Here is a 57671-nt window from a genome sequence, read left to right on the forward strand (position 1 = left end):
ATTGGCTACAATGTTGGCCTTCACCGTCGTGCCTTCCAATAGTTCCAGCGACAGCTCTTTGTCAGGGTAATTCTTGTCCCAGGCCCACCCTTGAACCACGCTGCAGTCAACACTTTCAAAGGTCCCAGCATAGTCAGGGAGTTTAGCACAAGTTATTGTACGGGGAGAGCCTACTAAAAACACATTTGTTCCCTTAATCCTCACACTCAACTGGTGGGGTTGCTCGTCCTTTAAGGCAGCAGGCAGGGATATGCTGAATCCATACCTGCCGGTGTTCGTGCTCGTTTTTATTTCAGCACGATAGATGCTGGCCCTCCCGGTAGTAAGAACCGTATTACCTTCCAGCACTTCTACAAAAAGCGTATCATTCGTATTATTTTTGTCCCAGGCATACCCCTTAATGCTATTACAATCTACGTACTCAAAACTACCTGTGTATAGAGGTGTAATACAAGTGATTGTTTTGGATGTGCCAGGTAATCTATACGAACTTCCCTTAATCCTCATAAAGACCTGATGTGGGTTTCCGTCTTTTAAATTTGCAGGGATATCAATACTAAAACCATATCTGCCGCTGCCAATTCCGCTATTTTTCAAATCCGCCCTATACTTATTTGCGGTTGCACTCGCTAATACGGTAGCTCCCTCAACTAACTCAACCACCAATGCAGTATTTGGAGTGTCCTGATTCCAGGCCCAACCTTCGGCAACGTAGCAATCTGCTCTCTCGAAACTTCCGTTGTAACCACAAGTAATACTTAAAGGTGAGCCTGCGAGGTTATAAGTACTACCCCTTACCCTGACACTTAGCTGATGAGCTTGACCATCCTTTAGATTTGAAGGAAGTGAGATTTTAAATCCATACTTGCCTGTTCCTTTACCGCTATTGAGTAGATCCTCCCTGTAAATATTTGCCGTAAATGTTGCCTGTACCTCACTACCCTCCAAAAGCTCGAGTGTCAACGCCGAATTTGGATAATTCTTATCCCACGCCCACCCTTGAACATAGTCGCAGTCAGCGGCTTCCAATTGTCCTATGTAATCGACCGGCAGAGCGTTGGAGTTTGCTACCCCAAGTGTGTAAATACTATATGAATTTGGCACGATTGCCTGACTGGTCGTTATCGAGCCTTCGGTAATAGAACTGGCAACCCCCTGATGAACCTCATTGACGATTGAAGTGATCTTCTCCCATTTCCCCGTAGAAGTATTCCAGCCGACGATACTTAACTTGGTCAAAGAATTTCCAGTCAGCCCAGCAATGTCGCTTGCAGCATTCCATGTTAAAGTAATCCTTGTAGCTATCGATCCGTCAATATCCCAATATTCCTTACCTGTTACCTTACTTACCGCGCTTTCACGGGCGTTAATCGAGAAAGGTCCGCCAGCGGGTACTGTAGCCAACCCCGGGGCCGCTTTGAAATATGCTCCGATTGTACCGTCTGCTTCAGCCTCAAAGGGCCTGTAAACTCCGAGATTACCAACTGGAAATGTAAATAAACCGGCTCCCGTCTTTTTCACATAGCCATCCACATGCTTAGTATCGCTAACTCCTGTAATTTTCGAGGTTTCCGAAAAGCTCACGATCCCCCTTGGAGCTGCCCTCTCTGTTTGAATTATCCCCTTTTGCTGACCGCTACAAAGAACGGAAGCCACGAACACTAGATAAACTGAAAGGAAGAATCTGTATTTGTTTTTCATATTTGATAGGCTCTATTCATCAGAGGTCTCATTGAAATTTGGACGTGGATTTTGACATTGAAAATGTCTTTTCTGAGGATCTCCGCACAAGGCTGGTCAGCTTGTCGTGATCGAGTAGTCTCCTAGAAACTTGATCTCTCCACCAGCTTCCACTTTCACTTTTTTTGCAATGACGTTTTGCCCTACTTCTACAACATGGCCGGAATTTATTTTGAGCGAAGTTGTCGAGGACGGAACACGTCCGTTAGACCAGATTTCAGGATTGGGCCACGCGCCCGAAGATATTGTCTCCACCACGTCAGAAAACAGGGATGTGGTTTTGAAACCCTTATAAAGCAACTGGCTAGTTTTTGACGAATCAGTGCCAAACCAGTCGTTTAGTACATCTGAATAAACTCTTCGGAAATCAATCTGCATCTTAATGTCCAGGCTGGTCGTAGGACTGTTCGGAATAGTTGAAATCAAACCGTTGACTAAGTCTGGATTGGTTCCAATGACTTGTCTCTTTATTCCTGTCCCAAATACAAACATTGGGGCTCCAATACCGTGATCCGTGCCTTTCGAGGCATTAGAGTTAGCTCTCCTACCAAAGTCTGAAAACGTCATCCCGATGACCTTGTCCTCTGTTCCCTGTAATTTCAAATCACTCTGAAATGCTGAGATGGCATCTGACAATTTCTTCAGAAGAGCCGCATGGACTCCCTCAGTGTTAACAGTTTCTACCTGGCCAGCATGTGTATCAAAACCACCCAACTCTACGTAATAGATTTTTGATTTCAGCCCACCGTGAATTAGTCGAGCAACTATCTTTAGTTGTTCAGCCAGCTCATTATTCTGTGATGAGTCCGGATAAGTTGCCAGATTAACGCCTGACTCGGCAGCAGATTTGATTTCCGAGGCATAACTAACCGTTAAAACCTGTTGCTGCCTGATATATGCAATCAGGTCCCCTGCATCACAACAAGCATTATTATCTTCGATGGAAGTATTTGGTTCTCCTATCAACTGATAAAACGTGCTTGGATCCTGCAAGGTTATCCCCATGGATTGCTTGCTGCCTAGCAAACTAGTGGTACTAATCTGACCAATTTGCACTGCAAGCGGATCTTCCATTTCCAGATTAGGGTAGTCTTGGGGATAACCTGGGAATCGGTCATCCAGGTAACGCCCCGCCCATCCAGAAGAAGCGTATTTTGAAGAATCAACACCGGTCATCCAAATATCGGTCGAGCGAAAATGGGACAGGTCCGGATTTGGGTAAGAAACCGAATGAACAATCGCCAGCTTACCTTCATTATACATATTCCGAAGGCCGGTCATGGACGGATGCAAACCGGTTTCAAGATTACCTGCCAGTTTGAGAACTTTGTTCTCAGGAATGGCAATGTTGGTCCGTATCTGATTGTATCTTGAGTAGTACTCTAACGGAATGACGGTATTTAGGCCATCATTACCGCCACCCAGGTAAACGATTACCAATATACGATCACTGTTCAAGGCGGCCGTTTTTTTCAGCGATTGTACTAAGGCTGAGTTTTTAGCTAAGGTTTTTACCCCAAAACCATTTAACATTACCGGAGCCATGATAGATGACGCAGCGGCAAAAAATTCTCTCCTTTTCATCACGACGGGTTAAAACAATTGATATTCAGCCATTCTCAACATATGGCTTAACAGTGCCCTGCATCTCCACCAAATCACTTTTTGTTTAGCCAAATCTGTGGGCGCTGCTCGATACGAATTCCATTCTTTTTGCCATGTAGTTCTCGGACTACTGTTCATCATCATGATTTTGTCAATCAGAAAGTCCTTTTGTGATTGAGATATCTGTGTCGCAAATAGATTGCGCAAGAATTCATCCAAAACCATCTCACAAGTGATTGCCGGTGTATTTGCCACGTCCGAAAAGTTAGGTTGAATAGCAGCCAGCCTATTGAGGATCTCAATACCCAGCATATAACCTGGCTTAATTTCTAAGTAGGGATAAACAAGTGAGTCCATCCTCTTTCCACGGAGGCCCAGAGTGGTACCATTTACCCAGTTTTTGGAAAATCCAGTCTGATAATATGGTAGTGATCCGAACACAGACGGTTGATTGAGAAAACTTAGCTGCATGTTTCTCATACAGAAACTAAGGAAATTCATCATATTAAAGAACGCAACGCTTTCAGTAGTAGGATCAGGGACAGGTTGATCAAAAAATCGGATGGCTCCTATCATTAGCTCAGAAGGTGACTTGACAATTGCACCGATATTTCTTACATCGAAAAATATCTCGCTTGTCAGAAGCTTTTTAAGGACCGGAGCTATGGCAAAGTTGTTTGATGAACTAGCAAACATATTAGCGAGGGGAATGATCACCTGGTCCTCAATTTCCTGAGTTACATTGGGATTAACGTACCAACGGTAAAGTTTACGACAAATGAACTTGGGGGACTCCGGATGAGCCAAGAGCATATTGATCAGGTCGACCAATTCAGCATCGCCTGCGCCATCGCCACTTCGCCCGGCAATTACCTTATTGCCATAATATGATGAAAACGCCTTATCGGTTGTATCATGCTTATCAGCACTGAAGGTTGTGCCTATGGATGTTGAACCTTCCACTTTATAATTAGTTACTTTCCACCCGGTAAGAACGCGCGCCGCAGCCTTTACATCCTGTTCGGAGTAGTTGTGTTCACCTGCAAAATTCTTTTGCCCTACGGTAAAAAGCTCCTGTAATTCTCTGCCATAATTTTCATTAGGCTGCTCTTTGGTGTTCTTATAACCGTCCTGGTAAACTAGCATTGCCGGATCTTTTGTCATCCCGATTGCCATATCCCTAAAATTTCCCAAAGCATTGGTTCGCAGAAATCGGAGATATCTGTCGGTGTAGCGGTAATCCTGAACAGTAACGTGAGCTGTTACGAAGTGATTCTGCCAAAACGCAGTGAGTTTTTCCAATACTGAAGGACGCCCGTTTTGCTCAGACATCAATCCGATCCACCAAAAGGTGATATAGTAATTGTAATCTGGAAACCGACTGTCGACGTATGGTTTGGTCAAAAATGGTTGCCCAACATCCGGACGTGTACCATCCAGCTCCACCGGAGGTGGCGGTGTCGCGCGGTAAGAAGCATTGCCAATCAGTATGTCGACAGCCTGAACGGCTGTTTTTCCGACGAAATCATTGATCTCCTGCTGCGTTGGGCCAAAGGTTGCCCTTCTTAGTAAATGTGCTGCTTTTTCAGAAGTTAAATTAGTTGTGTACGTGTCTAGAAATCCCATTGGGGGTTAGTATGTTGACATTTGCGAATAACTTATTGAAAACCACAAACAAAACTACTACAAACTCAATTAATCTACAAATTAATTCTACAATAAATATCAAATTGATAATGTCATTATATCGCGGATCCATATTACAAAAATCGTACAACCTGATAAAACTATTTCGTTAAAATTATTTCCAAAAATGTAGTATGGCTGATTCTATTCAATTTGAGCGTCCAAACCTCAAATTAACTGACCTGAGAGTGTCTGAATTGTGGATAACTTTGACCAAGTTTAGCGAACTGTTGCTAGGCTTTATTTTCTATATTTGCCGTACTTACTCAAAAAACTCATGAAAATCCTCGTACTCGGCGCCTCGGGCCAGCTAGGCAGTTGTCTTAAAAAGGTCTCGTCAGAAAGAAACACTAACAACATTTCATTCCCCTCAGAGGAATCTGGAAATATCCTGGACAAGGAATTGTTGGATAGGCTTTTCTCGGAAGAAAAACCATCATATGTCATCAATTGCGCAGCCTATACGGCAGTCGACAAGGCGGAAGATGATCAGGAAACGTGCAGGAAAGTGAATCGTGACGGCGCGGCGAATATCGCGGAGATCTGCACAAAGCACCAGACAACGCTTATCCATATCAGCACGGATTTTGTTTTTAGAGGGAATGTGACGGGTTTACTTAGCGAAACTGACCCCACCGAGCCGGAGAACGTTTATGGATTGACCAAGCTGGAAGGCGAGGCAGCCATCACGGCGTTGCTGCCTGCACATTTCACGATAAGGACCAGTTGGCTTTATTCGGAATATGGCAACAATTTTGTAAAAACAATGTTGCGCCTCGGCAAAGAGCGTGATCAACTCGGCGTGATCGTCGATCAGGTGGGTTCTCCTACCTACGCCATTGATCTCGCCGGTGCCATCCTCGATATCATTGAATCAGGCAGCGAGGCTTATGGCATCTATCATTATAGTAATGAAGGCGTTACGTCCTGGTTTGACTTTGCTAAAGCGGTTTTTGATCTCAGTGAAACGCAGGTTGTTCTTAACCCTGTAAAAACCTCGGAGTATGTAACGAAGGCGGTCAGACCAGCGTATTCGGTGATGGACAAAAGTAAAATCAAGAATACTTTCGGCATACGCATTCCCTATTGGAGAGACAGCCTCAGCATTTGTATAGATCGACTGAAAGCGGAATAATCGCTTACAAAGAGATATTTTTCCGGATCGCCAGCATACCCCCAAAGGCGTTATCGAACAATTTACCCTGATCCAGCGAGATAGCGCCTTTGATAACCGCACCGCCAAGCCAGGTAACCGGCTTTTCCAGGGCAATTATTCCCGAAAACTGATAAATCTTGTCGGGAAGCGGCACGTCGTATGTGCCCTGATTGCTCGAATAAGACAATTTCGTCATCCAAACCGCATCATTCAACCGGCCTTTCATGCCGATGTGGGTCACCCAAACCCGGTTGTTGTTGGTAAAAAAGTCGGCGTACCTGGGCCAGTTGTTTTCATTCTGAGGTGTGATGAACGGGGTGCCAATGCCGCGGCCAAAATAAGACCAGCCGTCACGTACCTGGCCGTTATTGAAATAGTCGTCCTTTCCCCGGATTCCATTGCCATCCGCAGTAGTACTTCCTCCTTGACTTTTTGTGTAAAGTAATTCTAATGTCAATCTGTCTATAGTAAAGGGACTTCCATTTGTATTCTTCATGGTGAATGCAATTCCATTCAGGCCATCCTTGACATTGTTAAGGTAAAATAGTGAACCGTCTTCCACCACACTCTGACGATACATGAAGATGTTTACCGTTTGAAGATCCAGCTCGATGCCCGCGTCGATACTTGCCACGTGATTACCAATTCTGTTATTCGCATCGAAATTTGACAGATTTGCCTTGTCCGAGGGTTTCAGGCCTGATACCACGAGCCAGTAGTTTTTCAGACCCTTCGGCATCTGGCCATTCTCCGTAAAATACGGGCTTTTTCCGCCCCACTGCACCGCATGGTTAAAACCCCCGTGCAATTTCAATATACCATTGGGTTTTCCCAATCGAATATATAATGCTTTGTTGTGTAATTTCAGTTCGCTTGTGACCGATCTGTGGTTGTCGAACCAGCCATCGGAATAAAAGCCTTTGAAATAGAAGAAATTCCTGATCAATGGGACGTACTTTTCAAAACCCAGCTGTATCCTGGGTATAGGAAGTGCATTCCCCGACCACATGTAGGCGCCGGTGCCCAACTCATAATCATTGAAACCCACATATTGTTTACGGCGCCCGACCGTTAGCTGAAAACTTTTGAATGCAATCGCCGCATATCCCTGCGGAATGAGGAATTTGCTGTTTTCGCTGACGTTCCCAACCAGCTCCAGACCATAACCTACAGACCAGTTAGACTTTGTCAGCGTGTCTCTCGACAACGCTTTTCTACCTTCGATACCAGCCCGAAGGCTCAATATCTGCCCGGATGTCGGGACGATCCCCCATTGATTGGCGTGCAGCCAGAAAGGTGTTCTTGACCCGGTCGACCCGTAACCGGCCAGTTCAACCCATGCCTTGTTCTCCGTTTTTGCATTTGTTGAGTCCTCCTGATGGGACTTTGCGAATGCAGGTGAAATACTTATCCCAAGACAAATTAAAACGCAGTGCAGATAAGCAGACAAGGGGAAGAAGTGGTTTTTGCTAGAGGTCATCAATAAGAAAGCAGTTGGCGTTGAGGAAAACTTTGAACGGCAAAAGTTAAGAAATAAATCGCTAACGTCACTAACCATCTATTGTCCCACCTTAAAATCGTAGAACCCTGACCCAGCTTTTACAATGATATAACCTGCCTCGTCGCCGGACATCTGTACCTGGTCTGAACCGGAAAGGCTTTTGTTGTTGACCAGCACCTTTGCCGCATCACTTGCTGGCACATATATATTTGCCACGGTGTTGACCGGGACTGTTACTTTTATGTTGAGTTTGCCGCCAGATTTACTCCACTCCGAAACAATCCGTCCATTCATTGTGCGTAAAGAGGCTTTTAACTGACTAATCCCTTCTTTTCCCATCCCGTCGGGCGCGATTTCGGGGCGGATGGTGAATTCTGCAAAGCCAGGCCTGACCGCTTTGAGGCCCGCAGCATTCCCGAACATCCATTCACAAACTGCCCCGAATGCGTAATGGCTGAACGAATTCATGGCGGCATTGTATTTAAACCCGTCTTCTTTGGTGTAGCTGTCCCAGCGTTCCCATATCGTAGTCGAACCATTTGCGACCTCGAAACCCCAGGATGGAAATTCTTTGCTTAGGAACAATTTGTAAGCCAGGTCCGATTGTCCGGTAGCTGACAACGCAGGAAGAATTGGTTTCGCTCCTAAAAATCCCGTCCCGAGTTTGTCCCCATTCTCCCTGAGAAGCGTTCGCAAAAACCGGCCTGCCTTTTCCCTGTCCGCGGGCTTGATGATGTTCATATATATGGCATTGGCGTAAACAGTTTGCGTGTGACCCGTGAAACCGAGTTTTCCATCCACGTATCCGTCGCCATTCCCATATGGCTGGGTATCACATTTGAACCTGCCTTCTGAATCGGTATAATGCTCCAATACGGCTTTCCTCACAGATGCAGCCGTTTCGGTAAATCTTTTCTTATCTTTTTCATTCCCTATTGCTCCGGCCATTTCCGTCATCAGATCGGCGCAGTAAGCATAATATAGTGATGCGAGCAAGTCCGGAGGTGTTTTTTTGCCAAAAGAAAGCCAGTCTCCGAAACCGCCTTTGGGTTCGAGGTCACTGAACGCATTTTCCTTGAAAACATATTCCCCTTTGCTTCGTTTTTCCAAAAAATCCATAAAACGGACCATGTGCACCCAGCCCTGGCTGATCATGCGCGTGTCGGCATACGCGCGGTAGATCTGGTAAGGACAAATGATCCCCGCTTCCATCCAGCCCGGTGAAAAGGTATCGCTGATACGGATATTGGGTCTCGGTGCATACAAAGGATAAGCGCCGTTTTCCCATTGGCCGTCATTCAGGTCTACTACCCATTTTGTAAAAAATGAAGCAACATCACGATTAAAGGTGGCCGATTTGGCATATACCTGCGCGTCCCCAGTCCAGGCAATACGTTCGTCCCTTTGCGGGCAGTCCGTCGGGATATCCAGGTAATTGGCGCGCTGTGTCCAGTCTATATTGCTATAAAGCTGGTTGACCATCGCATTGTCTGTTTCAAAGGATCCGGTTTTAGGTGTATCTGAGCCTATTACCAACCCAGTCAGCATTTCCGGAGAGGGCTTGTCGCGTAATCCTTTTATTTCAACATATTGGAATCCATGAAAAGTAAATTTTGGCTCCCAGGTTTCACCTTCAGCTGCTCCTTTCAATATGTAGGTATCTGTAGCCCTGGCCAATCTCAGGTTTTCGGTCATGAGCCGTCCGTCCGGATGCAGCTTTTCGCCATAGCGGATACGGATTGTATCTCCTGCCCTGCCCTTTACCCTTAACTGTACAACTCCTGCGAAGTTCTGGGCCAAATCAAAAATATATAACCCATCCGGTCTTGGTGTTACCGTTTTTACGGCCAATGTTTGGGTTACCCTTACCGGCGGGCCTGGATATACCTGTATTTTGCGTTCTGGTTTATCGGCAAATACCTCCGCATTCTTCCAGTTCTTGTCGTTAAAACCAACGTTATCCCAGCCCGGATTCTCTAATCTCGCATCGTAAGTCTCCCCGTTCAACAGATCCGACTCCAGCAGTGCGCCTTTCTCCGCTTTCCAGCTCTGATCGGTACTGAAAGTTTCTTTCGTACCATCCGCATATTGTACTTCCAGCTGCGCTTTGAGCAGAGGTACTTTTCCATAAAAAGCCCTTACAACCGGGTTTTTGGCCAGCAAACCATACCCCAGGTAACCTGCATACCAGCCATAAGACAATTGTGACGCCAACGCATTTACACCCTCTTTCAGGTTTCCGGTAACGTCATAGGTTTGGTAATAAACGCGCTTATCGTAATCCGTCCAGCCTGGCGTAAGGCATGCATCGCCCGCCTTTTGCCCATTCACTTTGAATTCGTAAAGTCCAAGGGCTGTGACATACAACCTCGCTTTTTTGATTCCCTTTTTTATAAAGACCTCTTTTCTCAAATAAGGCGCAGGCGGCAGATGGTATATTTTGCCTCTTCCCAGATGATCCAGGTCCAATCCGATCCACTGCCCTTTCCATTCCGATTTAGCAAGCAATGCCATTTCCCAGCTTGCCACCTCGCTCCACGCACCGGCAACACCATTCTTGTCCCAGCTTCTGACTTTCCAATAACATATGTCTCTTGATTGGAGGGGCTTTCCTTTGTAGACGATCTGGTAAGTGTCGCGCACGTTCACTTTGCCAGAGTTCCAGAGGTTGGCGTCACGCTCAGTTAGTCCGTCTCGAGTATCGGCTACCAGTATTTGATAGGCCGTTTGAACCTGATTGTTTTCGTCGGATGCCAGTTCCCAGCTTAGCCTTGGGTTGGTTACGTCGGTAACCGGATTCACTTTGTATTCACAGCGGAGATAACCTGGGTTCAGTCCTTTGCCGTTTGATGTCAAAACCTGGCAAAGAAAAACAAGCAGCAATAAATTGAACTTCATACAAAGGGAGGGTGAGGATTAGCGTAATACTTTCATTCCTTTTGGCGCATCGATGGTAGATTTGACGCTGCCATCAGCCTGTTTTTCATGCCTTACCTTTACGACTCCAAGTGGCGTCGGATAAGTGCCTTCAGCCCAGGTAAGGTCTCCCAGATTTGGTTGAACGCGGATGGTTTTGCAGCCAGGCTCCACGACGCTGATCCCGAGAACATGCTCCGAAAGCCAGGAAGTAGGCCCTGATGCCCAGCCATGACAGAGGCTGTGGCGGAGGTTCTTATAGCAATACGCGCCAAAATCACCATGGATATCGTCCTTTCCATCCGGGACAATCTCATCGATCGGTGCTGCATTTTTTGTCCAGGCCAGATCAAAATCTTCCCAGAACGTGGTAGCGCCCATATCCAGCATGCCTCCCCAGTAATTGCGGATGCAGTTCAATGCGCCGGTGTAATCCTTGGCTTTCGCTTTGGCCTGTAGCATATAATATCCGTAAAAAGTCGAGAAGTTTTCGCAATCCCCTTTGGCAATCACCTCGGTATTGGCTTTTTCCGCGGGTATCAGGCCAGATAGTGCTAAAAGAGCTGCCGCCTGCTTGGAACCATTTACTTCGGGCACATATAATTTCAGTTGAGCGGCGGTTGCCTTACACTTGGCCGCCTGGGCTGGTTCATCCAGAATGGTGCAGAGCTCGGCACCCGCTTCGAGTGTCATGACCATCATGGCATGGAGTCCGGCATGGATTCCTTTGGGGTTCTCACTGGACGGCCAATCCAGAAACCTGGTACCGTCCAGGTTTTCCTTATTATCTTTTGTTTTTTGAATTAACAGGTCCAATAACCCAACGAGGTATTTCTGCTGTTTTCTCAAATATTCCAGGTCTCCCTGGTTTTTATATAAATCCCTATGTATCAAAACCCACCACATGGAATATGCGCTGATCCCGTTCATCCAGCCAGGTAATGGCGTGATGTCACGGGCCTGATCGAGGCTTTTGGCCACCACTTCATTTTTTCCAAAAACCGTATTGATGGTCATGACCTCAGGGTGCATGTCCCCTACCCAAACAAGCCTGTCACGCTTGATACCATCCCACAAGTACTCCTGCATGTTCAAATGCACCGTATAGGCACCGGTGTTCCAGATCTGGTTCAGCCTTTCATCATTGCTTTTAAACGAGCCTACATAAGGGATATCCCTATACTCGAAAATGGCGCGTACTTCTTTCAATTGCAGCTCCCTGTTCGGATCGACAAGGTCGATCCTTGCAAAACGAAAACCCGAATTGCCGACCTGCATCACGCCAAGCCACGGGACTTCAATTACAAAATCCCGCATAGCATGGTCATTGGTCGCACCCTGGATGGTGTCTATGTCTGACATGGCTTCACTTACAGATTCCCCGAAGCGAATCCTGACGTGTATAGGCTTCTGATTGGAGGGCTGATCAGTCACCAGTTGTATCCCACCCTGAATCTCCTTACCGAAATCAAACACAATCCCCGGTTTCTCCTGGTCATTACTGATCAGTTTACAGAAATTTTTGTGCACCAGATCTGCCTGTCCGGTACCCCTTTTGAGCAGATTTTGGGCATCTATCACGCTGGTCGACGTCCGGTCTGAAGTCCATACGATCCGCCTGGGCGTAAGATATTGCCTAACCCGGGAGTCTTTTTGGCTTTCATAGCTCTTATCGAAAATCGGTGGTAGTTGCTGTGGGTAAGCATATTGGCTGAAAAAGCCCAAGAGACAGCAAAGGATTGTAAAATACTTTTTCACAAGGGGCGGTTTAAATTCATAGTAATATTCCCGGAAAATAAATAATTATTAACCAGCCAACTAGCCTGTTGTATCCTGTTAACCCATGAAGCGTTTTCTTGGGAGACCTATGTTATCCAAAAATTCAATGAACCTGACCTATCTAACTCATAAGGTCCAATGGGGTCCGAATCCTGTAATTTCAAAAAGCCAACCTCCCATAAATAGCTTGGCCAGACTCCAGCATTCCAGAACAATTTGCAATAAAAATATAATATATCTAATTTATATCGGTCAGCCAGCCTAACTTAAGTGCAAAGTTTGACAAATATTAACCCGATACTTTTGCTTTCACAAATCCATACAGTAACTTGTTTTTTTTGAAAGGTACACGAGAAGGCACTTTTTTAATAAAAGCTAATTGGTAATATATGATGCACCAACCAGTATATGCGGTAACCTTTAGCTAATGGCTTTTTTGCACTATTTTTATTCGCCATATTTGTGCCACAGACATATTCAGAGTTCTTAAAAGAGGGATAGCCTATTTTGGCCACAGGAATGATCAATTAGCGATAGAATATATTTTGTTAACTACTTACTCAACGCCCAATGGAATTTTTCACTACATCACTGCAAGATGTACTCCTTATCAAACCTAAAATCTACTACGACGACAGGGGACACTTTTTTGAGTCCTTTAATGCAGAATCCTGGCTTGCCTACGGTTTAACAAGTAAATTCGTTCAGGACAATCAGTCCTTTTCCAAAAAAGGGGTTGTAAGGGGGCTTCATTTTCAAACAGCCCCGTTCGGGCAAGGAAAGCTCGTACGGGTAATTTCAGGTCGTGTTTTAGATGTAGCCTTAGATTTACGGCCCGACTCCCCCACGTTCGGAAAATACGAGCTATTCGATTTGGACAGCCAAACTGGTAATATGGTCTACATCCCAGAAGGATTCGCACATGGTTTTGCAGCATTGGAAGACGTCGTATTTCATTACAAGTGTACAAACCCTTACAACAAATCTGCCGAAGGGGGCTTATGCTGGAACGATCCAAGTTTACGCATACCATGGGGAATTGAGGACCCGATTGTTTCTGAAAAAGATCAAATTCTACCCACTTTTACGGATTTGTTTAAACTCGACCGTTTAATTTAAAATTTTGCAGTCTTATACTTATGAAAACCATACTTATTACTGGTGGAGCTGGTTTTATTGGCTCTCATGTCGTCCGTCGTTTTGTAACAAGCTACCCTGAGTACAAAATATATAATTTAGACTTGCTGACTTACGCTGGAAACCTAGAGAATCTTCTCGACATAGAAACCTCCGATAATTACGAATTTGTCAAAGGCGATATCACGGATGCTCATTTCTTAGATAATCTTTTTGCGAATATATATTTTGACGGTGTCATCCATCTAGCTGCAGAGTCACATGTGGATCGTTCCATTACAGATCCGATGTCCTTTGTTATGACAAACGTGGTTGGGACGGTTAATCTACTCAATTCGGCCAAGAAAGCATGGAAGGACAATATCCATGATCATCTTTTTTACCACGTTTCTACCGACGAGGTTTATGGTGAATTGCACGATCCCACCGAATTTTTCTTGGAATCAACAAAATATGATCCCCGCTCCCCATACAGTGCTTCAAAAGCTGCATCCGATCATTTCGTCAGGGCATATCACAATACTTATCAATTGCCAATTCTGATTTCGAACTGCTCCAATAATTATGGCCCTAATCATTTTCCCGAGAAACTAATTCCGTTAATGATACACAATATCATTAACCAAAAGCCGCTTCCCGTTTATGGTAAAGGTGAAAATGTGCGCGACTGGCTATATGTGGAAGATCATGCTAGGGCTATCGACGTCATATACCACTCTGGAAGAATCGGCGAGACTTATAACATTGGTGGCCATAATGAGTGGAAAAACATCGACCTGGTTTTTTTGTTATGCAAAATTATGGATGAAAAATTGGGACGGTCGCCAGGGAGCTCAGAGCTGCTGATCACCTATGTGAACGACCGTGCCGGTCATGATTTAAGGTATGCCATAGACGCAACTAAACTGAAAGAGCAACTGGGGTGGGCTCCTTCCTTGCAGTTTGAAGAAGGTCTTCGGCGCACAGTCGACTGGTATCTTGAAAATAGCAAATGGCTCAGCAATGTGACGTCGGGACATTATCAGAAATTTTACGAATCAATGTATGCTCTCAAATAATCCAGGTAAATGTAACAATGAAAATAAGATGAAGGGAATTATTCTAGCAGGAGGATCAGGAACAAGGTTGCATCCATTGACCCTTGCTGTAAGCAAACAGCTTATGCCGGTGTATGATAAGCCGATGATTTATTATCCCCTCTCCATTCTAATGCTTGCTGGTATTAGGGAAGTCTTAATCATTTCAACACCACACGATTTACCTCATTTTGAGAAATTACTAGGTGATGGAAGCCATATCGGATGTCAATTTAGCTATGCTGTTCAGCCGAACCCTGACGGACTCGCCCAGGCATTTATTATTGGCGCTGACTTTATTGAAAATGACAAAGTTGCTTTAATACTGGGAGATAATATATTTTATGGTTCTGGTCTCTCAAAATTATTGCAGGCCAATAACGACCCCGACGGTGGGGTTATATTTGCCTACCAAGTCCAGGATCCCGAACGCTACGGAGTGGTTGAATTTGATCCGAGTTTTCAGGCTTTATCCATTGAAGAAAAGCCGGTTAAGCCAAAGTCCAATTATGCGGTTCCAGGCTTATATTTCTATGATAACAGTGTCGTTGAAATCGCAAGAAATGTTCAACCTTCACCACGTGGCGAAATAGAAATTACTGACATCAATAAAAAGTATCTGGAACTCGGAAAATTAAAGGTCGGCGTATTAGACAGAGGAACAGCCTGGCTCGATACGGGTACCTTCGAATCATTGATGCAGGCTGGCCAATTTGTGCAGGTTATTGAAGAAAGACAAGGATTAAAGATTGGTTGTATCGAAGAAGTAGCCTACAGGATGGGGTTTATCGATGGTCAACAGCTTAGAAAACTTGCCGAGCCGCTTGTAAAAAGTGGGTACGGAAAATATTTACTAAAGGTATTCTAAATTAACGCCAAGGGAAGAGCTGGGACAGCATAGAGTCCGTGAACTGTAAAAGCCGAGATACGAAATGACATTTTTGGCTAAAACAGCTCAATAGGCGTCTGACAAATCCACATTTTCTCTCGCACAATCCCTCCGTAATTGACCTGGAGGGGATTGCGAGAAAAAATGTTGGAGGCAAATCGTAAGATCATCTGATGTAGGCGAATGCAATATTGTCAGAGAAATCAAGTCTTAGCTAATTCACAAATTGTCATTTAGTATCGTGTTTAGAAAACTACGGACTGCTATCTCTTAGCGTATTGGCAGTTATTTTTCCACAATCAATAGACTTGCAAAAAGCTAACCAAGTCCTTTGAGTCAGTATTTGGTGAATTACTTTCGTCTTACGAAGAGACAAATGTAAATAAGGTCCGGTTTTCCTACCTGGCTACTTTCAACTCTAATACCGGAACGCAGTGGAGGTTTCACTTCCTCCCGATTCACATTAACACACCATGTGTTTTCCCCTCTTATGCTAAAAGAATGGAAAAACCGTTCTAATTTTGCTTGTGGTACTATACGCGAGCATCCAAACCACCGCTTAGCTCTCTTCGGCCATGAATTCCAATAAAAATAGCACGCAGGACAATAGCGGGCTCTCAGCTCACAGAGCCCCCCAGGGCGGAGATCCCAGGGACGGGCTTCCTCCGTTCGTTCACAGCTGGAAGCAGCTTTACATCGTAATGATTGGCACGCTCGTAGTGCTTATTGTCCTCTTCTATTTATTCATGACCCACTTTCAATGAACTATCTTGACTGGATTGTACTTGCCCTCACTTTAATATTTGTAGTTTCCTATGGCATTTATCGCAGCCGCGAAAAGCAAACCATGGATTCATTTCTGCTGGCGGGTAAATCAATGCCCTGGTACCACGTTACGCTTTCTTTGATGGCTACACAGGCCAGTGCAATTACCTTTTTATCGGCTCCCGGGCAGGCATATACAGATGGTATGCGATTTGTCCAGTTCTACTTCGGACTGCCCCTTGCCATGGTCGTCCTCTGTGTCACTTTTGTACCGAAATTCAGCCAGTTAAAAGTTTTCACAGCTTATGAATTTCTGGAAGGCCGCTTCGATCTACGCACACGGGCACTTACGTCTTTTCTTTTTCTCCTGCAGCGCGGCCTTTCTACGGGGCTTTCCATTTATGCGCCATCACTGATCCTGTCAGCTATACTGGGTTGGGATATTACCCTGACCAACATGATCTCTGGTGGCATCGTAATGCTGTATACCATTTCGGGTGGCTCCCAGGCTGTTTCACATACGCACTTGCAGCAAATGGCCATCATTACCATCAGCATGGTCGTTGCGGGTTTTATGGTAGTGAAATTTCTTCCGGACGGAGTTTCTTTTACAGATGCACTGCATGTCGCAGGTAAAATGGGAAAGGTTAACCTGATCGACTTCACTTTTGACCTGAACAACAGGTATAATGTGTGGTCGGGGTTGATTGGCGGTTTTTTCCTGCAGCTATCCTATTTCGGAACGGATCAATCCCAAGTGGGACGTTTTATGACCGGCAGTTCGCAGGGACAAAGTAAACTGGGGCTTGCCATGAACGGTCTTCTAAAAATCCCCATGCAGTTTCTGATCCTGCTGGTGGGCGTACTTGTTTTCGCGTTTTATCAGTTTACCGCTCCACCGCTATTTTTCAATAAAACAGTTGTGGACAAGATCAAGACTTCACCCTATGCGTCGGAATACAATGCACTCGAAAAAAAGCACGATCTGATCCAGGCGGAAAAACGGCCTCAGGTCATCGCGCTGACCGATGCATTAAAAAAGAATGACGAAAAGGCGATCCAGAAATCACGGCAGGTTTTGTCACAAATGGAGAAAAACGTGGGTGCTGTCAGAGCCAGCGCTCAAACCCTGCTTTCCAAAGCAAATGGTGGAGATACCAATGATGTCAATTATATCTTTTTACGGTTCGTGATAGACTATCTGCCTGTTGGGATGGTCGGTCTGCTGATAGCCGTCATTTTGCTTGCCTCGATGGGCTCCGTCGCGGCTGCCTATAACTCACTTGCTTCGTGCACTGTGATAGACATATACAAGCGTATGTTGCGAAAGGACAGTATCAGCCACGACTACGTCGCTGCTTCTCGCTGGGCGACTTTTTTCTGGGGGATCTTTTGCATTGTGGTTGCTCAATATGCCGCCCGTCTGGGCAGCATGATTGAGGCCGTCAATATCCTGGGCTCTCTATTTTACGGGGTTATCCTTGGTATTTTCCTGGTTGCCTTTTATTTCAGGAAAATCAACAGCAGAGCCGTTTTCTGGGGAAGTATTATTGGCGAGATATTTGTTGTATCCAGTTACATCCTCGACCTGACAGCCTTTCTTTGGCTGAACCTGATCGGTTGCGTACTCGTCATTGCGTTCGCCTGGCTGATCGAAAAAGTATGGCCGCAAAAAATGTCGTCGGCAGTATCCAACTAAAGCCTTTTCTAAATTCCGGCACAATTCCATTCAAAAATTTAACATTTCAAAGAGAATGCATCATTATTAGCATTTTTTAGGCGCTATGTTGAAACTATTCCTGCTTTTAAATCCTTAATAAGTACAATCGGGCGGCATGACGGTAACAGTCGGCCATATATTGTCACCGATTGTTACAAAAAAGCGTTCTAATCTCGTTATTCATGCTGTCGCTTTACTCACCCCGATTCCTGACCAAAATCTCCTTCGCGCCCGCAGATAGCTGATGGGGTTATCCTATTTCTGGTCAAATTTTATCCTGTTCAACAGACAGGCCAATTTCATTTCTCTATCCAAAAAAATTATCAACTGCATGAAGTATTGGTCAAAGCCACAAAAAATAATGCGTTTGGCACTTGGCTCGGCATTCCTATTATTGAATAGTATTTACCCCATTTTCGCACAGGTCATTCAGGAAAGTGCCCAGCAGACCCCGGTACTGGAACAGGCGACATTGCAGGATGTGGTTACTTACGCTATTAAAAATCAGCCGGTTATACAACAATCGCTGATTGACGAACGGATTACCGAAAACCAGATCAGGAGCAAACTGGCGGACTGGTATCCCCAGATTAATTTTAATTACAACCTCCAGCACAATTTCATCGTGCAAACGAGCATCATTGCTGGTAACCCGGTGAAGCTCGGGGTTAGAAATACTTCTGCGACTCAGTTTACCATATCGCAGCAAATATTCAACAGGGACGTTCTTTTAGCCAATCAAACCAAGAAGGATGTGATGCTGGCCGCGCGCCAGAATACGGCCAGCAATAAGACGGACCTGACCGTCAATGTTTCCAAGGCATTTTATGACGTGCTTGCCACAACCCAGCAAATCGACGTGGCAAACGAGGATATCGTAAGACTGGAAAGGAGCCTGAAAGATGCTAAAAATCAATATCAGTCGGGTATCGCAGATAAGATCGATTACAAGCGCGCCACAATTTCGCTGAACAACACCAGGGCCAACAAGAAGGCGAATGAGGAATTACTAAAGGCTAAAACAGAATATCTGAAAAACCTGATGGGTTATCCGATTGATAAGGCACTGACGATCAGCTATGATACTTTACAGATGGAACGGGAAATTGTGCTGGATACTTTACAAAATGTGGACCTGACCAGTCGCATTGAATATCAGATCCTCAGTACCCAGAAAAAACTGCTGGAAGCGAACCTCCAGTATAATAAGTGGAGCTACCTCCCAAATCTGTCCTTCAATGGTGCATACAATCTTAATTTCCAGAACAATCAGTTTACAGACTTATATACCAAAAACTATCCAAACTCTTTCGGCCTGCTGACCCTCTCTTTGCCGCTTTACCAGGGTGGTAAGCGAAAGGCCAATACACGTCAGGCAGAATGGCAGATCAAAAGGCTGGATTGGGATATGAAAGGTTTGCAAAACAATATCAATTCCGAATATGCGACGGCCTTGGCCAACTACAAAGGCAACCTGACCAACCTGCTTGCACAAAAAGAGAATGTGGACCTGGCAAAGGAAGTATACGATGTGATCCAGCTGCAATACAAATCAGGCATCAAAACGTACCTGGAAGTGGTAACCTCGGAAACTGACCTGCGGCTTGCGAGAATCAACTACTACGACGCATTATATCAGGTGCTGGCCAGCAAAATCGATGTACAAAAAGCACTGGGCCAACTCAACTACCAATAACCCATTCTAACCTAATCGAAAAACACCCGAAAATTTCCTGATGACATGTTGATAGATAAAATGAAATATTACTCCGTGGCCTTGTTTCTTTTCACCGTGATTTCCTGCGGCAAAAAAGATCAGCAACAACAACCCACTCAACCACAGGCGGTACCGGTTACCTTAACTCAAGTAGCCACAGCGGAGGCCTCCTATTACGATGAATACCCTGGCACAGTAGTCCCACTGAATGAAATTGAGTTACGTCCGCAAGTAACCGGGTTTGTCACCGGAATTCATTTTAAAGATGGCGCCAGGGTGCGAAAAGGACAATTACTCTATTCCATCGATGCACAGCTTTACAATGCGAATTATGATCAGGCAGTTGCCAATCTGAATGTTCAGGAAGCAAACCTTTCACGCGCACAAAAAGACGCAGACCGTTACCATGAGCTTGAAAAAAACGATGCGGTCGCCAAGCAGCTGGTAGACAATGCAGACGCAGCCCTGGAAGTTGCAAAAAGGCAAGCTGATGCCGCCAAAGCGAATATAAAGGCCGTTCAGACCAGTGTGAACTACACCAAGGTTACGGCACCGTTCGATGGTATAATAGGTATCTCCCTTGTAAAGGTTGGTGCTGCCGTTTCCGCTGGGCAGACCGTCCTGAACACCGTTTCAACGGATGGACAACTCGCTGTGGATTTTAATGTGGATCAGAAAGAGATATACCGCTTTACAAGCCTGCTCAAAAGTCAAAAGGCATCAGATTCGACATTTACATTAAAATTCGGAAATGAAATTTACCCTGCAAGTGGAAAAATAGCGTTCCTCGACAGGGCTGTTGACCCACAAACTGGAAGCATCAAAACCCGCCTTATTTTCCCCAATTCGTCCAATCAGCTCCGTGCAGGTATGAGTGGTACCGTCCGCGTGCTCAACAATGCGGCCAACAAATCGATCGTCATTCCATACAAAGCAGTCACCGAACAGCTTGGTGAGTTCTTTGTGTACGTTCAGGGCGACAGCAGTAAAGTAAGCCAGCGCAGGGTGGTGCTTGGCACACAGATCGGCACTAACATTATTGTGAAGGAAGGGCTCAAAGAAGGGGAAAAAATCGCGGTGGAAGGAGTTCAGAACCTGAGAGAAGGCGCAGTTATCAAGGAAGGCAAATAGTCGGCTCCTCCTTTACTATTATCACTACAACCAGTAAAAAATGATTGCAGATATTTTTATCAAAAGACCGGTAACAGCCATTGTTGCTTCTGTGGTACTGGTCTTGGTGGGCTTAATCTCCTTAACGACATTACCCGTAGCACAATATCCTGACGTTACCCCCCCTACTGTTTCCATTACCGGCAACTTTACAGGTGCGGATGCCCAGACGGTAGAGCAAACGACTACCACGCCGATTGAAACACAGATCAACGGTACGCCGGGCATGACCTACATGTCCAGTAACTCAACAAGCAGCGGGCAAAGCAGTATCAACGTGACTTTCGATGTGGGTACTGATGTCAATATTGCCGCATTGGACGTTCAGAACCGGGTGAGCGTGGCCGAGCCGACGCTTCCAGATGCGGTGAAGCGTCTCGGGTTGACGGTTAGAAAGCGTCAGCCGAGTATCATGATCGCACTCGCCCTTTACTCGCCCAATGGCACCCATGACGCTCAGTTCATTGGTAACTATGCCAACATATACCTAAAAGACGCATTACAGCGTGTAAAAGGTGTCGGTGATATTATTTCGCGGGCTGATGATTTTGGTATGCGTATCTGGCTTGACCCCGATAAGCTTGCCAATCTCAAAATGACACCTTCGGATATTTCTGCCGCGCTTGCCGAGCAGAACCTGCAGGTAGCAGCCGGAACCGTGGGTGGCACGCCACAGCCCAACATGCAGAGCTTTGAATATAGCGTATTGACCAACAGCCGTCTGAATACAAAGGAGCAATTTGAAGATATCATTGTCAGATCGTCGCCTGAGGAAGGCAGTGTCGTATACCTGCGTGACGTAGCACGCGTTGAACTTGGAAAGTTTGATTATGGTGTAAATGCATTTGTGAGTGGTAAACCTGCTGCATTTGTGCTGATCTACCAGGCTCCCGGCGCCAATGCCCTGGCCACCTATCAAGGCGTTATGAAAGCCCTGGAGGAGATGAAAAAGACATTTCCAAAAGATATCGATTACGTCATTCCGACAGAAACGGCCACGGTGGTGCAGGTTTCTATTGAGGAGGTACTGCATACCTTTGCAGAAGCAATGATTCTCGTTGTGATTGTGGTTTTCCTGTTTTTGCAAAACTGGCGCGCTACGCTCATCCCCATACTTGCTATCCCGGTTTCCCTGATTGGTACCTTTATTTTCTTTATTCCTTTTGGTTTTACAATCAATACCCTGACACTCTTTGCATTCGTACTGGCAATCGGAATTGTGGTGGATGATGCCATTGTGGTGGTGGAAGCTGTACAGCATTATATTGATGACAAAAAGATGTCGCCAAAGGACGCGACCGTTCAGGCGATGAAAGATATATCCGGTCCTGTTATTGCGATTGCATTGATTCTCGCTGCTGTGTTTGTCCCGGTGAGCTTTGTTCCTGGGATCGTTGGCCGGCTTTACCAGCAATTCGCTATCACAATTGCTGTTTCCGTACTTCTTTCCGCATTCGTGGCGCTTTCATTGACGCCTGCCTTGTGCTCGATCATGCTGAGACCTTCCAAAGGGGAGGCAGACAAGAAAAACTGGCTGGAGAAATTTTTCGACAAGTTCAACAAATGGTTTGACCGCGTATCTCACGGTTATACCCGTGGTGTAGCCAAATGGATCAAAGCTACCCCATTGGTTTTGGTAATGATGGTTTGTCTCTTTGTGGGTTTGTTCTTTTTATTCAAAAACAAACCGTCCGGATTTATCCCTGTGGAAGATGAAGGCCGTCTTTTTGTTACCTATGAAATGCAGGAGGCTACTTCCACGAACAGGAACGTGGCGATGATCAAAGACATCATGAAGCGGGTGTCCTCTATCCCGGAAGTACGGGTAGTGGGAGGTTTGGCCGGGCTGAACATCCTTAGCTTTTCCAACAAGTCGAACGTAGGGACTATGTTCGTAAACCTCAAGCCCTGGGCCGACAGGAAAGGCGCTGAGCACCACGTACAGGCAGTTATCAAGGAAATACAGAAACGCACAGCGGATATCAAGGAAGCAAGGGTACTTGCAATCGCTCCGCCTGCGATCCCCGGTCTGGGCGCAACATCCGGTTTTACATTTGAGCTCCAGCAATCGACTAGCACAGATAACATCCAGCAATTTGAGGCGGTGATGCGAAACTTCCTCGGGGCTGTCAACAAGAGGCCGGAAATTGCCATGGCTTACACATTCTTCAACGCGAGAACGCCAAGCTATCAGATTGACGTTGATCGGGACAAAACTAAAAAATTAGGGGTCCAGGTGAACGATGTGTTCAGTTCCCTTTCCACGCTGCTGGGCAGCACGTACGTCAATGACTTCAACCTTTATGGAAGGAATTTCAGGGTAATGGTCCAGGCCGACAGCAGCTTCCGTTCGTCCCTCGACAAAATTCAGAAATTCTACGTACGTAACCGCGCAGGTAACATGATCCCTTTGAGTGCGCTGGTGACTTCCAAGGTCGTAGAAAATCCTGCATTGATATCCCACTACAATATTTACCGTTCAGTGGAAATTAACGGAACACCGAAACCAGGTTTTAGCAGCGGCCAGGCCATCAACGCCCTTCGTGAGGTGGCACAGACCCTGCCGGCAGGTTACAGCTACGAATTTTCGGGTATGAGCAGCGAGGAGATCAAGGCTGGCGACAGCACCACGACCATATTTGCAATTTCGATCGTATTTGTATTTCTCTTTCTGGCAGCGCTTTACGAAAGTTGGTCAATACCTTTCTCGGTACTTTTTGCTGTGCCTATCGGGGCATTTGGTTCCATTCTTACCCTGACTTTGCTACCCAATCTGTCCAATAATATTTATGCCCAGATCGGGTTGATTACGCTGATCGGGCTGGCCGCGAAAAATGCGATCCTGATTGTGGAATTCGCTAAAGAACGGGTTGACGGCGGCATGGAGCTGGTGAAAGCCACGCTTGAGGCAGTACAGTTACGCCTGAGGCCAATTATCATGACTTCCCTAGCGTTCATTCTGGGAGTATTGCCGCTTGCATTTGCCAGCGGTGCGGCAGCCGAATCCAGGAAAACCATTGGCTGGACAGTATTTGGAGGTATGCTTGCTGCGACGTCGCTTGCGATCTTTGTTGTCCCGGTACTCTTCGTAGCAATAGAAAAGCTAGCAATGGGCAAAAAACATGCTCAGAGTCAAGGAAATGAAGATAAACCCGGTGAACCGGTTGTAGCATAAAATCTAAAAAATAAGTAAAGCGGAGTCAGGTCAAAGTCCTGGCTCCGCTTTTTTAGTTACCTTTCAAAAATTTGATTATAGATGCTATGTATGTAAAACAAGTTTTCTCTATCTGGCGTCTTTTGAAAGGAATATGGCTGGGACTATTGGCTGTTACCGCCTACGCAACACTCGTTTTTTATCTTTATAGTGTTCAAAACTGGCATTTCCTCTCTTTCCCGATTTCCATTATCACGATCCTGGGCACCGCGTTGTCGTTATTGCTCGGCTTCCGGACCAACTCGGCCTACGACAGATGGTGGGAGGCCCGCAAATCGTGGGGAGCGATTGTTAACGACAGCCGGACGCTGGTAAGACAGGCCCAGGCATTTATTTCCACAAACAAAGATGAGAAAAGCGTGATCATTTCGAACATCGCCCATCTCCAGATCGCCTGGTGCTTCGCGCTCGCGAATTCACTGAGAAAGGAGCCTGTGCTGGTTTACGCCGACTTGCATTTACAACCTGCCGAGCACGACTATGTTGCAAGCCAGGACAATATCCCGAATGCCATTTTGAACCTGGTGCAGTTCAAATTAAACGAGGTTCATCGGGAGGGAAAAATGGAAACATTATTATATCAAAACATCGATCAGACCATCCAGCGGCTGTGTGAATCGATGGGACAGTGTGAGCGCATTAAAAACACCGTGTTCCCGACGCAATACAGCTTTTTTGTGTTGCTAGTCATCTTCATTTTTACATTGATACTTCCGATGGGCCTGGTGGAAAGCATCGGCAGGATAGCGATCCCGATCACTTTTACAATTTCCTTTTTGTTCTTTTACGTTGAATGGATCGCCTATATCCTTCAGAATCCATTTGAAAATGGGCCTAACGATATCCCAATGACATCGCTTTCAAGAACCATTGAAATTAATTTGTTGCAATTGATTGATGCCGATAAGATCCCTGAAAAAATCCTTCCGAAGAACGGCGTAGTCATGTAAAAAAAGCGGATCACCTTCTGGAAATCCGCTCTCTTCAAAAACTCTTAACAACTTATTCGTCAACTCTGACAGTAGTGTAATATAATTCCAATTTCACGCCCGGATCGCTGCTCCTTTGATCTCCTATCACCAGCCTGTTTAAACCCTTTGTAAATTCCGTGTTGGCATCGGGATAGCTGGTCGATTGACCATTGAATGCGGACGATCTTAACAACAACCCTCCTACATCGCCAAATTCACTCGTCAACAGTTCGGTAACGTAGGAAGTTACATCAAGCAGATAGTATTGCCTGTTATTTATAACATCATTGACCAGCTTTCCGGTAATCCCTGTTGGGGAGCCTGTTGACAAGTTGTACAAAGGTAACGGAAACCCGTCTGAGCCAATGTAATATTCGTTATTCGCGTTGATCCTGAAAACATGGATTTCCGGCGGCGCTTTCAACTGATCCGTGACCGAAAGCCTCACCGGCGTAATACGTAAAAACGCTTTGTTTGCAGCAGTATATTTGGTGTCGCGGAGCTGGCGCAGCGTTGGCAGGTCAACCCTCAAGGAAATTCCCGGTCCGGCCTGGATAAAGCCCATATTGCCTGTTTGGTCGGATGGAGTCGAAAGCCTTTGATTACGCGCCAGATTTGCTACCGGAGTACCTGTACGGTCTCCAATGATCTGGTTATACGATGCCGTTGTCTTAAAAACAGTTGAATCTTTTCTTACGATGTCGACATCAGGAACATGGTAATGCATCTGAATACGCGTACTGTCAATGCTAAAGCCGATAACCGACCCGTTATCCGTCGCTGCAGATTTAATCGTCAAACCTGCAACAAGGTTTATCCATTCCTGATTGGAGGAGAGAAGGTTTGACTTTCCCTTTTCAAAAATATCCTTCCCCAATACGTCAGAAAGCCTTATTACTAACTTTTTAGATCTCTTTGGCATGGGTGTTAAACTCACCTTACCCAGGGCAACAGGGTCAAATGGCGTAGTATTGGTGTTATAATAAGCGTTTTTCCCAAGAATGTCCTCGAGCAGCCTGTGTACTGAGATATTCAGGACTTTGGCAGTATCCCCATAAGAATACTTATCATAGGTCAACGACAAGACTAATGAATCATATTCTGCATTGGATGGGATCGACAAACCAGACTGTATAGTTGGCTGAAAGAAAGTAGCAGTCTGAACCTTCCCGAAATAGGGGTCAATGTATCTTCCCACCAGCAGACGTGTCGGGGCTCCCGTCATCACAGAATCTGCCAAAACCGTAGAAAGCTTAACTGTGGTAGTGTCCGAGAATAAAACAGCAAAGTCATCCGGGTTAGGCTGAACGAGTGATTCAATTTGGTCACCCCATTGACAACCAGCCAGTGACAAAGAAAGCCCTATGATGAACAGAAGTTTATGAGCTGTTGAAGATCCCCTGGAGGAAAACGAGAAAAATTTCATTTAGTGCAAGAACAGTAAAAAGTGCAAAATTATCACATGTACACTTAAATACAATATGAAACCGAACAATTCGGTAAAATAGAAAGGGAAAAGGGATTTGCAACAAATCCCGGAAAGCCCACGTATCGTTTTCAAAGAGATTAAAAGTTTACCTTAGCAAGCCTGAAAAAGTGGCAAAACAGTCCTAAAACGTCAGATAGGTAAGGCTATTTTAAACGGATAACAAGAAAATTGCTTTTAGACCTTCACATTGCAAAGTGAGCAACAATGCATTTATTTTTGCGTTACAAGTAACTCGCAGGTTAAAGTTTTGGACAAAAAGTACTTTATAATTTTACTTAGCAGGTTCAAGATGTTATGTTTGCAAAAATTTTCAATAAAACACATTTCATTTGTTGGCCTGTAATATCAACCAAAAACTGAAAATATTTTATCTGGATTCATCTGTAACAATTAGTCAAACTATAATTTTCATGTTTAATACTTTAAAAAAAGCTTCATTAGCCCTTCTAGTTGCTTCCACCACCTTAGTTCAGTTTAGCTGTAATAAAAATGATCCGGAGGCGGAAAAAACGGGTAACTGGTACCGCCAGGGGCTTCCAAGCTTTGGTGGGTCCGGACGGACCGGCGCTGTAAGTTTTGTGATTGGCGACGTTGGATATATTGGGACTGGTTTCACAAATGAAACAGTGTCTAGAGTAAAAGATATGTGGGCTTACAATGCTCAGACCAAGATATGGTCGCAGGTTGCGCCCTTTATTGGATCAGGAAGAAATGGTGCTACTGCATTCGTTCTGGGCGGCAAAGCTTATGTTGGAACAGGATATGACCAAGTCCTGACTGTCGATAATGGTTATAAAAAAGACTTCTACCAATACGATCCCACCGGCAATAAGTGGAAGGCGGTTGCCGATTTTCCTGGTACGCGGCAGTATGCTACCTCATTTGTATCCAACAACCGGGCTTATGTAGGCCTGGGCTATAACGGCAGCAATTATTTCCAGGATTTTTATGAATATGATGCAACAGCCGATAAGTGGACTGAAATTGCGACTTTTATTGGAGGAAAACGCTATGGTGCGCTGGCTTTTACGGTAGGAGGCAAAACCTATGTAGGATTTGGAAAAAGCAACTCGACTCAAAACACCAAAGACTTATACAGCTTTGATCCGGCTGGAAACGGAGGAACCGGTTCATGGACACGGATAGTGTATGCTGATAACGAAACAGATGAGGCCGATTTTCCAGCGCGAGCTTTTGGCTTTGCACTCGTAATCAACGAGAAGGCATATATTGTTGGCGGGGAGAGCAGGTCTGACGTTTGGGAATATGTTCCTGGCACCAATCAATGGACAGAAATGGCTAAGTTTGAAGGTGGAGCGAGAGGATTTGCAGCAGGCTTCTCAGTGGGTACGTTAGGTTATTTTGGTACGGGTAGTTCAAGCGGTTCTGGTGGTGTGGACGATTTCTGGGCATTCGACCCAACGGTAGCAGTTAATGACGACGATAATCAGTGATTAGGAAAAGCAAAGTCAGTCTCCTGATTATTTGCGTACTGGCCTTCGCAGTTGCAGTTTATTTCTTCCATAAAAAGAGAGATATGAAACTGAACGGCGAAGGCCTTTCTCATTTCAAAGTGGAGACATTCAAAAAACAGACCGGTTGGGGATACCGGATCTACCAGGACACTACGGCGGTGATTGAACAATCATATATTCCTGGTGTGCCAGGAACGGTGGGCTTCCCTAATGAGGAACTTGCCCGTAAAACCGGTCAGCTGGTGCAACGAAAATTGGATCAGGGATTATTTCCACCTACAGTAACTGCACGGGAACTGGATAGCCTGGGGGTTCCTACCAACTAATTTCTCCTGGTTACCTTTTGGCGCCGAACCGATACGTGCCCATGATCGGATAATGATCGGAATATTTAACCTCATTAAAGGTTCTGAAATTAGTCAGCAGCAATTCACGAGGGGTGAAGAATTGATGGTCAATCCGAATAAAATAAGGGATGTGATTAAAGGTAAAACCAAATCCTTTTCCCATCTCTTCGAACCCGTTATGAAGGGTCCTCTTCAATTTCCCGTATACGTAACCATACGGTACCTCATTAAAATCCCCGCATACAATCACCGGATAGGGGGACTCCTCGATCCAGGATTCAAGGAATTTCAATTCAACAGACCGCTGTATAAATCCTTCTTTCATCCGGTCAAAAGTAAACTTACTCTCTCTTTTGATGCCCTGCATCCCACTCTGATTAGCAAGCTTGCTCAAATTAAGTGTCATGGAATATAAGTGCAACCCAATTACCCGGACTGTATCATCCCGAACTTTGATATCTGCCTGGATCATACCATTCTGCGACTCGAAAACGGTGTCTCTTGAAGCAATGATCGGATACTTTGAATACAATGCCAGCCCCCAATAGCATTCATTGCATTTATGTAGCCGCATCGAATATTTCGAACAATACCGATACCCGGCACGTGTCAATGTTTGTTTTAGGTTAAATAGCTTCGTTGCATCCTCATAATATTCGGGCATACAAAGTATATCTGCAACCGACTCAGCAACCCAGTTCTTCATGGATGCTATATCTTCTTTGTATCCGGGATATTCAATTGGGTCCACGTTTTTCATGAAAACGTGGGTATTATAACTCATCACAGAGAATGTGTCCTTACCAGATATCTCGGCATCATCCCGTTTGCTGCCAAATGTATAAGTCCTGGGTAAAAAAATGCAGCCCAGCAAAAGTAGGATAACAGGTAAAAGTGCCTTCTTCCGCTCTACCAAAAGCCATATCGGAACAGATAGGATATGAACCACGATCACAATGGGAAATGACATCATGACAAACCCAGAAAGCCAGCCGTCAAATGGTATCCAAAATATCAGCGCGTAGACCAATAGTGTGTAAAAAGCAAAACATTGATATAAAAACCACAAAAAATTCTTTAATCGCTTCATGGGAGGTTCAAATCCTTTTTTTTGGCTAAAATACGCGATGCATGTCAAATTGGAAGACTTTTTCCGGCTTGTACTTGTGATAAAATAGTTTTACCTTTGCATCAAATTCTAGTTTGATCGATTGATTGAGGGGGCTTTAATCCCCTTTTTTATTTGTAGTAAGCCTTACATGACAGTAAAAGAACATATAGAAGTCTTATTAAATCCGCTTCTTGAAGACGGAAATTGCTTTTTGGTTGACATCATTACCAAGCCTTCCAAGGTAAGTCAGAAGATTTCTATCCTTGTTGATAATGATGAAGGAATTACTATACAGCAGTGTACATCGATCAGCAGAAGATTAGCTAAACAACTTGAGGAGCTGGACTTCATTTCAGAACCATATACATTAGAGGTTTCTTCTCCCGGACTGGACCAACCGTTAGTCTTGCCGCGTCAATATCAGAAGAATGTGGGCAGGAACCTGAAAGTGACCCTCAAAAATGGTGAAGCGCTTAGTGGTACTTTGATCAGTGCCAGCGAACACGAGATTTCTATCAAGTTACCGTTGCCGAAGAAAAAGACTAAAACACCGATTGATGAATCTACCTTATTGCGAGACATTCGCCTGGAAGAAATTTCGAAGGCTTTGATAGAAATTTCTTTTAAATAAACTTACAACGCGGAATCATTAAGCCGGTTTGTAATCAATTATATAATATGTATAACTTAGTATCAGCAAATATTCTTTACACAAGCAATGGATAGCGGAATATTAATTGAATCATTCGCGGAGTTCGCAAACTCCAAAAACATAGATCGTCCAACCATGATCAGTGTTTTGGAAGAGGTATTTCGTACGATGATTCGCAAAAAATACGGCACCGACGACAACTTTGACGTGATTATTAACCCCGAAAGCGGGGATCTTGAAATGTGGCGCACACGCGAAATCGTGGATGACAACTCCGAAGATATATGGGATTATAACAAAATCCCTTTGGCGGAAGCACGGAAGATTCAGAGTGACTTTGAAGTAGGTGAAGAAGTTGCTGAGGAGGTCAAGCTTGTTGAATTCGGCCGCAGGCTAGTTCAGACTGCGCGGCAGACACTCATCCAGAAAATCAAGGACATGGAAAAAGAAATCATGTTCGAGAAATATAAGGATCAGGTGGGCGAAATGATTACAGGCGAAGTTTATCAGACACTCAGACATGAGGTGATCATTATGGACGGAGAGGGTAATGAACTTTCGCTTCCCCGTACGGAACAAATTTCAAAGGATCGCTTCCGTAAAGGAGAATCAGTTAAGTCTGTGATTCATAAAGTCGAAATGAACAACGGCTCTCCGAAAATAACATTATCCAGGACATCGCCGGTCTTTCTTGAAAGATTATTCGAAGTTGAGATCCCGGAGATCTATGATGGAATCATTTCGGTCAGACGGGTTGTTCGTGAGCCAGGGGAACGTGCTAAAGTTGCCGTTGAATCCTACGACGACAGAATTGATCCGGTGGGGGCCTGCGTCGGTATGAAAGGATCCAGGATCCACTCCATTGTGCGTGAACTTGGAAATGAAAATATTGATGTGATCAACTATACAGATAACCTTGAACTGTTGATCAGCAGAGCTTTAAGTCCTGCAAAAGTAAGCTCTATGCAGATTGACCGTGAGGCCAAACGTGTTTCCGTATTTCTGAAACCGGATCAGGTTTCTCTGGCGATCGGTAAGGGAGGTCAAAATATCAAACTAGCCGGAAAACTGGTTGGAATGGAAATTGATGTGTTCAGGGATATTGAAGAACAGAACGACGAAGATGTAGACCTTACCGAATTCTCCGATGAGATTGACGAATGGATCATCAGTGAGCTTCACAAGATAGGTTTGGATACTGCGAAAAGTGTACTTGCCCTGAATAAGGAGGAACTTGTAAGAAGAACAGATCTGGAGGAAGCGACAGTTGAAGAGATCATGGAGATCCTTCGAAAAGAATTTGAATAATAATAACTTGGCAGATTAATCATTAGGAATGATCTGCCCCACTGCAAAACTTTTTTCTACAAATTGCTAATATGGCAGAAGATAAAATGATGCGCCTTAGCCAAGTGGCACGGATCCTGAACGTAGGAATTACTACGATCGTAGATCATCTGTCTGCCAAAGGGTATAAGGTGGAAAGTAACCCGAATACCAAAATTAATGCTGATCAAATAGAGTTTCTTGCAAAAGACTTCAAATCCGATGATCTAAAATCTTCTCTTTCTCAAAAACCAACACCTGTTGAGGTTCCGGTCGAGGTGAAAGAAGACAAAGTCAAAAGTGACGTTGACGGAATTCTTTATTTCCGCAACTCTCAAAAAACAGAAGAAAAACCGGTAGTTGAGGAGCCAGCGCCTGTAGCGCAGCCTGCCTTTGAAAACCGCTTACCTGGAATTAAGGTTGTTGGAAAAATTGATCTGGATGCCAAAAGGCCCGGTCCATCTCAAACAACAGTTCCCCCAATTGAGGAACCGAAAAAGGAGCCTGTAATTGAAAATAAGGTGGACAGCCCAGCGCCAGCTGAAGTAAAGGAAGAGGTTAAACCAGAACCTGCACCGGTCGAAATCAAGCCTCAAACTGAGATTCCAAAGGAAACACCTGTTGAGATCCCGGCAAAAGCAGAACCCGCTGAAGTAAAAGTGGAACCGGCCCCGGTTATTGAGCCTACGGTTGAGAAAGCGCCGGAAATAGAGGCTGTTGCTACACCACAGGAATCCGCGCCCGAAATACCTGTTGTGAAAACGGAAGTGAAGGAAACCCGCGAAACAGAAGTTTCGACCGGCGAATCTGAATTAATTGAAGCAAAAGGTGAGCAACTACGTGGCCTGCGCGTGGTGGGTAAAATTGAATTACCTTCGGATAAAGTAAAGAAAAAAGACCCCGTTGCGTCCAGCGACTCCTCGGCAGATAAAAAACGTCGCAGGAAAAGAAAGCGAATTCGCGATGGAGCGGTGGTGGCAGGCGAAAACCGGCCAGGTACAACCCCTACTGCGGAAATTGATCCGGCAACCGGAAAACCACGGGAAGCTGCATCACCGGCCGGAAACAGACCGGGTAATAGACCCGTTACACCCGGTGGCACAACTACTACACCTGCTACAGGTGCTAACCAGCAAGGTGCCGCCAAAACCGGCCCTAATAATCGCCCAAATACGAATAACAATCGCAGAGGGGGTAAAAGGGAGGAAGTATCTGACAAGGAAGTATCTGACAACATCAGGGCAACAATGGCCCGGATGGGTGGCGGTAATACAAAGAACGTAGCCCGTGGAAAAGGTAACCGCCGTCGCGACCGTGGAGATCAGAATGATCCTAATGGCTTCGGAGAGGAGGAAACAAAAGTATTGCGCGTAACGGAATTCGTTTCCGCAAACGACTTGGCTTCTCTCATGGATGTTACCGTGCAGGAGGTAATTTCGGTTTGTATGAGCATGGGAATGTTCGTTTCGATTAACCAACGTTTAGATGCAGAAGCGATTACTTTCATAGCAGACGAATTTGGTTTTGAGGTCGCCTTTATTTCTGCTGAGGAAGAAGTTCAGAATGACGTTCAGGAAGAAGTAGATGACGAAGAAAGCCTAAAAGAAAGAGCTCCGATTGTCACTATCATGGGACACGTGGACCATGGTAAAACCTCTCTTCTCGATTATATCCGTCAGGAAAACGTAGCCAGTGGCGAAGCAGGTGGTATCACCCAGCACATTGGTGCGTATAGTGTGAAAACGAAAACCGGAAAACAGGTAACATTCCTGGATACCCCGGGTCACGAAGCATTTACCGCGATGCGTGCCCGTGGTGCGAAAGTTACGGATGTCGTAATCATCGTGATTGCTGCCGACGATAGTGTAATGCCGCAAACCAGAGAGGCTATCAACCATGCCCAGGTGGCTGGTGTGCCCATCGTTTTTGCATTCAGCAAGGTGGACAAAGCAGGCGCAAATACTGAAAAAATACGGGAGGAACTTGCTAATATGAACCTTCTGGTGGAGGAATGGGGTGGTAAATACCAGACTCAGGAAATTTCTTCCAAATCCGGATTAGGTATTGACGAACTCTTGGAAAAGGTATTGCTTGAAGCGGAGCTGCTTGAATTAAAAGCCAATCCGAACCGTCGCGCAATGGGAACGGTGGTGGAAGCCTCCCTCGATAAAGGCCGCGGTTACGTCACGACTATCTTGGTGGAAACCGGAACTTTGAAAGTCGGAGACGTAGTATTGGCTGGCGCTCATTTCGGCAAAGTAAAGGCGATGACCGATTACCTCGGGAAGAAATTGAAAACAGCGGGCCCATCCATGCCAGTGCAGTTGCTCGGTCTGAACGGAGCTCCACAGGCAGGCGACCGCTTCAATGTTTTTGAAAATGAGCGAGACGCCCGTGACATAGCTACCAAGCGTGAGCAGATCCAGAGGGAACAGTCTATCCGTACCCGCAAGCATATTACACTTGAAGAGATCGGACGCAGGAAAGCCATCGGCAGTTTCCGTGAGTTGAACCTGATTGTAAAAGGTGATGTGGATGGCTCAGTTGAAGCACTTTCAGATTCCTTGCTACAGCTTTCAACGTCAGAAGTACAGGTCAATATTATCCATAAGGCTGTTGGTCAGATTTCCGAATCCGATGTTAACCTTGCTATTGCATCTGATGCGATCATCGTTGGCTTCCAGGTTCGGCCTTCTTCAAATGCCAAGAAAATGGCAGAACAGGATCAAATTGAGATCAGACATTACTCGGTTATCTATCAGGCAATTGAAGAGATTAAGGACGCTATGACAGGAATGCTTGCTCCTACGATTGAGGAGATCATTACTGGAAATATCGAAATCCGTGAAGTCTTCAAAATTAGCCGCATAGGAACAATCGCAGGATGTTATGTGACAGACGGTTATGTGAAACGTAACAACAAAATCCGTGTAGTCCGCGACGGAATCGTTCTTTACACCGGTGAGATCGATTCGCTGAAACGTTACAAAGACGACGTTCAGGAAGTTCGGAATGGTTATGAGTGCGGTTTGAGCATCAAAAACTACAACGACATCGAAGTTGGCGACGTCATCGAAAGTTTCGAATTGCGCGAAGTAAAACGGACGCTTTAAATAAGAGAATCATATCACAAAAAAGAACCCGCACCAATGGTACGGGTTCTTTTTTGTGATATGCCGAAAAGTTCTCACAGGTTTACGAAGATGACAACCTTTGTCAGACACAATTAATTGGTAGGACGTAGCGGGTTCGAACCGCTGACCTCCGCCCTGTCAAGGCGGCGCTCTGAACCAGCTGAGCTAACATCCTGTATAGTTTCAAATGCGGTGTATGCAGCCGAATGGTCTTATTTGGAACCGCGATATTAAATCAATTTTTGTTACGATCCAATTCAAAATGGTAAACCTTTCTGGAAGGAATGCGGTAAAGTAGTATCAAGCCAAGGACAAAGATTACCAGCAAAGCGAGAATGCTATTTCTCATACTTCCCGTCACCTGCTCCACCATCCCATAAATGAAGGTACCCATTACAATCGCGAGCTTTTCGGTAACGTCATAAAAGCTAAAATACGAGGCCGTGTCCGATACATTTTCAGGGATTAGCTTAGAATAAGTGGAACGGGACAATGACTGTATACCGCCCATCACCATTCCAACGGTACAAGCTATCACATAAAACTCCATAGCCTCGGTGGTGTAATAAGCGCCGGTGCAAATCCCAACCCAGATCGCCACACCAATCATTAGCGCATAAATATTGCCAATTTGGCCTGATAGCCACGCAAACGTGTACGAACCTGCAATGCCTACCAGCTGAATGAGCAGGACCGTAATGATTAAGCTCTGGGATGGTAACTTTAGTTCGCTGGCCCCAAAAATGGTGGCCACATACATCACAGTTCTCAAACCCATCGTATAAATAAAAAAAGCACTGAGAAATTTAGCTAAATAAGGCTGCTCTTTTAATCGACCATATACTTTTCTCAACTCGCGAAAACCGTTAAATATCCAGTTTCCAGATTTTTCTTTACCGGAACTGCCTGACGGCAGGTAGTGAAATGGGATTTGAGCAAACAATATCCACCAGGCTCCGACAGTAAAAAAAGAAATACGGGCCGGGAGAGATTTTTGGGTGATCCCATAAAATTGCGGAGCCAGGATCATACTAAGGTTGAATAGGAGCAATAAAACGCTTCCGAGATAACCCAATGAAAATCCACGGGCACTATAATGATCAAACCTATCCTCCGTGGCAATTTCAGGGAGGTATGAATCATAAAAGACAATACTTCCGCTCCAACCCACCAGGCTTAGGCCAAAAAGAAAAACGGATGAGATCAGCGTGTCTTTTGTGAAAAAATACAGCAGCATGCAACTTACTGCTCCCAGGTAGCAAAAAAACTGCATAAATCGCTTCTTTTTACCTGTGAAGTCAGCTATTGCCGTACAAAGCGGTATCAACAACGCCGTGATCAAAAACGATGCGGATACTGTGTAAGAGAACAAAACGGAACTTTTGATTTGAACACCAAAGAAATTGACATTGGCGTTTCCCGACGCACTTAGTGCAGTGGCACTGAAATAAACCGGAAATATGCTTGAAACAATCACAAGGGCGTGCACCGAGTTAGCCCAATCGTACATACACCATGCATTGACAATGGTGCGATCATTTTTTCTCATTCATTCTAAATTTATCACAAAATAAGAAAAGCGACAGATTATATCCGTCGCCCTCTTCAACAAATTGTATTTCATTTTGCCGGTTTACTTGATCACAGGTTGAAACACCATAATGGTTTCCTGATCCACACCCCCCACCGGCATCTTACTTTTCAATCTTAATTTGCTGTTTGTGAGCTCCTCAACACCAAACTCACCAGAAAAACCTGAAATTTTAATATCCAGTGTGGCGTTATTATTGATCAGATACCAGGTTCCTCCATTGATTACCTGCTTTGAATTTTGATCGATTGCTTTGGTAACATTATTTTGCAGGAACTGAATGTCCATAACCTCCTTGATCGCTTGGGTCTGCAAATTCAGTTGATTGAAGGGAATATCTTTGCCGGTCAAATCGGTAACCGTCGACATACGCCACGGATAGTTGATCAGTATTTTATCCTTTTCTGTCAGCTGCGGCGTTTCAGTATTATCTTTGTTTTTGTCGCAGCCCGATAACACAAGCGCAAACATCAGTGGGGCAAATAGCAATAGTCGTTTCATAGCGAATGTATTTTATGTTTCAGGCGATTTGTTTAAGACGCTGATCAAATTGGAAAATGCTGTGCGCATTCATGGAAAAATCAAATTACACACATTGCAAATTAACGAATTTGTCTCGTCAAATCTTATGATTGATTATACTAAGATCTGTTTAAAAGTATTTTGCCACGCTATTTTCTTAATTATCGCGATCTGCGAGCCAGGAAAGTCGCAGGATTGCCAGCCCGGTTATGTGCTAAATCCCGTGACGGTCAACAATACCATTGAATGGAATAAATTTCCGGAATTTTCCCTCCCCTTTAAAATTATTTACAGTGGCCCCAGATTTGGCGATACGCAGTCATTACCTCTGAAACACGGTTTCAGTCATATTTCCGCATTTAACGGACCCGAACCCGGCTCATTAAATGCGAAAAATCGGGCGATACTCTGGTACGGGGTCGCTACGTCAAGTGGTAACCAGCCCTGGGCAGATAATACCCTGCGAAGTCCGTGGGGAAACGATACTGCAGCTTATCGAAGCTACTGGGACAACTTCGGATCGACCATTTTCGAAGCCGACATTCTCTGTCTGGACATTGAACGAATGCAGCGGGAAGACAGGGACATTCTTGCGCTAAAAAGCAATACCGCCATCCCCCAAAATTACCGGGGCCTTTCAGACCCCGATTTCTTATTTGTTTACAAAAGAGATATGCGCTGGTGGTATACTGAAGCGGTCAATCGGCTGAGGGCAAAGGGTGTTAAGAGTACAATAACCAGTTACAGCGACGTTCCGGTTCGCAATACCTGGCTCAACATTACTTCAAACAGCTGGCAGGACTGGACAACAAACCTGGCCCGTACACACTATCTCACACAGGATAACGCCGGCAAGATCGGTGGTAGCTTTTATCATGCACTGGATTTTCTATCACCCTCGCCTTACTACTATTACGGATACGATCACCCGATCGGCAAGGACTATCTTTCCTATCTCTTATTCAATATTGAATCCAATACAGCATGGAGTGATAAGCCTGTGATCCCGTTTGTATGGATGCGCGTCCACGACAGTTACGACCCTACCACCCCGCTCATCACTTCTTTTATGGCTGAGGCGACGGCAATTTTTCCTTTCTTTTCGGGCGCAAAAGGTCTGTGGCTTTGGGAAAACCCTTTTCTCTCAAGCGATCGTCAGGAGAATTATGGTACCTATGAACATTTTATTTACGGACTGTACCGCCTCTCGGCATTCAACGATATGTTCGAGGGTTCCTATCAACTTGTTATACCAGAGCCAGCGCGTGACCTCATGGAAAAACAGACTCCTGTTTGGCGCGGCGTTGTAAAAGGAAGTGATATTCTAATCGCCGCTCAAAACCCTTATGCTGCAGACAATCAAACGACAGACATCGTGGTTCGTTACCAAAACTGGTTAAGGACCATCAGTTTGAAAGGTAAGGAGGTCTTTCTCTGTAAATTTGATTTGAACGATGTGATCAATTCAACCCAGCCATTCTTATCTGACGCGTACGTCTACCCCAATCCAGTAAAAAATGAAATGCAGGTTTTTCTTACGGGTGCTAACGGTAACTCGGATGTAGAACTATCCATCGTAAATGTAAAAGGTCAAAAAGTCCTAACCAGAAAATTGAAAGCCATTGCCGGGAAGACCGAAGAGGTTATCCCATTGCCCGACATTGCATCTGGTATATATTTTGTCAGGTTTGCAGGTAAGTCAAAGACAATCGTCAAAAAGGTGGTTGTTATCCAATAGTATCCCAATTTCATGAATCGTCTAAGTCAGCAAACCAGCCCTTACCTTCTTCAACACGCACATAATCCGGTGGATTGGTATCCATGGGGAAATGAAGCACTCCAGAAGGCAAAGGATGAAAACAAGCCTATCCTGGTGAGTATTGGCTACTCAGCATGCCATTGGTGCCACGTAATGGAACGCGAATGCTTTGAAAAAGAACCCATTGCTGCTGTGATGAACGATCATTTCGTTTGTATCAAAGTGGACCGGGAAGAAAGGCCGGACGTGGACGCCGTGTACATGGACGCCGTGCAAGCGATGGGCGTTCGAGGTGGCTGGCCACTCAATGTGTTTTTACTGCCAGATTCAAAACCCTTCTATGGAGTGACCTATCTTCCGCCGCAAAACTGGGTTCAATTACTTAAAAGCATCAATGATGCCTTTAAAAATCATTACAGTGAGCTGGCGAATTCCGCCGATGGATTTATCCAGAATATGATTACTTCCGACAGTGAAAAATATGGATTGGAGGAGAATAATGGCAATTATAATCTGGCTGACCTGGATCTCATGTTTGAGAAGCTGAAAGGAAATTTTGATACAAAAAAAGGCGGAATGGACAGGGCACCGAAGTTTCCGATGCCGTCCATTTATAAATTTCTGCTCAGATATTATGATGTGAGCCAAAATCCGGAAGCATTAAGACAAGTCGAACTTTCTTTGAACAGGATTGCACTAGGCGGAATTTACGATCACGTCGGTGGAGGCTGGGCACGTTATTCGGTTGATGACGAGTGGTTCATCCCCCATTTCGAAAAAATGCTTTACGATAACGCCCAGTTACTGAGCATTTATGCAGAAGCTTATTCTCTGACTAAAAACCCACTTTACGCAGACAGGATCAAAAGAACGATTTCATGGCTTAGCAATGAAATGCTCAGTCCTGACAAGGGATTTTATTCTGCCCTAGATGCCGACAGCGAGGGAATTGAGGGTAAATACTACATCTGGACCGAAGAGGAGCTCAAAGACGTTCTGGCGGAGGATTTTGAGTGGTTTAACAAAATCTACAATGTCTCAAAAGCCGGAAATTGGGAGCATGGGTACAACCACTTACACCTGACCGATGTACCGGAGCAGATAGCGGAAAGAAAAGGGCTTTTATCGGAACAGTTCAGAATACAGTATGAGCATGCTCTGAACAAGTTATTCGGGAAACGTGCAGAGAGGATACGCCCAGGTCTGGACGACAAGATATTGTCCTCCTGGAATGGCCTTTTAATTAAGGGATTAACCGATTGTTACCGGTCACTTGGCGATGACGATATCCGTGAGCTTGCAGTTTCAGTCGGCCTGTTTACCCACAATCACATGACCTCTGAAAATAAATTATGGCATAGCTATAAAAATGGAAAGGCTACAATCACGGCGTTTCTGGAAGACTATGCGGCTATTATCCAGGGGTACCTCGGGCTATATCAAATCACGTTTGATGAACAATGGATTGAACGGGCCCAACGACTTACAGATTACACCATCAGCAATTTTTACGATCACGAAGAGGGCTTTTTCTATTTTACAGATATTGATGGCGAAACGCTGGTAGCACGCAAAAAAGAATTGTTTGACAACGTGATTCCCGCGTCAAACTCTATCATGGCCGAAAATCTGTACCTGCTTGGTCTGATACTCGATCGTCATGATTACGCCAAAATATCGGATAAAATGCTTTCCAAAATGGGTAAGCTGCTTCTTGGTGACGTTCAGTGGGTAACTAATTGGGCAGCTTTATATTGTTACAGGACCACCCCTACCGCCGAAATTGCCATTGTCGGGGATCATGCGGATGCCCTCAGAAAAGACCTGGACCGTTTTTTTATCCCCAATAAAATAATAATGGGCACCAAATCAGTATCCAATCTTCCCCTACTTCAAAACAAAAGCGATATCAACGGCCAAACCGCGATTTACGTTTGCTATGATAAAACCTGCCGGCTGCCTGTCAACAAAGTCGAGGAAGCATTGGATCAACTTGTGCAATCTTAGAGCAAAGGATAATAGCGTTCCCGGATTACATTCAAATGATGTATGGGGTGCCCAAGAATCACAAATCCTAGTGCCAGCGGCGAGATCTGGGTCTGAAATGCAATGCCCGGTCGCTGTATCATTGCTTCGTCCATATTACGGAAAAGCGCAATCGTGCCGGATCTGACCAGGGAAAACTCTTCCATCAGGTCATCAATCGTTCGTTGGTTCGCTATTGTATTGGCACCGTATATCTCCTCATCATAACCTGCCAGGATGGTTTTATCGTTTCTTGAAAAGCAGAGCGCTCGATAAGACATAATCCGCTCATTATCTATCACATGCTGCAAAATATCCTTAACAGTCCACTTATTTTCAGCATAAACTTTATCACCCAGATCGCTCAACTTCTGAGGTTCACAATATAGTTTTTCCGGTGAATATTTATCAAATGCGTCGAAGATATCGATGTCCTCAACCAGGTTAATATAACGGTCGAAGAAAGGTGGCATAGGGTTAATGTCAGATCTTTTCATAAGCGGAAATGTTTTTATTGTTTGAACTAATATGATTACATTTGGTTAGAAATCCTCTTAACATTGAAAAAAATACTGCCGATAGGATTGTTGGTTTTACTGCTCTACAACACGTTTGGGCTAAGTTTTGCTGTTCTTTTCTTCGAGGAAAGCTACCAGTTTGCCTCTTCCGGGAACCAGGGGAATCAGAAATTACTGAAGATGTATCTTCCATCCCTCCCCTATTCCGGTAATCTCGAAGTATCTCAAGAAATCCAGGGTCTTCTTCGTCAGGATGGCGATTTTTACAACCCCACTGAAATCCGTCACGAAAACGATACGCTCTACGTCACTTTACAATCCAACCAGGCTGCAAGGGATCATTTTTTTGAACTCGCCCATGCAATGCAGACATTCAGTTCTTCAGAAACAGACACGCCGCAAAGTCCCTATGGAAAAATAATCAAACAACTGAGTAATCTGGTCAAAGACTACGTTCCCGAAAGTGTCGGTTTTCAGTTTTCATCGGTCGAATTCTTTCCGAATCAATCCACCTACATTTCTCTGTTGTTTCCGGCCGACTATCTCCCGTTCAAAGCATTGCTATCTACCCCGCCCCCGGAACTAGCCTGAACAGTTACTTTTCAAATGCTGCTAATTCTTTATTTTGATTGTTTGGCTTGGTGACTATGGTCTATTTTGACCATGATTATGCTAGCCGACCAATGAGGATATTTTGGCTGTCTTAACAGCGACTTCTTCAAGATTTTTAATTTCAAACTCACTGTATATGCAATATACTTTACAAGAGTGCAGACGAGGACTGGCCATATTGGCAATTACCCTTGTCGGTTCTATAGCTTCCGTTTTCGCCCAAATGCCCAATGACGCCATTTATATGGCAAAAAACACGGCTTGCCTTGCGGTGTCGTATACGCACAGTTCCTGGGATAAGTACTGGGAAAACTCCCTGTTGCGCGAGAACCTCAATATAGGCACACATACTACCCAAAGCGTCATGCCGATGCTTGCAGTAGGAATAACAAAAAACCTCAATGTCATTGCAAGCGTCCCATACATTTGGACTCAGACCAGCGCGGGCAACCTTAAATGGCAAAAGGGTTTTCAGGACGCGTCTGGTTGGATTAAGTATCGTTTTCTCAACAAATCTGGCCTGTCGCTCCACGCAATTGTCGGCGGCTCCATTCCGGTAACCGACTACATCCCTGATTTTCTGCCGATGTCGATCGGTTTGCAATGTAAAACGGCCACAGGCCGCTTACTGGCCAGCTATCGTCATAAGAGTGGGATATACCTCACCGCGTCGGGAAGCTACATACTACGAAGCAAGATCAAAATCGACCGCGATTCGTATCAGGCGGATGGCAAGCTTTATAACACCAACATCGTATCTGTTCCGAACGCATATGATGCCGCTGCCCGGCTCGGTTATCTCAAGCATGGCCTGCAGGCAGAGGGATATGTGGAACACAATGCCTGTGACGGAGGAGATTTTATCCGTCGTAACGACATGCCTTTTCCCACCAATAACATGAAAACCACCTCGGTAGGCTTTTACGCCAAATATCAACCCAAAAACCTGGGCATCAATGCCCGCGCTGTTTATGTAGTCGATGGCTCGAATATGGGAAAAAGCACCACGTACTCGGCTGGTGTCCTTTATCAATTCAGGTACGCCAAATCGGAAAAAAAATAAACACTGACACTATTTCAATATGAAAAATAAAAATCTGATCATGACCGGCAAAGCATTAGCCCTTCCAGCAGTTATCCTGTTCTTTACACTTTTTACGTCTTGTACGAAGACGGTTGACGAACCAACAGCAGGAATAAATAACCCTTCGAGTCTCGACGAAAAAGCGGGTACCTGGAAACCATATGTGCTTTCATCGTCCAGTGAAGTTGCAGTTGATGCTCCGGAAAACGTCACTTCCGAATACTACAAAACGGAAATCAAAAAATTAAAAGACATTGTCGACGCCATTACTCCTGTGCAAAAAGAGCAGGTTAATTATTGGGCGGCAGGCGCGGTGTTCCGGTGGAACGAAATCGGGCGGGAATTGGCAGCGCGCTACAACTCGCCACCTGCATCCACCCCTGATGGCAAATATCCGGTACCTGATGCAGCCAACCCGTTGGCTGACCCTAAATTCCCTTTTGCTAATCCGCCGTACACTGCACGTGCGCTTGCATATCTGAGTGTGGCCCAGTACGACGCACTTGTTGCCGCCTGGAACTACAAATTCAAATACAACCGCAAAGCACCATCTAAAAACGACCAGTCGATAAAAGCAATGTTACCGGTAACCGATCTTCCTTCGTACCCGTCAGAGGATGCAGTGGTGGCAGAAGCTTCTGTGGCTGTACTGAAGGCAATGTTTCCCGGTGAAGTACCTTATTTGGATGCCAAGTTAGCAGAGCACAAAAACAGCAGGATGTGGGCTGGAATGAACGTTGAAAGCGATATCCTTGCAGGTTCCAATCTGGGTAAGGCAGTGGCTGCCAAAGTAATGGCCCGCGCTAAGACAGATGGTATGAGTGCAGCAAACAATCAGGCCAAAACCGCAGAAATGATTGCGACCGCGAAATCCATCGGGACTACGGTACCCTGGGTAAGTCAGGAATTTCCTCCCCGGCCGCCTATGCTGCCGACCTACGGATTTGTTACCCCATGGAATTTCAGCAAAGAAACAGTCCCGACCCTCCGCCCTACCCCTCCTCCTGCGTTGGGAAGCACTGAGTTCAAGAAAGACATGGACGAGTTATTGGAGATTGCAAGCAACCAGACCCGGGAACAGGCCAAAATTGCGAGCTATTGGTCAGATGGCGTTGGAAGTTATACGCCTCCGGGACACTGGCACAGGAAAGGGGCCAATTTGTGCCACGACAACAATTTCAGCGAGGTGAGAACTGCACGTACTCTTGCACTGCTAGGTACCACTTTGCAAGATGCCGGGATATGCTGCTGGGATGCAAAGTATTACTATTATTATCCTCGGCCAAACCAGGTCAGCAAAAAGATCAAGACTTCGGTTGGGCTTCCAAATTTCCCTTCTTATACTTCCGGACATTCAACTTTTTCGGGGGCGGCAGCGGAATTGCTGTCGTTCATTTTTCCTTCTGAAAAACAAAATCTGGATGCAATGGCGTCCGAAGCTTCTGTTTCAAGAATCTACGGATTGATACACTATCGCTTTGATTGCGTGGCCGGCCTTGAAGGCGGTCATAAGATTGGCGCATTTGCAGTGGAAAGAGCTAAAACCGATGGCGCTCAATAATAGCTAAGATATGTTTAAGCAAAAAAGTCGACCCGCGTTCAATACTCAAAATTGAACCGCGGGCCGACTTTTTTATGCGAGGCGATTGATATCAAAAGGCAATTTTCTGATCCGCTTGCCTGTTGCCGCAAAAATCGCGTTACCCAATGCCGGCGCAATTGGAGGAAGTCCGGGCTCACCCACTCCACCTGGATTGGCGCCACTGTCCACAATATGAATTTCGACGAGAGGCATTTCGTTTAACCGCATCACATTATATTGGTGGAAATTGGTTTGATCGCAAACACCATTTGTGAATGTGATCCCATTTTTAATGGCGGCAGTAATCCCCATCACAATGTTACCCTCGGTCTGCGCCTTCACATTATCAGGATTCACGTAATAGCCACAATCCAATACGGAAACTACCTTATCGATCTTAACACCCTGATCTTTTTTGGAAACAGTGATACAACAGGCCGAAATACTACCAAATGAACTAAAAACCGCCAGTCCTTTGCCGGAGCCAGCCGGAAGTTTCTCACTCCAGTTCGCCTTTTCAGCCAGGGTATTAAGTACTTTTTCGAAACGGCTGTCTGTAAGAATGTCCAATCTGGCCTGTAGAGGGTCCTTTTTCGCAAGATGGGCCAGCTCATCGATAAAACATTCCTGCCCCCAGCCAAAGTTTGATGCATAAACAGACCTCCACCAAACCACCGGGATATCCGTTTTTATATTTGTCCAGCTTACTTTTGAAGCCCCGCTGAACTGGTATTTATTGTTCTCGCTACTCAGCTCGCCACTTAACCAGGGATCAGCCTCATTTTCTTTCAACTGATTGAAAACCTGTCCGGCAATGGACTCTCCGATGGCATGATGATGGAATCCGGTAATCTTGCCATTTTCCACAAACCCTTGCATGTGACTGAGCATTCCTGGCCGGTAGGGGCCCTGGCTAATATCATCCTCTCGGGTCCAGATCACTTTTACCGGTTTTTTAAGTTCTTTTGAAATATGGCACGCTTCCAGTAAAAAGTCGTGATAAGCCTTCCGGCCGAATGCTCCGCCAAGCAACGCCACATTTATCTTGACCTGCTCCGGCTTCACTTTCATATAACCACAAACATCTCTCAACGCCCAGTCCGGCCCTTGGATTGGCGCCCAGATTTCAATTGAACCGTCCTCTTTCACATGTGCAACTGCATTTTCGGGCTCGATGGGCGCGTGGGCCAGGAAAGGTGTTTCGTAATTTGATTCAATTTTTTCCTTAGATGCGGCATACTTAGCTAAGAAATCCCCCTTCTCTTCGAAATTGATCCCGTCTTTTTTCGCAGCCTCATAAGTGGCTTCGAAATATTTGGATGTGTTGACGGTCTGGTCATATATGCCATTGTCCCATTTTACTTTCAGCGCCTTCTTACCTTTTAATGCTGCCCAATAATTAGTAGCGATCACCGCTACTGCCTCCGAGGTCCGGTGCGGCATCGGGCGTTCGGTCCTCATCACATTCAAAACACCCTTTACCTTTTTTGCTTCTGTATCATCAATGGAAACTATTTTGCTATGTATGCCGGGGGAATGCAGGATACTGGCGTAAACCATTCCGGGTATGTCCACATCGATTCCATAGACAGCTTTGCCTGTTACCCGTTCGGGCACATCCAGCCGTTTATTAAACTTTCCTATGATCTTGAATTCCTGAGGGGATTTGAGCTTTGGTTCTTTTGGTATTTCAAGTTTTGAGGCATCTTCTGCAAGTTCACCATAGCTAAGACTTTTGCCACTGGATTTGTGCAGGATTTTACCATCCTCTGCCACGCATTCCTCGACCGGAACTCCCCACCTTTTCGCCGCAGTGGTTGCAAGCATTTCCCTTGCTGCGGCCCCTGCCTTTCTAATTGGCATCCAGAGTTCACGCACCGAACTGCTGCCTCCGGATGTCTGGCTTCCATATTTGTCCTGCCCATCACTCTGAATGATCAAGATCTTTTCCAGCTCCACCCCAAGCTCTTCGGCTAGAAGCGAAGGAACCGCCTGGGTTGACCCTTGTCCCATATCCGGCCGCGGATTGACCAGGGTAATGCTGCCATCTGTTGCTATGATGATAAATGGATTGATTTCAAGTTTTAAAACAGCGGGCAGCACCTTCTTAATCGTCGCATCTTTTGTGAATCCCGATACTCCCAAAGCGAGGCCAATGGAGGAAAGCGCGCTTACCCTGATAAAATCGCGGCGTGAAGCTTGTATATTTTTCAATGTCTTGCTAGCTAAAGGTTTACAGATCACTTTTTAGATTTTGCCAATTCCGGATTCTGAAACCTGCATTTCTTCCGCCGCGCGATGAATAGCCTTCCGGATACGGTCGTAGGTACCGCAACGGCAGAGATTTCCACTCATAGCCGCATCGATATCAGCATCCGTTGGCTTGGGAGTAGTTTTTAAAAGGGCGGCTGCGGACATAATCTGGCCCGACTGGCAGTAACCGCATTGAGGCACTTGCTCCTCAATCCATGCCTTTTGAATGATATGCATTTTACCGTCGCCTATCCCTTCAATGGTTGTTATCCTGTCATTCTTACCGACACTGGACACGGGAGTCTGGCATGACCTTGTCGGCTGGCCGTTAAGGTGAACTGTACAGGCACCGCACATGGCCATCCCGCAGCCAAATTTGGTTCCTTTCAGGCCAACAAAGTCGCGAACAACCCAAAGCAGGGGCATATCGGGCTCAACGTCAACTTTAAACTTTTTACCATTAACTGATAAATGATACATCGCCATATCCTTGGTGCTAAATTTCAGGTGAATATTGTAGGGCGTAAAATACCTCAAAAATTTCGTTTAAACAACCCACGAGATTCGCAGTCAACGTCTTAACAGAATAGGCCGTCTCTCAATTTTAATGGGATTACTAATTTAAGTCCTGACCAAACTTCGTCGACAGCACAAACCTTGACGTCGACCAGCCCGTTAGCTAAAGCCAGTTTCCGGATTAAATCTTCATTTACGTCGGTTTGAACTTTGGAGGCCTTTTTGGGCCAGGATATCCAGATGATGCCATCGGCGAAAATCTCATTGCGCAATAGCAGCAAGTCCCGTTCAAGGTGATCAGCGCTTGAGGCAAAATAATGTACCAGGTTCTTTTTAGTCCCATCCAGTTTGCAAAAGGACATGCCGGGCGGCAGATCAGAAAATAAATCAAGATAATGCCCAGGTTCACCAACCAATGCAATCTTGTACCCTTCTTTAAAGCCCAGCTTTTTGGCCAGAGGTGTTTTTGAATAGCCGGCAGACAAACATGATCTCTTTGCTGATGATCCGGTTATGAAGTTAGTAAAAACAAGACTATTTTTAGATCCGTTAATTCCTCTTTTTGCAATTAAATGATTTCAAACGACGCCGTAGTACTGGGTATCCTGATGCTGATCCTTGCAGTGGTTTTTTACACGTCATCCCTTCCCGGCAATATATGGAAACGATTTTATAATGTTATTCCGCCATTACTGCTTTGCTACTTTATTCCGGGCTTGCTTAATTCGACGGGCATCGTCAACGGCGGTTCTTCTCAACTTTACCCCGTTGTTTCAAAATATTTCCTTCCTGCATGCCTTGTACTTTTCACCATTGGAATGGATTGGAAATCCCTTGCTAAACTCGGTCCGAAGGCGCTCATCGCTATGCTTGTGGGAACAGTAGGCATTATGCTGGGCGGTCCGATCGCGTTGTGGATTGTAGGAAGTATAAGCCCTCAGACAGTGGCGGGGCAGGGAGCTGATGCGGTGTGGAGGGGCCTTGCCACAATAGCAGGAAGCTGGATTGGCGGCGGGGCTAATCAAACCGCCTTAAAAGAAGTATTTCAGCCGAGCGACCAGCTATTTTCCCAGATGGTCGCCGTGGATGTTCTTATTGCGGAGCTCTGGATGGCGGTACTAATCTACGGAGCTGGAATGTCCGCGAAAATTGACAAATTTTTCGGGGCAGATAGTGATCAGGTCGGCCAGGTTAAAGAACATCTGGATGCCGAGCAAACAGGAAATGAAAGAATCCCAGTAGTAAGGGATTATATTTTTCTTGCGGCCGCCGGCTTTGGGGCTACCGGGATGGCTCACGGACTGGCCGAAATCATTACACCTTATCTTTCTGAAAACTATCCGTTTCTTGCAAAATACAGCCTGACATCAACATTCTTTTGGGTCATTTCCATAGCCACCCTGATTGGGATAATGCTCTCCCTGACACCGGCCAGGAAATTAGAACATATTGGCGCCTCGAAACTTGGTTCTGTATTTTTATATGTATTGGTTGCGACGATTGGGATGCAGATGGATTTGGGTGCGGTGGCCGGCAACCCAGGTCTTTTCGCCATAGGCCTAATCTGGATCTCGGTTCACGGCATTATTTTGATTGCGGTCTGCAAGTGGCTAAAAATCCCGTTTTTCTTTTTAGCGGTAGGAAGCCAGGCCAATGTTGGCGGTTCTGCTTCGGCTTCTGTGGTAGCAGGGGCTTTTCACCCGTCACTCGCGCCTGTGGGTGTTTTATTGGCAATTCTGGGCTATGCAATAGGTACTTATGGAGGTTACCTTACCGCCCTGATGATGCGGTGGGTCAACGAAGGCTGACAGGATTGAAATTATAACTCCAAAACCAGGCCGTCGTACGCCAGATGTACATGCGGCGGGAGTTCGCTTTCAATTTCGGCATGCAGACCGAGCTTATGGCTGATGTGGGTTAGATAGGCCCTCGGAACGTTCAGCTTGTCAATCAGGTCCAGTGCCTGAGCAAGTGTAAAATGCGATAAGTGCGGTTCTTTTTGTAGCGTGTCCAATACAAGCACGCTGGACCCTTTTATTTTTTCCTGCTCCTGCTCTGAAACATAATTGGCATCTGTAATGTATGTAAAATCTCTAATCCGGTAACCATAAACAGCGAGCTTATGATGCATTACTTCTATGGGTATAAACCGCACGCCATCCACCTCAAACGGCTCGTTTTCCACGGGATGAAGTTCAAATGAGGGCACCCCGGGATATCGTTTTTCCGAAAAAGCATAAGCAAACTCATTGCGGATCTGATTGAGTACTTCCAACCGCCCGTACAGCGGCATATCCTTTTGCCGGAGATGATTGTAGGCCCTGATATCGTCCAATCCGGCGGTATGGTCCTTATGCTGGTGGGTGAAAATAGCAGCATCCAGGTCTTTTACATTTGCCCGGAGCATTTGCTGCCTGAAATCGGGACCGGTATCTATGACAAAAGATTTGCCCTGTGCCTGAATCCAGACGGAAGTCCTTAAACGCTTGTTATGTAAGTCAGTAGAACGACAAACGGCACATTCGCAGGCAATAACGGGTATACCCTGCGAAGTGCCGGTTCCTAAAAATGTAATCCTCATCAGGTTTATTCTGTCAAATGCGCCACCACTTCAACCAGACGGTCAAAATTCAAAGGCTTCATCAACGCATCGTCAAATCCTGCTTGTTTAAAATCTTCTTCCGAGTAATTTTTTGCATTGCCGGTGATGGCAACGATCGGCGTTTTGGCCTTTTTCTCGTTCGGCAATTTACGAATGCTTCTTGCACACTCCATTCCGTCCATCACAGGCATATTGATATCCAGCAAAATGATATCAAAATCTTCTTTTTCAAGGAGTTGCAAAACTTGTTCTCCATTTTTGACAGAAGTAATTTCATAGTGTTGAAATTCCAGAATCTTCCTTGCCAGATTTTGAATAACAGAACTGTCTTCGGCAATGAGTACTCGCTTTGTGTATGACATACGATGGGTCAGGTATTGTGTTGAATGATTTGCAAGGTCAATTTAGGGATATTTCGATCAACATCGCTAAAACGCCGGATGCGAAGATTCAAAATTATCATAAAAAAGTAAATAAACATCCTATACTTTTTCAAAGCTGTCTTTCGATGTAAGTTTGCAGACTCTTTACAATTATTACTCCGGTTATGTTTAAAAACAAAGTGATCCGTTACAGTACGATCGCCATGCTGATTGCCATTCTGGCCTATTTTATTGTAGAAAATTTTTCAGGTAATGGTGCTGGCCTGTCGGATCAGGAACTGATTACCAATCCCGCACAATACAAAGCGAGAATCCTGGAACAGCGTGCGGCAAAAGACGAGCAATTCAAAACGGCAGACGACTCTCCTATCGCCGATAAAGAAACATTTCACGGGTTGCATTACTTCGAGCCGGACCTGTCATTTCGGGTAAAGGCCAACATTTCTCCTTATATGAAGGACGATAAGGAAGTGGTAGTGAAATACACAGACGGCACTTCTGAGAAATACGAGAAATATGGTTATGCCAATTTCACCGTCCAAGGCGAACCTCAAAAGCTGCTGCTGCTTAAAAATGAAAGTATTATTTCCGTGCTTTTCAAAGACGAAACCAGTGGCAAGGAAACTTATGGCGGCGGGCGCTATTTGGATTACCCTGTAGCTGAAATCAAGAACAATATCATTATCCTGGATTTCAACAAGGCGTATAACCCATATTGCGTTTATCAGGCTACTTATGCCTGCCCGGTACCTCCTGCCGAAAACAAACTGACCGTCGCAATCCGTGCGGGCGAATTAACCGAGGGCGCTGTTCACAAATAGCCGGATCACAGATACATGGGCATAAAAAGTCACGGGTATTATGTGCTTACAAATGCCGGTCAAATTTTAAATCATTAATTTTGTAGAAAAGACAGACTAGGTGATTGTCTGTCTTTAAACTTTTAAAGCATTCGCATGAAGATCTCTTACAAGTGGCTTAAAGACTTAATTGAAATTACAGAAACACCCGAAGATATCGGTAAATTATTGACGGCTACCGGTTTGGAAGTCGAAGGAATAGAAGAGATCGAATCGATTAAAGGAGGATTGAATGGTGTCGTGATCGGTGAAGTGCTTGCCTGCGAAAAACATCCGGAAGCTGACCGCCTTAAAAATACGACCGTCGATGTAGGCCTTCCCGAACCCCTTCAAATTGTCTGCGGTGCACCCAATGTTGCAGCCGGACAAAAAGTGATCGTTGCAACGGTTGGCGCCGTACTTCATCCGACAGGCAGCGACCAGCCACTGGTTCTCAAAAGATCAAAAATAAGAGGGGCGGTATCGGAAGGAATGATTTGTGCTGAAGACGAACTTGGACTTGGCACTTCCCACGATGGCATTTTAGTTCTGGATACCGATTTACCCAACGGCACCCCGGCTAGTACATATTTTGGCACTTCCTCTGATTATCTGATAGAAATCGGACTTACCCCTAACCGGGCCGATGCCGCCTCACATTATGGCGTCGCCCGCGATTTGAGGGCAGTTCTAAATCGTCCGATCAGCCTGCCTTCGGTGGAGCAATTTTCGGTTTCCAATCAAATTTTGCCTGTTCAGATCGAAGTCAGAAACGAAGAGGCTTGTCCCAGATATGCGGGCCTGACTATTTCAGGACTGACGGTAGCCGAATCACCAGCCTGGCTAAAACAACGTCTGGCAACCATTGGTATTCGTTCCATCAATAACATTGTCGATGTTACCAATTATATATGCCACGAATTGGGCCAGCCCATGCATGCCTTCGATGTGGATAAAATTCTCGGAAAAAAAGTCGTTGTCACAACCGTTCCTTCAGATACCCCTTTCGTGACGCTGGACGGTGTTGAAAGAAAGATATCTGACGGCGACCTGATGATTTGTAATGAAGGCATTGATGGAAACCCCGAACCGATGTGTATTGCCGGCGTTTTTGGTGGCTTAACATCGGGAGTTACCAGTTCAACAACTTCCATATTTCTGGAATCGGCTTATTTTTCACCCATTTGGGTGCGCAAAACCGCTCAACGTTTTGGGTTGAAAACCGATTCCTCTTTCCGCTTTGAACGTGGTACCGACCCCAATATGCCTGTATTTGCCCTGAAAAGAGCGTCCTTGCTTATTCAGGAAGTCGCTGGTGGAGTAATATCCTCAGAAATAACGGACATTTACCCAAACCCGGTGCAGCATTTCAGGGTAGCCATGAAATACCACAATATCAACAGGCTCATTGGCAAGTCTCTTGATAAGGAATTGATAAAAAATATTCTTGCCGGACTGGATATTCTTATCGAGGAAGAAACCGAAACCACTTTTACCGCAATTGTTCCTCCTTACCGGGTCGATGTACAGCGTGAAGCTGATGTAATTGAAGAAATTCTCCGTATTTACGGTTTTGGTCAAGTCGAATTGTCCGATGCGATGAGCTCCGATTTCCTGTCCGATTTCCCGGTAAATGATCCGGAAAAACTGAGATTGCGCGTATCCGAGTTGCTTGTAGCAAATGGCTTCAATGAAATGATCAATAATTCGCTGACCAAACCAGAATATCAGGTTTCATTAAGCGAAAGCTTGCCGGGCAGTCCCGTCAAAATCCTTAATTACCTGAGCGAAGACCTTTCGGTTATGCGTCAGACGCTGATTTTCTCGGGATTGGAAGTGGTGGCTTATAACAGCAACCGCAGACAGCGAGATCTCAAACTATTTGAATTCGGAAAGACATACCACGAAATCAATGAAAAATATGTTGAGAAGGAACGACTATCCGTTTTTTTGACAGGCAATTTTCAACATGAAAGCTGGTTCGAAAAGTCGCGTGAAGTGGTGTTTCATGACCTCGCTGCGTTTGTGAACCAAGTGCTTACGTCCCTTAAAACCAAGGAAGTTGAGAGGCAGGAGGCGGACAAAACCATTTTCAAATTCGGGCTCACTCTTCTGGTCAATCGCAAGCCGATTGTTTCATTTGGCCAGCTAGCCAATACGATTACTAAAAAACTGGACATCAAGGTGCCGGTCTTTTATGCCGATTTCGATTGGGAATACCTGCTTCGCCAATACAGTTCAGCTGTGGACTATAAAGAAGTACCTAAATTTCCTGAGGTACGCAGAGATTTGTCTGTGGTTGTGGACAAGAAAATCACTTTTGAGGAATTACGGCAGATTGCATACAAAACCGAACGCCAGCTTCTGAAGTCTGTAAATGTATTTGATGTGTACGAAGGAGCCAACCTGGAAGGAAAAAAATCCTATTCGGTCAGTTTCATTTTACAAGACGACCAGCAGACACTTACGGATAAGGTAATCGACAAATCCATGCAACGATTGATTTCGGCGTATGAGCGTGAATTTGAAGCTTTGATCAGAAAATGATTTAGACTATATTTTTTTGCTTTGACGGAAATTTTAAGGTTCGAAAATGGAAAGGAGCATTGAACGCATTATTGAACATAAGCTATCCGACCTTGAGAAAAAGCTCGAGATCCTGATCAACACAAAAGAGAAGCTAAGTTGGACAAATTCAGAGCTGTTACGCGAAAATGCAGAGCTCCGACTGGCCAATATCAAGCTTAAGGAAGAAGCAAAAGAATTGAAGAAAAAACATGCCACTTTGGAAAAAGACTTTAATAAGTCCAAAAGTTTCGCTAAAATTGTCACTAGTAAACTGACACCAACAAGCGGAATTGCCGAGTTGAAAGATTCAGTTGAAAGATATATACAAGAGATTGATAAGTGCATAGAGTTGCTTGAAGATACCTTATGACAAAAAGTAAAATACCTAACCCTGATGTTTCTGTCTTTATAAAACTGCTGGACAGAGGTTTCAAACTGAGCGTTCCGGCGGATCAGGAGAAATTTTACAGGGACGGGTACGAGGTTTTCCTGCAGCGCGTGCAACAGCATAAATTAAGAGGTAAAGTATACGGTGATATCGAAGCGATTGCACTTACTTCCATTGAGTGCTTGGTAGCATTGCAAAGGAACCAGGAGCAAATGAACAATGTGATCATGGCTTTTAAGAATAGAGTCGAAAAACTGGACGAGACCATTACCAGCGCAATCGAAAGCTAAGCAACTATACACCAGGCCTTTAATTTTACAACATCTTCTTCATATTCTTTCAATTTCTTCATTTTCGGCATTTTGACGCGGGTGTAGTTTGGTAAAACCAACTATATATAACCATTCATTGAAATGTCAAATTCTTTGTTTTTCATCGTAGTCCTGTCTGATATCATTGCCGTAGGCGTAGGTATTTTCGCAGGCAAATACATCTTCAAGAGATCTTTCGATCAAAAAGAGAAAGAAGCCCAGGAGCGGGCTGCCGAAATTCTTCGCAATGCTGAAAGTGCCGCTGAAAACATTAAAAAAGATAGAATACTTGAAGCGAAGGAAAAATACCTGCGTTTAAAATCTGAATTCGAAGAGGATGCGAATAAAAAACGGAGCATTCTTCAGACCAACGAACAAAAGCTGAAACAGCGTGAGCAAAGCCTCAACCAGACAATGGAACAGAACAAGCGCCGCGAGAACGAACTGGAAACGCTTAAAAACAACTTAAACCAGCAGCTCGAAACTGCCACGAAGCGGCGCGAGGAAGCGGAGAAGTCCCTGCAGCAACAGGTTGCCCAGCTTGAAAAAATAGCTAACCTTACTGCCGATCAGGCCCGCGACCAGTTGATCGATGCACTCAAGGCAGAGGCCGATACCAGGGCCGGGTCATATGTGAAAAGTGCAATGGAGGAGGCCCGGCTAACCGCCACCAAAGAAGCTAAGAAAATCGTGATTGAGACCATACAGCGCACAGCCGCGGAGCATGCGATTGAAAACTGCGTGTCTGTTTTCAATATCGAAAACGATGACATCAAAGGAAAAATAATTGGTCGCGAGGGGCGAAACATACGTGCTTTGGAAGCTGCTACGGGGGTTGAAATTATTGTAGACGACACCCCTGAGGCTATTGTAATTTCTGGTTTTGATCCTGTAAGAAGAGAAATTGCCAGACTTTCACTCCACCGACTTGTTCAGGATGGAAGGATTCACCCAGCGAGAATTGAGGAAGTGGTAGCCAAAACGCGGAAAAACATTGACGATGAAATTGTGGAGATCGGCGAAAGGACAGTCATCGATATGGGTATCCACGGTTTGCATCCCGAACTGGTGAAAATGATCGGCCGCATGCGTTTCCGGTCTTCTTACGGACAGAATTTACTCCAGCACTCACGCGAGGTAGCTAAGCTTTGCGCCACGATGGCCTCCGAATTAGGACTTAACACCAAGCTGGCTAAAAGGGCTGGGTTGCTGCACGATATTGGAAAAGTTTGGCCGGAAGAGTCGGACCTTCCTCACGCTATCCTGGGAATGGAGCTTGCAAAAAAATACAAGGAGAACCCCGAAGTATGTAACGCGATAGGAGCTCACCACGATGAGATAGAGATGACAAGCATCCTCTCACCAATCATCCAGGTATGTGACGCAATATCAGGTTCACGCCCGGGAGCACGTCGCGAAATGATGGAATCATACATTCAACGCCTGCGCGATCTTGAAAATATGGCCCTGTCGTTTGAAGGTGTTGAAAAGTGCTATGCGATTCAGGCAGGTCGTGAATTGCGTGTGATTATTGATGCAGATAATGTTTCGGACGAAAAGGCTGGTATGTTGTCATTTGATATTTCCCAAAAAATTGAAAAAGAAATGCAATATCCCGGTCAGATCAAGATTACTGTGATCCGGGAGATGCGTTCAGTTGCGTACGCGCGTTAATCGATCCAAGAATACATGAATTACTCACAACTTAGCAGTTCCGAACTAGTAACAATCCATACGCTCGGCGATTTAAAAAAGGCAGGTTACCAATCGCGCTCCATCAAACAGGAGTTACGGGATAACCTGATCGCCAAAATCAGGAGCAAAGAGCATATTTTTCCAGGAATATGGGGATATGAGGAAACCGTCATCCCCGATGTGGAACGTGCTATTCTTTCCATGCATAACATCAACTTCCTTGGGTTACGTGGACAGGCAAAAACACGTATCGCGAGAATGATGGTGGGTTTGCTCGACGAATACATTCCTTACATCGAAAATTCCGAACTGCATGATGACCCCTTAGCGCCTTTATCCCGATTTTCAAAGGACGCGATTAGCGAATATGGCGATCATACCAAAATTGCATGGCTGCACCGTGATGAGCGGTATACAGAAAAATTAGCTACTCCCGACGTTTCAGTTGCGGATCTCATCGGGGATGTCGATCCAATTAAAGCTGCGACGTTGAAACTCCCTTATTCCGATGAAAGGGTAATCCACTTTGGACTAATCCCGCGTTCGCACAGGGGTATCTTTGTTATCAATGAATTACCCGACTTGCAGGCCCGCATTCAGGTTGCACTGTTCAATATTCTTCAGGAAGGTGACATACAAATCCGGGGGTTCAAGTTGAGACTGCCTTTGGATATTCAGTTTGTTTTTACTGCCAATCCGGAGGATTACACTAATCGCGGAAGCATTGTTACACCGCTGAAAGACCGGATTGAAAGTCAGATCGTTACACACTATCCCAAAACCATCGAAATCGGAAAAAAAATAACCGAGCAGGAAGCCGTTGTTAAACCAGAGCAAAAGGATTTGGTGAAAATCAACGAGTTGGCTAAAACACTGATTGAGCAAATCGCATTTGAAGCGCGGGAAAGCGAATATGTGGACAGCAAAAGTGGTGTTTCGGCACGTTTGACTATTTCGGCCTATGAGAGTCTTCTAAGCACCGCCGAAAGAAGGGCGCTGATCAATGGGGAACACGGTACCTACGTGCGGATTTCTGATCTTTACGGTGTTGTTTCGGCCATCTGCGGAAAGGTGGAACTTGTATATGAGGGTGAAGTTGAAGGTCCGGTGATTGTCGCCCAGAATTTGATTGGTAAGGCAATCCGTACACAATTCCTTCATTTCTTTCCGGACCCCGAAAAGAGCAAAAAAAGCAAAATCAATCCTTATGCGAAGGTGATCGAATGGTTTGGTGCAGGTAACGAAATGGAAATGCCAGGTGACATGACCGACCGTGAGTATATGGCGAGATTGAAAACCATTGATGGTCTGGACGACTTCGTTGATATGCTCAGTGCTTATTCCGACGCAGAGGAAAAGCTGTTTATGATGGAATTTGCATTACATGGAATGGCTGAGTTTTCGCTGATCGGAAAGCAATCGCTGGATTTGGGGATGAAATTTCAAGATCTTGTTAGCAGTATGTTCTCCGGCCCCGGCGATGAGGACTATGATTTTGAAGACGACGACGATCGCAAGCCGTTTTAAATAGAATCCAAAAGAAAATGCCCTGTTTCAAGCAGGGCATTTTCTTTATATTTATTACGGTTTATAATGGAGCACCTTCATCCACTACGTTCGGCTCGCTGGTGTCAATCAAAGAATCGGGGTCGTTATTGACCTTTCCACGAATTTTCGATTCAAGTTCTTCCATCAACTCTGGATTGTCTTTTATCAGGGCCTTTACAGCATCCCGGCCTTGCCCAAGGCGGTTTCCTCCGTAACTGAACCATGATCCGGCTTTCTTAACAATATCGAGTTCTACAGCCAAGTCGATGATCTCTCCAACTTTTGAAATCCCTTCTCCG

General features: G+C 45.2%; 43 protein-coding genes, 1 tRNA gene and 1 pseudogene (1 of these 45 running past the window's edge). 27 read left to right on the forward strand and 18 right to left on the reverse strand.

The genetic code is table 11. From position 1 onward, the window contains the following. From AC1XUF_RS05355 to AC1XUF_RS05365, 3 genes and pseudogenes are all read right to left on the reverse strand, one after another. Nucleotides 1–1701: pseudogene (locus AC1XUF_RS05355) on the reverse strand (T9SS type A sorting domain-containing protein); the annotation flags it as partial. Between the two features lie 96 nt (nucleotides 1702–1797). Continuing rightward, nucleotides 1798–3324, reverse strand: a complete 1527-nt coding sequence (locus AC1XUF_RS05360) for a DUF1501 domain-containing protein (protein ID WP_483340640.1) — start codon at nucleotides 3322–3324, stop codon at nucleotides 1798–1800. 9 nt (nucleotides 3325–3333) lie between these two features. Beyond that, nucleotides 3334–4971: a DUF1800 domain-containing protein gene (locus tag AC1XUF_RS05365; protein ID WP_483340641.1), complete on the reverse strand. Its 1638-nt coding sequence runs from the start codon at nucleotides 4969–4971 to the stop codon at nucleotides 3334–3336. Nucleotides 4972–5308: 337 nt separating this feature from the next. Here AC1XUF_RS05365 and rfbD point away from each other — a divergent pair, with 337 nt between their 5' ends. Further along, entirely contained in the window at nucleotides 5309–6166 is an 858-nt protein-coding gene (rfbD, locus tag AC1XUF_RS05370; protein WP_483340642.1) for a dTDP-4-dehydrorhamnose reductase, read from the forward strand. Nucleotides 6167–6170: 4 nt separating this feature from the next. On the opposite strand, the gene AC1XUF_RS05375 is transcribed toward rfbD, so the two are convergent. The 3 genes from AC1XUF_RS05375 to AC1XUF_RS05385 form a co-directional block, all read right to left on the reverse strand. Then, a complete protein-coding gene (locus AC1XUF_RS05375; protein ID WP_483340643.1) occupies nucleotides 6171–7667 on the reverse strand; it encodes a capsule assembly Wzi family protein in 1497 nt (498 codons plus the stop codon). A gap of 78 nt (nucleotides 7668–7745) precedes the next feature. Next, the gene (locus AC1XUF_RS05380; RefSeq protein WP_483340644.1) at nucleotides 7746–10586 is read right to left on the reverse strand and encodes a family 78 glycoside hydrolase catalytic domain; all 2841 of its coding nucleotides are present in this window, start codon (nucleotides 10584–10586) and stop codon (nucleotides 7746–7748) included. Between the two features lie 18 nt (nucleotides 10587–10604). Continuing rightward, nucleotides 10605–12362 (reverse strand): alpha-L-rhamnosidase-related protein, encoded by a 1758-nt coding sequence (locus tag AC1XUF_RS05385; RefSeq protein WP_483340645.1) that lies wholly within the window; start codon nucleotides 12360–12362, stop codon nucleotides 10605–10607. 591 nt (nucleotides 12363–12953) lie between these two features. On the opposite strand from AC1XUF_RS05385, the gene rfbC reads away from it, so the two are divergent. The 9 genes from rfbC (at nucleotide 12954) to AC1XUF_RS05430 (ending at nucleotide 25021) form a co-directional block, all read left to right on the forward strand. Next, nucleotides 12954–13502, forward strand: coding sequence for a dTDP-4-dehydrorhamnose 3,5-epimerase (rfbC, locus tag AC1XUF_RS05390; RefSeq protein WP_483340646.1), 549 nt, complete (start codon nucleotides 12954–12956; stop codon nucleotides 13500–13502). 20 nt (nucleotides 13503–13522) lie between these two features. Next, nucleotides 13523–14578, forward strand: a complete 1056-nt coding sequence (gene rfbB, locus AC1XUF_RS05395; protein WP_483340647.1) for a dTDP-glucose 4,6-dehydratase — start codon at nucleotides 13523–13525, stop codon at nucleotides 14576–14578. Between the two features lie 28 nt (nucleotides 14579–14606). After that, nucleotides 14607–15464, forward strand: coding sequence for a glucose-1-phosphate thymidylyltransferase RfbA (gene rfbA / locus AC1XUF_RS05400; protein ID WP_483341279.1), 858 nt, complete (start codon nucleotides 14607–14609; stop codon nucleotides 15462–15464). Nucleotides 15465–16060: 596 nt separating this feature from the next. After that, complete coding sequence (locus AC1XUF_RS05405; RefSeq protein ID WP_483340648.1) at nucleotides 16061–16249, forward strand: hypothetical protein; 189 nt, start codon at nucleotides 16061–16063, stop codon at nucleotides 16247–16249. Then, nucleotides 16246–17949 carry a sodium:solute symporter family protein gene (locus AC1XUF_RS05410; protein ID WP_483340649.1) on the forward strand — a complete coding sequence of 568 codons (1704 nt, stop codon included), beginning with the start codon at nucleotides 16246–16248 and terminating at the stop codon, nucleotides 17947–17949. The genes AC1XUF_RS05405 and AC1XUF_RS05410 overlap by 4 nt, the downstream gene beginning before the upstream one ends. A 352-nt stretch (nucleotides 17950–18301) precedes the next feature. After that, nucleotides 18302–19666, forward strand: coding sequence for a TolC family protein (locus AC1XUF_RS05415; RefSeq protein ID WP_483340650.1), 1365 nt, complete (start codon nucleotides 18302–18304; stop codon nucleotides 19664–19666). Between the two features lie 45 nt (nucleotides 19667–19711). Then, nucleotides 19712–20818 carry an efflux RND transporter periplasmic adaptor subunit gene (locus tag AC1XUF_RS05420; protein ID WP_483340651.1) on the forward strand — a complete coding sequence of 369 codons (1107 nt, stop codon included), beginning with the start codon at nucleotides 19712–19714 and terminating at the stop codon, nucleotides 20816–20818. Between the two features lie 40 nt (nucleotides 20819–20858). Then, nucleotides 20859–24032, forward strand: coding sequence for an efflux RND transporter permease subunit (locus tag AC1XUF_RS05425; protein WP_483340652.1), 3174 nt, complete (start codon nucleotides 20859–20861; stop codon nucleotides 24030–24032). Nucleotides 24033–24118: 86 nt separating this feature from the next. Next, nucleotides 24119–25021, forward strand: a complete 903-nt coding sequence (locus tag AC1XUF_RS05430; RefSeq protein ID WP_483340653.1) for a bestrophin family protein — start codon at nucleotides 24119–24121, stop codon at nucleotides 25019–25021. A 52-nt stretch (nucleotides 25022–25073) separates the two neighbouring features. On the opposite strand, the gene AC1XUF_RS05435 is transcribed toward AC1XUF_RS05430, so the two are convergent. After that, the gene (locus AC1XUF_RS05435) at nucleotides 25074–26468 is read right to left on the reverse strand and encodes a DUF4270 family protein (protein WP_483340654.1); all 1395 of its coding nucleotides are present in this window, start codon (nucleotides 26466–26468) and stop codon (nucleotides 25074–25076) included. 473 nt (nucleotides 26469–26941) lie between these two features. Here AC1XUF_RS05435 and AC1XUF_RS05440 point away from each other — a divergent pair, with 473 nt between their 5' ends. Together AC1XUF_RS05440 and AC1XUF_RS05445 are read left to right on the forward strand one after the other, a co-directional pair. Continuing rightward, nucleotides 26942–27985: a Kelch repeat-containing protein gene (locus AC1XUF_RS05440; protein WP_483340655.1), complete on the forward strand. Its 1044-nt coding sequence runs from the start codon at nucleotides 26942–26944 to the stop codon at nucleotides 27983–27985. Nucleotides 27986–28068: 83 nt separating this feature from the next. Beyond that, on the forward strand, nucleotides 28069–28332 hold the full coding sequence (locus AC1XUF_RS05445) for a DUF4907 domain-containing protein (RefSeq protein ID WP_483340656.1): 264 nt from the start codon (nucleotides 28069–28071) through the stop codon (nucleotides 28330–28332). 10 nt (nucleotides 28333–28342) lie between these two features. On the opposite strand, the gene AC1XUF_RS05450 is transcribed toward AC1XUF_RS05445, so the two are convergent. After that, a complete protein-coding gene (locus AC1XUF_RS05450; RefSeq protein WP_483340657.1) occupies nucleotides 28343–29443 on the reverse strand; it encodes an endonuclease/exonuclease/phosphatase family protein in 1101 nt (366 codons plus the stop codon). 169 nt (nucleotides 29444–29612) lie between these two features. Between AC1XUF_RS05450 and AC1XUF_RS05455 the strand changes: the two genes are divergently transcribed. The 3 genes from AC1XUF_RS05455 to infB all read left to right on the forward strand — a co-directional run bounded on the left by AC1XUF_RS05455 (nucleotide 29613) and on the right by infB (nucleotide 34555). After that, nucleotides 29613–30095: a ribosome maturation factor RimP gene (locus tag AC1XUF_RS05455; protein ID WP_483340658.1), complete on the forward strand. Its 483-nt coding sequence runs from the start codon at nucleotides 29613–29615 to the stop codon at nucleotides 30093–30095. Nucleotides 30096–30182: 87 nt separating this feature from the next. Then, a complete protein-coding gene (nusA, locus tag AC1XUF_RS05460) occupies nucleotides 30183–31424 on the forward strand; it encodes a transcription termination factor NusA (protein ID WP_483340659.1) in 1242 nt (413 codons plus the stop codon). A gap of 71 nt (nucleotides 31425–31495) precedes the next feature. Beyond that, on the forward strand, nucleotides 31496–34555 hold the full coding sequence (infB, locus tag AC1XUF_RS05465; RefSeq protein ID WP_483340660.1) for a translation initiation factor IF-2: 3060 nt from the start codon (nucleotides 31496–31498) through the stop codon (nucleotides 34553–34555). A 118-nt stretch (nucleotides 34556–34673) separates the two neighbouring features. On the opposite strand, the gene AC1XUF_RS05470 is transcribed toward infB, so the two are convergent. From AC1XUF_RS05470 to AC1XUF_RS05480, 3 genes are all read right to left on the reverse strand, one after another. Next, nucleotides 34674–34751, reverse strand: a tRNA-Val gene (locus tag AC1XUF_RS05470). Between the two features lie 60 nt (nucleotides 34752–34811). Next, complete coding sequence (locus AC1XUF_RS05475) at nucleotides 34812–36125, reverse strand: MFS transporter (RefSeq protein ID WP_483340661.1); 1314 nt, start codon at nucleotides 36123–36125, stop codon at nucleotides 34812–34814. An 84-nt stretch (nucleotides 36126–36209) separates the two neighbouring features. Further along, nucleotides 36210–36668 (reverse strand): hypothetical protein, encoded by a 459-nt coding sequence (locus AC1XUF_RS05480; RefSeq protein ID WP_483340662.1) that lies wholly within the window; start codon nucleotides 36666–36668, stop codon nucleotides 36210–36212. 127 nt (nucleotides 36669–36795) lie between these two features. Between AC1XUF_RS05480 and AC1XUF_RS05485 the strand changes: the two genes are divergently transcribed. Together AC1XUF_RS05485 and AC1XUF_RS05490 are read left to right on the forward strand one after the other, a co-directional pair. Continuing rightward, nucleotides 36796–38427 carry a T9SS type A sorting domain-containing protein gene (locus AC1XUF_RS05485; protein WP_483340663.1) on the forward strand — a complete coding sequence of 544 codons (1632 nt, stop codon included), beginning with the start codon at nucleotides 36796–36798 and terminating at the stop codon, nucleotides 38425–38427. A 12-nt stretch (nucleotides 38428–38439) separates the two neighbouring features. Next, nucleotides 38440–40455, forward strand: a complete 2016-nt coding sequence (locus AC1XUF_RS05490; RefSeq protein ID WP_483340664.1) for a thioredoxin domain-containing protein — start codon at nucleotides 38440–38442, stop codon at nucleotides 40453–40455. Here AC1XUF_RS05490 and AC1XUF_RS05495 read toward each other — a convergent pair. Continuing rightward, entirely contained in the window at nucleotides 40452–40970 is a 519-nt protein-coding gene (locus AC1XUF_RS05495; RefSeq protein ID WP_483340665.1) for a DinB family protein, read from the reverse strand. The genes AC1XUF_RS05490 and AC1XUF_RS05495 overlap by 4 nt on opposite strands. Nucleotides 40971–41033: 63 nt before the next feature. Between AC1XUF_RS05495 and AC1XUF_RS05500 the strand changes: the two genes are divergently transcribed. The 3 genes from AC1XUF_RS05500 (at nucleotide 41034) to AC1XUF_RS05510 (ending at nucleotide 44248) form a co-directional block, all read left to right on the forward strand. After that, complete coding sequence (locus tag AC1XUF_RS05500) at nucleotides 41034–41582, forward strand: hypothetical protein (protein ID WP_483340666.1); 549 nt, start codon at nucleotides 41034–41036, stop codon at nucleotides 41580–41582. A gap of 157 nt (nucleotides 41583–41739) precedes the next feature. Further along, nucleotides 41740–42666, forward strand: a complete 927-nt coding sequence (locus AC1XUF_RS05505) for a hypothetical protein (protein WP_483340667.1) — start codon at nucleotides 41740–41742, stop codon at nucleotides 42664–42666. 19 nt (nucleotides 42667–42685) lie between these two features. After that, nucleotides 42686–44248 carry a vanadium-dependent haloperoxidase gene (locus AC1XUF_RS05510; protein ID WP_483340668.1) on the forward strand — a complete coding sequence of 521 codons (1563 nt, stop codon included), beginning with the start codon at nucleotides 42686–42688 and terminating at the stop codon, nucleotides 44246–44248. Between the two features lie 72 nt (nucleotides 44249–44320). Here AC1XUF_RS05510 and AC1XUF_RS05515 read toward each other — a convergent pair whose 3' ends face one another. The 3 genes from AC1XUF_RS05515 to AC1XUF_RS05525 all read right to left on the reverse strand — a co-directional run bounded on the left by AC1XUF_RS05515 (nucleotide 44321) and on the right by AC1XUF_RS05525 (nucleotide 47523). After that, on the reverse strand, nucleotides 44321–46483 hold the full coding sequence (locus tag AC1XUF_RS05515) for a xanthine dehydrogenase family protein molybdopterin-binding subunit (RefSeq protein WP_483340669.1): 2163 nt from the start codon (nucleotides 46481–46483) through the stop codon (nucleotides 44321–44323). A gap of 33 nt (nucleotides 46484–46516) precedes the next feature. Continuing rightward, on the reverse strand, nucleotides 46517–47008 hold the full coding sequence (locus tag AC1XUF_RS05520) for a (2Fe-2S)-binding protein (RefSeq protein ID WP_483341280.1): 492 nt from the start codon (nucleotides 47006–47008) through the stop codon (nucleotides 46517–46519). Between the two features lie 92 nt (nucleotides 47009–47100). Further along, nucleotides 47101–47523: a DUF3052 domain-containing protein gene (locus AC1XUF_RS05525; RefSeq protein WP_483340670.1), complete on the reverse strand. Its 423-nt coding sequence runs from the start codon at nucleotides 47521–47523 to the stop codon at nucleotides 47101–47103. An 87-nt stretch (nucleotides 47524–47610) separates the two neighbouring features. On the opposite strand from AC1XUF_RS05525, the gene AC1XUF_RS05530 reads away from it, so the two are divergent. Next, nucleotides 47611–48846 (forward strand): DUF819 family protein, encoded by a 1236-nt coding sequence (locus tag AC1XUF_RS05530; RefSeq protein WP_483340671.1) that lies wholly within the window; start codon nucleotides 47611–47613, stop codon nucleotides 48844–48846. Between the two features lie 11 nt (nucleotides 48847–48857). Here the strand turns inward: AC1XUF_RS05530 and AC1XUF_RS05535 are convergent, their stop codons facing one another. Both AC1XUF_RS05535 and AC1XUF_RS05540 read right to left on the reverse strand, forming a co-directional pair. Beyond that, entirely contained in the window at nucleotides 48858–49619 is a 762-nt protein-coding gene (locus AC1XUF_RS05535; RefSeq protein ID WP_483340672.1) for an MBL fold metallo-hydrolase, read from the reverse strand. A gap of 5 nt (nucleotides 49620–49624) precedes the next feature. Then, entirely contained in the window at nucleotides 49625–50002 is a 378-nt protein-coding gene (locus tag AC1XUF_RS05540; protein ID WP_082215385.1) for a response regulator, read from the reverse strand. Nucleotides 50003–50187: 185 nt separating this feature from the next. Between AC1XUF_RS05540 and AC1XUF_RS05545 the strand changes: the two genes are divergently transcribed. The 6 genes from AC1XUF_RS05545 (at nucleotide 50188) to AC1XUF_RS05570 (ending at nucleotide 57351) form a co-directional block, all read left to right on the forward strand. Beyond that, nucleotides 50188–50844 carry a DUF1684 domain-containing protein gene (locus AC1XUF_RS05545; protein WP_483340673.1) on the forward strand — a complete coding sequence of 219 codons (657 nt, stop codon included), beginning with the start codon at nucleotides 50188–50190 and terminating at the stop codon, nucleotides 50842–50844. Nucleotides 50845–50979: 135 nt separating this feature from the next. Beyond that, nucleotides 50980–53409, forward strand: coding sequence for a phenylalanine--tRNA ligase subunit beta (gene pheT, locus AC1XUF_RS05550; RefSeq protein WP_483340674.1), 2430 nt, complete (start codon nucleotides 50980–50982; stop codon nucleotides 53407–53409). A gap of 46 nt (nucleotides 53410–53455) precedes the next feature. Next, entirely contained in the window at nucleotides 53456–53800 is a 345-nt protein-coding gene (locus AC1XUF_RS05555; RefSeq protein ID WP_483340675.1) for a hypothetical protein, read from the forward strand. Further along, entirely contained in the window at nucleotides 53797–54108 is a 312-nt protein-coding gene (gene zapA, locus AC1XUF_RS05560) for a cell division protein ZapA (RefSeq protein ID WP_483340676.1), read from the forward strand. Before AC1XUF_RS05555 ends, zapA begins: the two co-directional genes overlap by 4 nt. Before the next feature lie 123 nt (nucleotides 54109–54231). Beyond that, nucleotides 54232–55803, forward strand: coding sequence for a ribonuclease Y (gene rny, locus AC1XUF_RS05565; RefSeq protein WP_483340677.1), 1572 nt, complete (start codon nucleotides 54232–54234; stop codon nucleotides 55801–55803). Nucleotides 55804–55818: 15 nt separating this feature from the next. Beyond that, nucleotides 55819–57351 carry a P-loop NTPase family protein gene (locus AC1XUF_RS05570; RefSeq protein ID WP_483340678.1) on the forward strand — a complete coding sequence of 511 codons (1533 nt, stop codon included), beginning with the start codon at nucleotides 55819–55821 and terminating at the stop codon, nucleotides 57349–57351. Between the two features lie 61 nt (nucleotides 57352–57412). Here AC1XUF_RS05570 and recA read toward each other — a convergent pair whose 3' ends face one another. After that, nucleotides 57413–57671, reverse strand: partial view of a recombinase RecA gene (gene recA, locus AC1XUF_RS05575; protein WP_483340679.1) — the end only. It continues 809 nt past the right edge of the window; the window shows 259 of its 1068 coding nt (coding positions 810–1068); its start codon lies off the right edge, out of view; the stop codon is at nucleotides 57413–57415.

This window comes from Dyadobacter sp. HNCC25DJ185 (assembly GCF_056895195.1).

Excerpts from the sequence above, each read along its gene's own strand:
- AC1XUF_RS05450 (WP_483340657.1), bottom strand. The coding sequence starts at position 29,443 with ATGAAGCGATTAAAGAATTTTTTGTGGTTTTTATATCAATGTTTTGCT.
- AC1XUF_RS05380 (WP_483340644.1), bottom strand. The coding sequence starts at position 10,586 with ATGAAGTTCAATTTATTGCTGCTTGTTTTTCTTTGCCAGGTTTTGACA.
- AC1XUF_RS05545 (WP_483340673.1), top strand. The coding sequence starts at position 50,188 with ATGTTTAAAAACAAAGTGATCCGTTACAGTACGATCGCCATGCTGATT.
- AC1XUF_RS05365 (WP_483340641.1), bottom strand. The coding sequence starts at position 4,971 with ATGGGATTTCTAGACACGTACACAACTAATTTAACTTCTGAAAAAGCA.
- AC1XUF_RS05410 (WP_483340649.1), top strand. The coding sequence starts at position 16,246 with ATGAACTATCTTGACTGGATTGTACTTGCCCTCACTTTAATATTTGTA.
- rfbD (WP_483340642.1), top strand. The coding sequence starts at position 5,309 with ATGAAAATCCTCGTACTCGGCGCCTCGGGCCAGCTAGGCAGTTGTCTT.
- AC1XUF_RS05570 (WP_483340678.1), top strand. The coding sequence starts at position 55,819 with ATGAATTACTCACAACTTAGCAGTTCCGAACTAGTAACAATCCATACG.
- rfbA (WP_483341279.1), top strand. The coding sequence starts at position 14,607 with ATGAAGGGAATTATTCTAGCAGGAGGATCAGGAACAAGGTTGCATCCA.
- AC1XUF_RS05475 (WP_483340661.1), bottom strand. The coding sequence starts at position 36,125 with ATGAGAAAAAATGATCGCACCATTGTCAATGCATGGTGTATGTACGAT.
- AC1XUF_RS05540 (WP_082215385.1), bottom strand. The coding sequence starts at position 50,002 with ATGTCATACACAAAGCGAGTACTCATTGCCGAAGACAGTTCTGTTATT.
- AC1XUF_RS05490 (WP_483340664.1), top strand. The coding sequence starts at position 38,440 with ATGAATCGTCTAAGTCAGCAAACCAGCCCTTACCTTCTTCAACACGCA.
- AC1XUF_RS05425 (WP_483340652.1), top strand. The coding sequence starts at position 20,859 with ATGATTGCAGATATTTTTATCAAAAGACCGGTAACAGCCATTGTTGCT.
- AC1XUF_RS05485 (WP_483340663.1), top strand. The coding sequence starts at position 36,796 with ATGATTGATTATACTAAGATCTGTTTAAAAGTATTTTGCCACGCTATT.
- AC1XUF_RS05455 (WP_483340658.1), top strand. The coding sequence starts at position 29,613 with ATGACAGTAAAAGAACATATAGAAGTCTTATTAAATCCGCTTCTTGAA.
- AC1XUF_RS05435 (WP_483340654.1), bottom strand. The coding sequence starts at position 26,468 with ATGAAATTTTTCTCGTTTTCCTCCAGGGGATCTTCAACAGCTCATAAA.
- AC1XUF_RS05520 (WP_483341280.1), bottom strand. The coding sequence starts at position 47,008 with ATGGCGATGTATCATTTATCAGTTAATGGTAAAAAGTTTAAAGTTGAC.
- AC1XUF_RS05480 (WP_483340662.1), bottom strand. The coding sequence starts at position 36,668 with ATGAAACGACTATTGCTATTTGCCCCACTGATGTTTGCGCTTGTGTTA.
- AC1XUF_RS05420 (WP_483340651.1), top strand. The coding sequence starts at position 19,712 with ATGTTGATAGATAAAATGAAATATTACTCCGTGGCCTTGTTTCTTTTC.
- rny (WP_483340677.1), top strand. The coding sequence starts at position 54,232 with ATGTCAAATTCTTTGTTTTTCATCGTAGTCCTGTCTGATATCATTGCC.
- nusA (WP_483340659.1), top strand. The coding sequence starts at position 30,183 with ATGGATAGCGGAATATTAATTGAATCATTCGCGGAGTTCGCAAACTCC.
- AC1XUF_RS05535 (WP_483340672.1), bottom strand. The coding sequence starts at position 49,619 with ATGAGGATTACATTTTTAGGAACCGGCACTTCGCAGGGTATACCCGTT.
- rfbB (WP_483340647.1), top strand. The coding sequence starts at position 13,523 with ATGAAAACCATACTTATTACTGGTGGAGCTGGTTTTATTGGCTCTCAT.
- rfbC (WP_483340646.1), top strand. The coding sequence starts at position 12,954 with ATGGAATTTTTCACTACATCACTGCAAGATGTACTCCTTATCAAACCT.
- AC1XUF_RS05360 (WP_483340640.1), bottom strand. The coding sequence starts at position 3,324 with ATGAAAAGGAGAGAATTTTTTGCCGCTGCGTCATCTATCATGGCTCCG.
- AC1XUF_RS05430 (WP_483340653.1), top strand. The coding sequence starts at position 24,119 with ATGTATGTAAAACAAGTTTTCTCTATCTGGCGTCTTTTGAAAGGAATA.
- AC1XUF_RS05440 (WP_483340655.1), top strand. The coding sequence starts at position 26,942 with ATGTTTAATACTTTAAAAAAAGCTTCATTAGCCCTTCTAGTTGCTTCC.
- pheT (WP_483340674.1), top strand. The coding sequence starts at position 50,980 with ATGAAGATCTCTTACAAGTGGCTTAAAGACTTAATTGAAATTACAGAA.
- zapA (WP_483340676.1), top strand. The coding sequence starts at position 53,797 with ATGACAAAAAGTAAAATACCTAACCCTGATGTTTCTGTCTTTATAAAA.
- infB (WP_483340660.1), top strand. The coding sequence starts at position 31,496 with ATGGCAGAAGATAAAATGATGCGCCTTAGCCAAGTGGCACGGATCCTG.
- AC1XUF_RS05555 (WP_483340675.1), top strand. The coding sequence starts at position 53,456 with ATGGAAAGGAGCATTGAACGCATTATTGAACATAAGCTATCCGACCTT.
- AC1XUF_RS05510 (WP_483340668.1), top strand. The coding sequence starts at position 42,686 with ATGAAAAATAAAAATCTGATCATGACCGGCAAAGCATTAGCCCTTCCA.
- AC1XUF_RS05375 (WP_483340643.1), bottom strand. The coding sequence starts at position 7,667 with ATGACCTCTAGCAAAAACCACTTCTTCCCCTTGTCTGCTTATCTGCAC.
- AC1XUF_RS05495 (WP_483340665.1), bottom strand. The coding sequence starts at position 40,970 with ATGAAAAGATCTGACATTAACCCTATGCCACCTTTCTTCGACCGTTAT.
- AC1XUF_RS05505 (WP_483340667.1), top strand. The coding sequence starts at position 41,740 with ATGCAATATACTTTACAAGAGTGCAGACGAGGACTGGCCATATTGGCA.
- AC1XUF_RS05405 (WP_483340648.1), top strand. The coding sequence starts at position 16,061 with ATGAATTCCAATAAAAATAGCACGCAGGACAATAGCGGGCTCTCAGCT.
- AC1XUF_RS05415 (WP_483340650.1), top strand. The coding sequence starts at position 18,302 with ATGAAGTATTGGTCAAAGCCACAAAAAATAATGCGTTTGGCACTTGGC.
- AC1XUF_RS05530 (WP_483340671.1), top strand. The coding sequence starts at position 47,611 with ATGATTTCAAACGACGCCGTAGTACTGGGTATCCTGATGCTGATCCTT.
- AC1XUF_RS05445 (WP_483340656.1), top strand. The coding sequence starts at position 28,069 with ATGAAACTGAACGGCGAAGGCCTTTCTCATTTCAAAGTGGAGACATTC.